This window comes from Salisaeta longa DSM 21114 (genome assembly GCF_000419585.1).
Lineage (GTDB): Bacteria > Bacteroidota > Rhodothermia > Rhodothermales > Salinibacteraceae > Salisaeta > Salisaeta longa.
This window is the reverse complement of sequence record NZ_ATTH01000001.1, coordinates 2,125,593-2,183,263: the sequence shown is the minus strand read 5'-3', so window position 1 is coordinate 2,183,263 and position 57,671 is coordinate 2,125,593. Positions and strand designations below refer to the sequence as shown.

The following is a 57,671-nucleotide window of genomic DNA, read 5'->3' as shown; positions in this document are numbered from 1 at the left end:
GTGTCGCTGTTATCCACGAGCACGTTTACACGGTAGCGCCGCCACAGCGCCCCGGGCAGGCCGTTGCTCTGCTGGCTTTGTTGCTGCATGGCGGCCTGGTTTTGGCTGCTGCTGCCGCTTTGCGCGGCCCGCACGAACGCTTCCACGTTTTCAATGATGTCGGCGCGCACCGCCTGCAGGTAGTCAACCACCTGTTCCAAGTCGTCGTAGCGGGCCTGCAGCTCTTCTAGCAGGTCGTTGACCGCAAACTCGGCCATCTCGCGGTTCAATTGCTGAATTTGCTTGCGCGCGGCCCGCTGCCGTTCGGGCACTTTCCGCAAGATTTGCTGCAGTTCCTCCTGGAACTGCTCGATCTTTTCCTGGAGCGCTTCGCGGCGCTCTTCGTCGAGCGTGTCGATTTCTTCGGGCGAAACCACCTCGCCGTCTTTGATGGGCGCAAAGGCGAAACCGTTGGGCGTGCGGATGAGGGCGATGTTTTCTTCGCGGGCTCGCTCTTGCAGTTCGTCGAGTGCAGCCTCTTGCTCCTCCTGCGCCTCTTCCTGTACCGCCTGGCGGCGCGTCTGGTAATCTTCGCTTTCAAAGGTGGCCAGCAGCGCCGTCTTCACGTCCTCGATGAACTGCTCCATGTCCTCGCACAAGGCGGTGCCCCGGCCGGTGGGCAGCTGCATCAGTTGGGGCGTGCGCTCCTCCGAAAAGTTGTTGACGTAGCACCAGTCGGGCGGCGTGGAGCGGTCGCTGGCATGGGCCGCCACCTGCTGCTGCACGAGGCGCCGTCGTCCGGTGCCCCCGGGGCCTAGGGCAAAGACGTTGTACCCGTCGTTGGGGATTTCGATGCCGAACTCGAGCGCCTCTATGGCGCGCTCATGGCCTACGAACGGAGCATCGGCCGACAGGTCGTCAGTCGTAGCAAAGCCCAGCGCGGAGGCATCGCAGGTGCGGCGGAGGGCGTGGGCGGCAAGTGGTTCGGTCATGAGCGTGAGGCGTTGGCGGTTGGAGGGGCAGCGGAGAGGATGGTATGTACTGCCGTAAGTGGAGGGAGAGGTTCCGCGGCGGCGGCCCGCTTACACGAACGTGACAAGCCCGGCGGCCTGAACGAAGCGGCGGGCCGCGGCGTGTTGTACGGGGCTGCGGAAGCGATGCGTTAGCCCTATGTTATAATCACGGGCCGCGGGATCTCTGCGCGCGTGCAAAGGTGCCATCGCCCACAGTTTTCGAAAAGGCAACGAACCTGTATGGAACACGAAAGGGAAGCAGAAGGGTCGCAGGCGCCGTTGCGGCTGGGGCTCGTGATGGCCGCTGTAGCCGCGGCGGGCGCGCTGGTTGCGGGCGTGCTGCTGAACGCATCCACCGGGGCGCTGGTGGCGCTGGTGGTAGGCGCGGGCGGGCTCATGTACGGCGCTACGCACGTGATGTGGGCGCGCCGGCTGGCCCGTGCCGATGCGCTCTTGCACGCGCTGCGGGATCAGCGGTTCGAAGCGTTTGCCGACGACGCGCCGCCGCCCGCGGGCGATGAGCTGAGTCGGCTGCTGGCGTCGGTGCATCGCACCGGGCAGCGCATGCAGCAAACCATCCGCGAGTTGAAGCAGATGGAGCACTACCGCCGCGAGTTTATCGGCAACGTGTCGCACGAGCTGAAAACGCCCATCTTTACCGTGCAGGGCTTTACCGAGACGCTCCTCGACGGCGCGCTCAACGACCCGACCGTCAACCGCGTGTTCCTGGAGAAAATCCTGCGCAACGTGCAACGCCTCGACCATCTAGCCCGCGACTTGTCGGACATCGCGCGCATCGAGACGGGCGCGCTGGAGATGTCGGCCGCGCCCTTCGAGGCCAACGCGGTGGTGCGCGAAGTGGTGGAGTCGCTGGAAATGAAGGCCGACCAGAAGGACATCGTGCTGCATAGCGCGCTGCCGGGCGACCCGCTGGTGGCCTACGGCGACCGCGAGCGCATCCGGCAGGTGGTGCTCAATCTCACCGACAACGCCATCAAGTACACCGAAAGCGGCGGGCACGTGACAGTGCGGGTGCAGGCGGCCGAGGAACAGGTGCGGTTTGCCGTGGCGGACGACGGCATTGGCATTGCGCCGGAGCATATCGAGCGACTGACCGAGCGCTTCTACCGGGTCGACAAAAGCCGCTCGCGCAACCAGGGCGGCACCGGCCTGGGGCTGGCCATCGTGAAGCACATCCTAGGGGCACACAACCAGACGCTGCATGTGGAGAGCGCGCCGGGCGAGGGGTCGACCTTCTCGTTTGCGCTGGCCGCGGCCTCGACGCGGCAATCGGTGGGCGTGTCGTAACCCAGGCGCCGTAACGAAGTTGACGCGCTGGAACGGCGCATGGGGCCTCTTGTAGCGGTGGTGTGTTTGTTGCTCATGCCCACGTCTGCCCATGCGCACCGCGTACGAACTGACGCGCCCGCAGAAACTCTACGTGATCTGTGCGGCCATCTTCATCACGGCGCTCGTCATTGCCGAGGCAACCGCCAGCAAGTTTTTTACGGCATTCGAGCTGCCGTTTACGCTGCATCTCTTTGGGCAATCGTTTACGTCGGTGACGATGACGGCCGGCGTGCTCGCGTTTCCGGTTACGTTTATCGTGACGGACGTGCTCAACGAGTACTACGGGAAGAAGGGCATCCGCTTTGTGACGTACGTGGGCATGGCGATGATCGTGTTTGAGTTTGGCTTGCTACAGCTGGCCATGGCCGTGCCCGAGGCGACGACCTCGCCGGTGCCCGACGCGGCCTTCGATACGGTGTTTGGCGCGTCGGGGCGCATCATCGTGGGCAGCCTCACCGCCTACCTGCTGGGCCAACTGGCCGACATCACCCTCTTTCACTGGCTGCGCGGCCTTACGGAAGGGAAGTACTTGTGGCTGCGCGCAACCGGCTCCACCTTCGGGTCGCAATTCATCGACACGCTCATTGTGCTTTCGGTGGCGTTTGCCGGGCAGCTCACGGTGCAAGAGATTCTGGCAATCACGCTCTTCAACTACAGCTACAAGTTCGTCATTGCCATCGGCATCACGCCCATCATCTACGCCGCGCACTGGGCCATGGACCGCTACCTGGGCCACGCGCAGGCCGAGCAGCTCCGCGAACAGGCCGAGCAGCCGTCGACGGCGTAAGCGGCTATCCGCTTTGGCCCGTGCCGTACAGGCGTCCTTCGAGCGTGCGGTCGAGGTTGAAGGCCGCACTGATGAGGGCCAGGTGGGTAAAGCCTTGGGGAAAGTTGCCGAGCGCTTCGCCGCGTGCGCCCGTTTCTTCGGCAAACAGGCCGAGGTGGTTGGCGTAGCCCAGCATCTTCTCGAACATGAGGCGTGCGCGGTCGAGGCGCTTCGGGTTGGTGCGGCCGGCGCGGGCGAGCGCTTCCACCATCCAGAACGTGCACATGTTAAAGGAGCCCTCTTCGCCCGGCAAGCCATCGTCTACGCGCGCCTGGTCGTAGCGGTACACGAGGCTATCCGACACGAGCCCGCCATCGGACGGGTCCTGCAGCATCGCGTCGAGGGTGCGCGTCATGCGCGGGTCGTTGGGGGCCATAAAGAAGACGAGCGGCATGGTGAGCAGCGACGCATCGAGCGCTTGACTGCCAAAGTGCTGCACAAAGGCCTGGCGCTCCTCGCTCCACCCCTGCTCCATCACGGATTGATAGATGGCATCGCGGCAGTCGCGCCACTGCTGGCGGTCGGCCGGGAAGGAGCGTTTATCGGCCAGCCGCAGCGCGCGGTCGAGGGCCACCCAGCACATGAGCTTCGAGTACGTAAACTGCTCGCGGCCGCTGCGCACCTCCCAGATGCCGTCGTCGGGTTCGGCCCATCGCTCGCACACCTGCGAAACCACCTGCTGCAGGTCGGTCCAGAAGTCGTACGCAATGGGCGCATGGTACTTGTTGCTCAGGTACACAGCATCCATCACCTCCCCGTAGATGTCGAGCTGCAGCTGATCGGTGGCAGCGTTGCCCCGGCGCACCGGCGAGGAGCCGCGGTATCCGTCCAGGTGGTCGAGGGTGGTTTCGGTGAGGTCGGTGCCGCCGCGCACATCATACAGGATGTTAAGCGTGCCGTCGTCGCTCGCGCGGCAGCGATCGGCAAGCCATTCCATAAAGGCCGCCGCCTCTTCGGTAAAGCCGATGCGCAGCAGGCCATACACCGTAAAGGCGGCATCGCGGAGCCAGGTGTAGCGGTAGTCCCAGTTGCGCACGCCGCCCACAGCTTCGGGCAGGCCCATGGTGGGCGCGGCCACGATGGCGCCGGTGGGCTCGAACGTGAGCAGCTTGAGCGCCAGTGCCGACCGGTGCACCTGCTCGCGCCAGCGGCCGGTGTAGGTCGACTGGCTGAGCCACGAGCGCCAGTAGGTGAGCGTTTGGTCGAGGAGCGCGCCTTCGGCCTCGCAGGAGATGGGCGCGGGCGAGGCGTTGGCCTCGCGCAAGACGAAGGCGGCCCGTTCGCCGGCGCGGAGGTTTAGGCGGGTGCGCGCAGCGCCATCATCGGTTGTGAGCGGCACCGAGGCCGAGAGCTCCAGCGTGAGGTCGTCGCTTGCAAAGAGGACGCCCTCCGACGTCTCGCGGGCCCGGTGCGACGCCCGCGCATAATCGAAGGCAGGCTGGCACACCACGCGCAGCGGCAGCGCGCCACGAATCATTTCCACCCGCCGGATGAGCGCGCGCTGCTGCGGATGATCATCGGAGAGGCCCACCGGCATGTAGTCGATCACTTCCGCCACACCGCCCTCCGCCAAAAAGCGGGTGATGAGCACGTTGGTGTCGGGCCAGTACACCTGCCGCTTGGTGACGTGATCGGGGTCGGGCGCAATCTGAAAGTGGCCGCCGATGTCGTCGTCCAAGATCCGCGCAAACACGCTCGGGCTGTCGACGTGCGGCCAACACAGCCAGTCGATAGAGCCGTTGCGGCCCACCAGCGCCGAGGTGCGCATGTTGCCGATGAGGCCGTAGTCTTCGATGGGAAGGTAGCTCATGCGGGGCGCATGGTCGTTGGAGGGACTCGCGTAGATACGTAGGCGCGGGAGCGGTAGTGTTACGCAAGGCCCACCCGCTCAAAGAGCAGATCGACGTTGCGCACATGGTACGACGGGTCGAACGTCTCCTCGATGGCCTCGGCCGAGAGGTATTCGGTGATGGTGTCGGCCCCGGCCACAATGTCTTCGAACGGCCGCTGCTCTTCCCAGGCCTGCATGGCCAGCGGCTGCACGCGGTCGTAGGCCTCCTCGCGGGTCAGGCCCTTGTCGATGAGCTTGAGCATGAGGCGCTGGCTGTTGTAGAGGCCGTAGGTGCGCTCCATGTTGTCGCGCATCGTATCCTCGTACACCACAAGGTTTTCGATGATGCCTGCGAAGCGGCGCAAGGCGTAGTGCAGGATGGTGGTGGCATCGGGCAGCACCACGCGCTCGACGGACGAGTGGCTGATGTCGCGCTCGTGCCACAGCGCCACGTTCTCCATTTCCGAGACCATGTAGCCGCGCAGCAGCCGGGCGCAGCCGGTGATGTTCTCGGAGCCCACGGGGTTGCGTTTGTGCGGCATGGCCGACGAGCCCTTTTGTCCGCTCCCAAACGACTCCTCGACCTCGCGCACCTCGCTGCGTTGCAGGTGGCGTACCTCGACGGCCATCTTTTCGAGGGAGGCCCCAATGCCGGCGAGCACGCTCAGGTAGTGCGCGTGCCGGTCGCGCGAGAGTACCTGGGTGGAGATGGGGGCGGGCTTCAGGCCGAGGCGCTCGCACGTCATGCGCTCCACCTCCGGCGGAATGTGCGCAAACGTGCCTACGGCGCCCGAGAGTTTGCCCACACGCATCTCTTCGGCCGCTCGTTCGAAGCGATCGCGCTGGCGCGTCATCTCGTCGTAGAAGCGGGCCATCTTCAGGCCAAAGGTGGTGGGCTCGGCATGTACGCCGTGGGTGCGGCCCATCGTAAGCGTGTGCTTGTGGGCGCGGGCCTTCGCGGCGAGGGCGTCAATCAAGCCGTCGAGCTGCGTGCGAATCATGCCGTTGGCCTTTTTGAGGCGCACCATGTAGGCCGTGTCCACCACATCGGTGGAGGTGAGGCCGTAGTGCACCCACTTGCGCTCTGGCCCCAGCGTCTCGCTCACGGCCCGCGTAAAGGCCACCACGTCGTGCTTGGTCGCGCGCTCGATTTCTTTGATGCGCGCAACGTCGAAGTCGGCATTCTCGTAGAGGGCCCGCACATCATCCTCCGGAATGGCGCCGATCTCGCTCCAGGCCGCGCAGGCGGCAAGCTCAACGTCGAGCCACGATTGAAATTTGGCGCGTTCGTTCCACAGGCGGCCCATCTCAGGGCGGGTATAGCGGTCAATCATCGGAAGGCGGCACAGGTCAATGAAAAAGAGGGGCCAACGGACACGAGACAAGGTAGGCCGCACGGACTACTTTCCCAACGCCCAGGCCTGTGTTCACGCGCAGTTCCATATGATTACACATGGATGAAGCAACCACAGTTCAACATACGAAGCTGACCGATGCGGTAGCCGCGGCCGCACGTGCACGCAAAACGCCCCGAGGCCGCGCGGGCCCCGGGGCGTTGGCGTGAAGCGCATCTGTAAGAAGCGCGTCAGGCGTCAGTTGGTGTTCACCGACCCTTCCATGCTGCCGTGTACCGTGCAGCGATACGTAGCCACAGCATCCGCCAGGGCTTGCGTGTAGGTGAAGGTTACACCCTCGCCATCTTCCTGGTAGTTGATGTCGGGATCGCCTTCCAGACTGCCGGTTTGGCCATCGGCCTGGCTGAGCAGGTACTCAGCGGCGCTATTCTGGAAACCCAACGGGTGGGCCCCGCCGCCGTTGTTTACGAAGCGATAGCGCGTGCCTACGGTGAGCGTGAGGGTGGGGTTTTCGCCTCCGCTCGAAACGCCCGTTGCGCCGTCTACGCTCGTCACTTCCCAGGCCGAGGCGCCCACGTTGTCGAGCGTCACGGTGACGTCAACCGCCGATTGCATGCTGGGCGGCATCAGGACGCCGTCGATGCGGTGCACGATGCCATTGCTCACGCCAAAGTCGGGCGCCACCACTTGCGCATCGTTCACGAAGACGCCGTCGTTGTTCACGGCAAACGTCACGTCACTGCCTTCAACCGTTTGGGCGGTTTGCCCATCGCTGATCTGTGACGAAGCCACCGCAGCATCGGGGATGACGTGGTACGTAAGGATGTCTTGCAACTGCTGCTGCGACAGCCCGCTCAGGTCCACACCTTCAAAGGCGCTCTCATTCGGCGCAAAGACGGTGTAGGTTGCCTGCGGATCGTTCAGCGTGTCCGTCAGGCCGGCATCCTCAACCGCATCGGCGAGCGTCTGCGTCGCATCGGTGGAGCGGATGCGCTCGTAGGCCGTCCGGTTTTCGAGCAGCACCCGGTCGATCAGGTGGATGACGCCGTTGCTCGATGGAATATCCACAGCCACAACCGTTGCGCCGTTGACCCGCACGGTCTCGCCGTCAATGGCAATCGTTAGCTCGTCGCCCTGCAAGGTGGTGATGGTCTGGCCATCGGAGAGTTCGCCCGATGTGGTTTCGCCAGCGGCCACATGATATTGCAAAATGGATCCAAGCAGGTTGGTGTTATCGAGCAAGGCATCCACCGTTAGGGCATTCACCGCGTCGTCAATGGGCGCAAAGACGGTGAAGGGGCCGTCGCCGTTCAGGTCATCGCCCAGCCCGGCAGCGGCAATGGCTTGCACCAGCACCTGCACCTGCGGGGTGATGGTGGCCCGCTCGGTGATGGTCAGGTGGCGCTGCAGCACGCCGTCAATGATGTGAACAACGCCGTTATCGGCTTCCACATCGGGCGTTACCACGGTGGCGCCATTGATGCGCACGGTGCCATTCTCAATCGAGACGATGAGCTGTGCGCCTTGCAGCGTTTCGATGGTCTGACCGTCCGAGAGTTCGTCGGACGTGACGGTGCCTTCAACTACGTGGTAGGTAAGCACCTTCGTCAGCAGGTTGTTATTGGCAAGGAGCGGATCGACCGCAACGCTCGCGAAAGCAGCATTATTCGGAGCAAACACCGTGTAGGTGGTCTCGTCGTCGCCCTCCTCATCGCCATCGTCGCTGTCATTATCGGCTTCGAACGTACTGGTAAGGCCGGCAGCCTCTACGGCCGCTTGCAGGGTGCTCAGGTCGCTGGTTTGGGCCAACAGGTCAGCAATGCTCGTGCCTTGCGTGGGGGGGGCCACAGGCCCGTCGTCGCCGTCGCAGGCCGTGAGCGTAAAGGCGAAGAAGAAAAGCGCTACCAGCGCGGTCCATCCCCTTGTGGTTGATCGTTGATGTATCATGATTCTGTGTAGCGAGTAGGAAAAACAGGACGTTGACCCCGAGGGGGCGCGCGGGTCATCGATACGGCTTAACCCTGCGCTCGGGTAGACGTTCATTAAAACTGTGACGCGGCTGTTATCTGACAAATGGTGTATGCAATTCGTTGCGGTCGTATCGTTGCTGCTACGGGGCACGTGATGCGCCATTGCGATGGGGGAACGCAGCGTTGCCGTGTGGATAGCCACGAACAAGCAAGACGCAGCGTGCGCCACGGGCTTGCTGTTGTGTAAGGATGCAACGAAGGCGTTCGCCCGGTCGTACAGCCGACTGTGCTGAGCGGGCGAGCGTGTGGCCGAAGGGCCCGTGCCTGTGCGATTCTTTATCACTTAGCCTGATGCATGCATGTGGGCGTTACTCAAGGACCTTATCCGCTTTCCGGACGCGCTGCACACGGTTGTTTTGATGCGGTCGGACGACCCTGGGCCGGCGCATCACTACGAGCTGGTGCCCCGCCGGCTCGTGGCCATATGGCTGGGCACACTCGTTAGCGCGGTGCTCGTGGCGGTGGCCGTGATGGCCTTTACGCCGGCCCGCCACCTGATCCCGGGATACGATACGCCCAAAATAAAACGCCAGGCGCGCCTGAGTGCGCTTCGCGTGGCCGCGCTCAAAGATTCGTTGGCGGTGCAACAAGCGTATGTCGATCAGCTGCGGGCGCTTATGACGGGAGCGATCAAGCCGCCGGCGGCTAGCGGTACCGATGGTGCGCGCTCGTCCGCGGCGGCCGCCGATGAGCCAACGGCGGTGCAGCAACCGCAACAGCAACGTGCGGGACCTAGCGGGCGTGCAACGGCGCATGCCCAGCCGGCCTTCACGGTAACAGCGGGCGGCGCCACGCAGGCCACGGGGCAGGTGTTGCCCGCGCTTCAAATTCCGATGGCTCCGCCGGTGGTGAAGGGCTTTCCGACACGTGGTTTTGACGCGCGCGCCGGTCACTATGCCATCGACATCGCGGTGAAGGAGGGCACTATGGTGCAGTCTGTGGGGCCGGGCTACGTCATTCTCGCAGACTGGACGCAGCAGGGCGGATACACCATTGCGGTGCAGCACGCCGACGGCTACGTGTCGGTGTACAAGCACAACAAGCGCCTGCTGAAGCGTGTGGGCGACCAGGTGCGGGCGTATGAGCCCATCGCCGTAACCGGCAACACCGGCGAGATTACCTCCGGGCCGCATTTGCACTTTGAGCTGTGGCGCAATGGGCTCGCGCAGGATCCTCGTCCGTATTTTGCAGGTTGGTAGCGCATTGCACCGGCCGCAGGCCGCTCCCCCGCCTGGGTGTTTGGTGGTTCACTTATTTTTACGTGTGTACGTCTCGATATGGCGCTTTTTGGTAGCAACGACAAAAAAAAGAAGACAATGGCGAAACAGAACAGCCGTACCGTGAGCTCTGATCAATTGAACCTCGTGGGGGAGGGCACCACCTTTGAAGGTACGGTGCGCGCCGAGAGCGACGTGCGCGCGAGCGGTCGTATCCTGGGTACGCTGCGCGTGCAGGGCCGGGCCATTGTGGCCGAGAGCGGCGCGGTGGACGGCGAGGTGCATGCCACCAATGCCGACATCGCGGGCACCGTATCGGGCGAGCTGTTTATCCAGGAGCGTCTGGTGCTCAAGAGCTCGGCGCAGGTCGACGGCGTGATTCACGCCGGCCGGCTGGTGGTGGAAGAAGGCGCTACGTTCAACGGCGAGTGCCACATGGGCGAGCAGTCGGAGGCCGAGCCGCCACTCAAAGAAGACGACAGTGGCAAAGCGGCCGGCGCCGGCACGGCATCCTCGGCTCAAAAGTCTTCGTCGTCGGATGCCAAGCAGGCGAAGAAGGCCACCGCGTCTGCCGATACCCCAAAAAAGAACGCCTCGTAAGCCCGTGGAGCACGACGACGCGCCGGGCTCGTCAGAGCCTGAGCCATCCGATCGGACGACCAAAGGCGACCTGGACGCATGGCGGAGTGCCCTGCGCGAGGTGATGCCGTACCTGGACCTTGGGTGGCGGCTCGCGTTTGCGCTGGTGGCGCCGCCCGTGGCGGGCTACTGGGCCGACGCCCGCTGGGGAACGACGCCGTGGCTTTTACTGGTGGGCGCCGCGTTGGGCGTGGCCGCCGCAGGGCTCACGCTGACCCGCGTGAGCCGCGACCTCGCGTCGGGCCAATCGTCGCCGCGATCGTAGCCCGAATCGGCGTGCCTTGGCCCTTTCATTCATTATTCACCGCTCTTCACAAGTCCTCCACCGCATCTGTTGTTAGCTTCAACATCCAACAGAGACGCTGCGGCATATGCATGATGCATACGCCACGTGCTGCAACCCGCTATGCTTGATCCCGCTGTGCTAAGTGTTGTGTTGGGCGGTGGGCTGGCAGCGCTGCACGGCGGTCTGCGCGCGCTAAGTCATCAGCTGGCGCTGCAGGCCTCCACCATGCAGGGCTTCCTGCTGTTTGCGCTGGGCGGCTTGCTGCTGCGCATGATGCTCGTACTTCTGCTGCTGGGCCTTGTGGTTGCGCTGGTGCCGGTGCGCGTAAATCTGTTTGTGGGCGTGTTGGTGGGTTTGCTCGTGCCCCTGCTGGTCTTCGAGGTATGGCATATGTACCGCGCGACGTCTTCTGTTGAATCGAAAGACCAATCATAGCAACCGAGGGCCGTGCGGCTTCGCGGCGCTGCTTGCTTGAGGACTTTATCTTGCCGCAACGATTTTCCTGGCTGTGCCATGATGAGTAACCGACTTGGACATACCGCGCGCTTCGGCTTCTTGGCCCTTGCGCTGATGCTTTTCGCGTCGCCGGCTGCCGTGCACGCGGCCGACGGCGAAGGCGAGCTGACGGTGACAGAGATCGTCAACAACGAGATCATCGGACACGCCGCCGATGGCAACTACATCAGCCTGTACTTTTTGGGCAAGGTGGAGCTGCCGCGCGTCTTTTTGGCCCGCACCGCCGATGGAAGCCTTACGCTCGACGCCTACGCCTCCACGAAGGCCGCGCTCAAGTCGGGCGTCTACGGGTTGGTGCCGCATCACGCCCCGGCCGACACCGCCGCATCCGCTGCGCCCGCTGCAGGTGCATCCGCGGGCGGCCACGGCGGGGGCCACGGCAGCAGCGCACACGGCGCCTCCAACGAGGACCTCATCACGACCACAACGCCCGAACTGCTGAACGAGGCCCTCGCGGCCGGCGATCATCTCCACTCAGAAATTAAGCGGGCCGGTGGTAGCATCGTCCTCGACTTCTCGCCGACGCGGCACTTCGTGTTCGGCATCATCGCAATGCTTGTGGTGCTGCTCGTCTTCCTGCCGCTCGCCCAGCGCTACAAGGAAGGCGTGGGGCGCAACGAAGCCCCGCACGGCATCTTCCAGAACATGATGGAAGTGATGGTCGTGTTCATCCGCGACGACGTCGCCAAGCCCAACCTTGGCGACAAGTACCGAACGTTCATGCCCTTTCTGCTGAGCGCCTTCTTCTTCATTCTCGTCGCGAATATCCTGGGGCTGGTGCCGTTCTTTGGCGCGGCCACCTCAAACATCGCGGCCACCGCGGCGCTCGCCGTCATGACACTCGTCATTGGGCAGGTGTACGGCTCGGCCGATCACTTCAAGCACCTGTTCACCGGCCCTTCCGATGCGCCCATCTTTGTGCGCATCATCCTCGTACCCATTGAAATTATCGGACTGCTGGCGCGCCACCTTGCGCTTGCGGTTCGTCTGTTTGCCAACATGCTCGGCGGCGCGCTGGTCATTTTCAGCTTCCTTAGCCTGGTCTTCATCATGAAGACCCTCATGGGCCCGTCCGCCGCCTGGGTAACCACCATCTTTAGCGTGGGATTCACGGTGTTCGTCTTGCTGCTTAAGTTGCTGGTTGCCTTCATACAGGCGTACGTCTTTACCGCGCTCTCGGCCGTCTACATTGGCATGGCCGTTGAAGAGCATCACGGCGAAGAAGGCCATCTCCCCGAGATGGACGAGACGCACGACACCGGAGCCGTTACACCTGAGCTCCGCGAAGATCGCTCGTTCGAGCGAGACACGCACGTTGGTGAGCCCGTAGCCGCTTAAGGCGCTGCTGGGCTCGCCGTACCACTTTTTCGATTCGTATTTCCGACGTTCCTCAACCTGACTTAGACTCATGGATCCAGCTGCTCTTGCATACCTCGCCGCAGGCCTTGGTGCCGGTGTTACCACGATTGGGGCCGGCCTTGGCATCGGTTGGCTCGCCAGCTCCTCGATGGACGGCGCCGCCCGCCAGCCCGAAGCGGCCGATGACATCCGCGGCCTCATGATTCTCTCCGCCGCGCTCATTGAGGGTGTGGCCCTGATTGGCCTCATCATCTGCCTGCTGCTCGTGCTGCTCAAGTAAGCCGCGGCCCGCGTAGTGCCGGGGCTGCATCCCGCTTCGGCGGGCCGGTAGCCCCTCGTCGTGCGTAGTGTATTCCTGGTGCGGGCGCTTGTGCGCCCCGCCAGCGCACGCCTTTCATCCCGTACCGATTTCTGCCATTGCGTGCCTGCTATGATTCTCGCGCAAAGCCTTATTGACGTCAATCCAGGATTTATCCTGCTGAAGATCATTGCGTTTTTGATCTTCCTCTACATCCTGTACAAATTTGGATGGGGCCCGATCACGAATGCGCTGGAAGAGCGCGAAGAAGAGATCGATAGCTCCATTCGCCGCGCCGAAGAGGCGCTGCAGGAGGCCAAGCAAGTGCAGGCCGAAAACAAGAAGGCCCGCCGCGAAGCCGAACGAGAGGCGCAGAAGATCCTGCGCGAGGCCCGCGACGCCGCCGAAGACTTGCGCGAGGAGGAAAAGGCCAAGATTCGGCAGGAAATCGACGCGATGAAGGAGCAAGCCCGCGCCGACATCGAACGCGAGAAGCAAAGTGCCCTCCAAGAACTCCGCGACGAAGTGGCCGACCTGGCCATCGAAGCGGCCAGTAAGGTGGTGCGCGACGATCTCGATGGCGAGCGGCAGCGCAAGCTGGTGCACGACTTTATCGACGAGCTGCCCCAAAACTAAGCCGCTCCGCCGCTTTCACCCTTTCCTGTTGTTGCTATGAGTGCACGTACAGTTGCCCGACGCTACGCAACGGCGCTATATGAAGAGGCGTCCGACCAAGGCGTTGTTGACACGGTGGACGACGATGTGGCCATGCTGCGCGAGAGCCTCGCGTCGGTCGACGCGCTGCAGCGTTTGTATGAAAGCCCCGTGGTGTCGCAAGAAAAAAAGCACGCGGTCACCGGCGCACTGCTCGAAGATCGCGTGCACGCGCTGACGCTTCGGTTTGTGCGCTTGCTCATCACGAACGACCGTGAGGGCATGCTTGCCGCCATCCTGCAGCAGTACCACGCCCTGCGCGACGAGCAGGAAGGCATTGTGGAGGTCGAAGCCCGCAGCGCCCAGCCGCTCGACGACGACGCCCGCGCCACGCTCCTGGAAGCGCTGGAAAGCAAAACCGGCCAGCAGGTGCGCCTTACCGTGCGCCACGATCCGGGGCTTATGGGCGGCCTGGTGGTGCGCATTGGCGACCGCGTGTTCGATGGCAGCATCAAGCACAAGCTGGCGGCCCTGCGCGAGCGCTTCCGTCACACGACGGCCACGCCTTCTGCAAACGGCGCGACGGCACAGTAGCGCCCCTTTTGTACCCACGTACCCTTTGGTTTTTGATCCGAAACAGTTATGTCAACGGCAATCCGACCGGATGAAGTAACGTCCGTCCTGAAGCGCGAATTGGGTGGCTTCGAGGCCGACGCCGACGTCTACGAAGTAGGCACGGTGCTGCAGGCCGGCGACGGCATTGCAACCCTCTACGGCCTCTCGAACGTGCAGGCCGGCGAGCTGGTGGAGTTTCCCGACAGCGGCGTCGAGGGCATGGTGCTCAACCTTGAAGAAGACAATGTGGGCGTCATTCTCTTTGGCGGCGTCGACGCGGTAAAAGAGGGCGATGAAGCCCGCCGTACCGGCAAGATTGCGTCCATCCCGGTGAACGAAAACCTGCTGGGTCGCGTCATCGACCCGCTGGGCAACCCGATGGACGGCGAAGGCCCCATCGAGGGCGAGACAGTAGATTTGCCCCTGGAGCGCAAGGCGCCAGGCGTGATCTATCGCCAGCCGGTGGAGGAGCCGCTGCAGACCGGCATCAAGTCGATCGACTCGATGATTCCGATTGGGCGCGGCCAGCGTGAGCTCGTCATTGGCGACCGCCAGACGGGAAAGACGGCCGTTATCATCGACACGATCATCAACCAGAAGGAAACGCACGACACCGACAAGCCGGTGTACTGCGTGTACGTGGCCGTGGGGCAGAAGGACTCCACCGTGGCGCAGGTAAGGCGCGCGCTGGAAGAAAACGGCGCGATGGAGTACACTGTCATCGTGAATGCGTCGGCCTCCATGCCGACGCCGCTGCAGTACGTGGCGCCGTTTGCTGGGGCTTGCATCGGCGAGTTCTTCCGCGACACCGGTCGTCATGCGCTGGTTGGCTACGACGACCTCTCGAAGCAGGCCGTGGCCTACCGCGAGCTGTCGCTCTTGCTGCGCCGTCCGCCGGGCCGCGAAGCCTACCCGGGCGATGTGTTCTACCTGCACAGCCGCTTGCTGGAGCGCGCCGCGAAGATCATCGACAACCAAGAGGTTGCTTCGCAGATGAACAACCTGCCGGAGGGCCTGAAGGACCGCGTGAAGGGCGGCGGGTCGCTCACGGCGCTGCCCGTTATCGAAACGCAAGCGGGCGACGTGTCGGCGTACATTCCTACAAACGTCATCTCGATTACCGACGGCCAGATTTACCTCGACGTCGACCTGTTCAACTCGGGCGTGCGCCCGGCCATTGACGTCGGGATCTCGGTGAGCCGCGTGGGCGGCTCGGCCCAGGTGAGGGCCATGAAGAAGGTCGCCGGTACGCTGCGTATCGACCTCTCGCAGTATCGCGAGCTTGAGGCCTTTGCGAAGTTTGGTTCCGACCTCGACCCCTCGACGCAGCGCCAGCTCAACCGGGGCGAACGCCTGGTGGAAATCCTGAAGCAGGACGAGTTCTCGCCGCGCTCGGTGGGCGAGCAGGTGGGCATCATCTACGTGGCCATCGAAGGCATGCTCGACGAGGTGCCGGTTGAGAAGATCACCGCGTTTGAGGACGAGTACCTCGAACGCCTGCGGCTGCAGCACGGCGATTTGCTCGAAGAGATCAGCAGCGAGGGCACGTGGACCGACGAGATGAAAGAGACCTTCGCGTCGGTGGCCGAAGACCTCGTGCCGATCTACGTCGAGGAAGACGAAGACGACACCGAAGACGTGCTGGCGTAAGCGCCCGTTTGTTTCCCTGTAGCCTTTTGATGCGCGACGCACATGGCGAACCTTCGCGACATACGCAACCGGATCGATTCGATCGAGAACACCAAGCAGGTGACCCGCGCCATGAAAATGGTGGCCGCGGCCAAGCTGCGCAAGGCCCAGGAGCGGATCTTTAACACCCGCCCCTACGCCTACAAGATTCGGGACATCATCGACCACCTGCAGTCGGAGCTCGACCCGACGGCGCACCCCTTCTTCGCGGCCCGCGAATCGGTGGAGGGCGCGCTTGTCGTCGTCATCACGGCCGACCGCGGCCTCGCCGGCGCGTTTAACGCCAACGCCATCAAGACGGCCGAGACGCTGATTGCCAATGAGTATGCCGAGCAGAAGCGCAACGGCGGGCTCTACGTGCTGTGCGTAGGGCGCAAGGGCCACGAGCACTTCGCGGCCCGCGATTACCAGCTGGTGGGCGATTACCGCAACGTATTTGACGGGCTGTCGGTGGACCTCGCCCGGCGCATCATCGACGACGCGGTGGAGGGCTACGAGCGGGGCCTGTGGGACGAGGTGCAGATGGTGTACAACGAGTTCAAAAACACCATTTCGCAGAACCTCATCGCCGAGCCGTTGCTCCCCATCCCCGAGGAGCGCTTTCAGACGCCGGTGATGGCGGAGGAGGCCGAGACGGTGGATGTGCACGAATCGACAAACGGCACGGGCGTCGACTACATCTTTGAGCCGCGTCCGGAGACCATCCTAGAAGCCCTCGTGCCGCGCTTCTTGGAGTACCAGGTGTGGCGCGCGCTGCTCGAATCGAACGCGTCGGAGCAGGGCGCCCGCATGATTGCGATGGACAACGCCACGTCCAACGCCGAGGAGCTCATCGAGGAGCTCACGCTGAAGTACAACCGGGCGCGTCAGGATGCCATCACGATGGAAATTCTGGACATCACGAGCGGCGCAGAAGCCCTCGAAAATGCGTAGTAGCGGGAACGGACGGCATGGCGAGCCGTCTACGCATCGCACATAGTTTTGGAGAGGTGGCCGAGCGGTCGAAGGCGCTCCCCTGCTAAGGGAGTAAACCGGGATACCGGTTTCGAGGGTTCGAATCCCTCCCTCTCCGCCAGTTCAACGCCTGTTGCGCGCTCGCGCGGCGGGCGTTTTTGGTTTGCTGCGCGGCCGCAATGCACGCGCGGCGCGTCAGTCGTCGTAGCGGTAGTGGGCGGCTAGCCGCTCGGGCGAGGCGCCGAGGCAGTAGCCCATCCACAGGCGGGCGTTTTGGAGCTGTTGCCGCAGCAGCCCGTGGCGCTCAAAGCGCCGCGCCGAGGTGGTGACGGCCTGGGGGAGGAAGGCGAAGGGGCCGTGGCGGTGCAGGCGCGCGGCAAGCTCCAGGTCCTCAAAGATGGGCCATGGCGGAAAGCCGCCCACGGCGTTGAAGGCCGTGCGCCGGACGAACAGCCCGCGGTCGCCAAAGCAGAGGCGAACCCATGGGAGCCGCGTGCACCAGGCGTACAGCCGCAGCAGCGGATGGGCGACGTCGAACGAAAGGCGGAAGATGCCCGCAGCGTGCGACGCGAGGGCCCGGCGCACCGGCGAAAGGCCACGCGGCGGCAGGAGCGTATCGGCATGCAGAAAGAGGAGCGCGTCGCCCGTGGTGTGGGCCGCGCCGTGGTTCATCTGATGCGCGCGTCCCCGCCGCGGCCCGCGCACGACCGAAGCGCCCATCGACGCCGCAATCGCGCACGTATCATCGGTCGAGCCGCCATCCACCACCGTCACGTCCACAGGACCGGGCTGTGCGTGCACACGGCGTAGCGTAGCCGGCAGGCACGCCGCCTCGTTCAGCGTGGGAATGACAACGGAGACAGTCACGGGCCGCGCTCAAAAGAGCATCTGCTTCATGCAAAACACCGAGCCGCCCGACTTCAAGAACTCGCTGGTATCCACCGGCACCGGCACAAACCCGGCGGCCGAGAGGCGGGCGTTTGTGCCCGTGCACCCTTCCTGAATGATGACGTGCGTGCCGTCGGGGCAGTGCGCGTTGCACGCAAAAAGCTCGCGGGCTTCGTGGCCAGGCGCCTCCAGCACGTTGGCAAACAGGGCGTGGATGAGATCGCAGCTCGCAGCATCAAACGCGTCGGGGTAGATCAGCACCGTATCCTCGCTGAGGACGCTGAAGCACGTGTCGAGGTGGTAGAAGTCGGGGTCGTGGAGGCGAAGGGCCAGCACGCGCACATCCAAAAGTTCGGCAAGGGCCTCGTAGGCCGCCCGGTCGGTGCGGAAGCCGTAGCCGCCCCACAGCAGGTAGCGGTTCGGGTGCCAGATGGCATCGCCCATGCCCTCAAAGTCGGAGTCGACGGCGTCTGGCAACGGCGTCACTTCGTAGCCGTGGCGGCCCAAAAAGTCGGCGTAATGGGCCACCTCGTCGGCGCGCTGGGGGGCGTGCATCCGGCTTAAAACGACGCCGCGGGTGCCGTTGGGCCGGCGGTAGGGCAGCGTCTGGTTGGCGCAAAACACCATGTCGGGTAGGCCTTCGACACCGTCGAGCACGAGCGGCTCAAAATCGAGGGCCGTGTACGTGGCGCGCAACGCCTTCCACTGTTGCCACGCCACATCTTTGTTGACGGTGCCCGCGTGGCCCTCCATGTGTGGATTGATGACGTACGCGACGTCGAAGTAGGCCGGTGTGGTAAGGAGGGCGCGCTGCGGAGCGGGCAGTGCGGGGCAATCCGCGAGCTGAAAGTCGAGCGCGTCGGGGCTGGAGTAGACCATGAAGCAGAAAGAGGGTGAGGAAGGAGGCACGCCCTGGGGGAGGCGAAGGCGTGCCCGCGAGAGGGAGGTAGGCAGCGCCTAATCGGAGGCGCCGTCGGGTGCGGCCGTGCCGGGGGCTTCTTGGTCGGCGGCGGCCTTCGGCGCGCGCGGCGGCTTCTCTTCATCGTTGATGATGCGCAGCGTGCGTTGTGGGAAGGGGATCGTCACCTCGTGTTCGTCGAAGGCCCGCTTCAACCGGACGCGCAGGTCGCGCTCGGCGGCAAACTGTTCGCCGGGCTTCACCTGCACCACGATGCGGGCGGTGAGCGACGAGTCGCCCATGAGAGTAATAGCCTGCACCTGCGGCTCTTCTTCTAGCAGAATGGCCTGGTTCACCTCCGCCCAGCTTCGGGCCACATGCTCCATGATGGGCAAGATGGCGTCGATGTCTTGGTCATACGACAGCCCCACTTCCACGATGGCCCGCGCGAAGCCGATGTTTTTGTTACCGAAGGTGCGGAGGTCGCCGGCAGGCACCATGAGAAGCTCGCCATCGAACTTGCGGATTTTGATGAGGCGTACGCCAATCTCCTCGACGGTGCCCGTCTCGTTGCCCATCCGCACGAGGTCGCCCACGTGAATGATGTCGTCGAACAGGAGGAAGATGCCGCTGATGACGTCTTTGACGAGCGTCTGCGCGCCAAAGCCCACGGCGAGTCCGGCGATGCCGGCCGTAGCCAGGAGCGCGCCCACGTCGATGTTTACCTCGCTCAGTATCATGATGAGCGCCAGCGGCCAGATGATGTAGTGGGCCGCGGACTGGATGAGGTTGCTGAGCGTGGCGATGCGCAGCCGCCGGGGGTTGTCTTTTTCCAGGTCTTGGCTCCGTTCGGTCCAGCTGTTGGTAAAGCGCTTGATCAGGCGGAGCCCCACCACCGCTAGCACCAGGATAACGGCAATGCGCAGCCCGGTGGTAAGCAGGGTCTGCCAGAGGCCGACGTCGGTGAGGCGGTCGGTGAATTGTTGCAGTTGGGCAAGCATGCAGGTGGCGACTAAGCAGTACAGGTCGAATTACTGGTCGGAGAGGGCCTCTACGCCGGGCAGGGGGCTGCCTTCGAGCAGCGTGAGCATGGCGCCGCCGCCAGTAGACACGTGACTGACGCGTTCGGTGTACCCCGCCTCGGCGAGCGCGGCCACCGAGTCGCCGCCGCCCACAACAGAGAACGCGCCGTTGTCGGTGGCTTCGGCCACCGCTTCGGCAATGGCCCGCGTGCCGGTGGCAAAGGCATCCATTTCAAAGACGCCCATGGGGCCGTTCCAGATGATGGTGCGGGCGTTGTGGATGCGCTCGCTGTACTGCTGGATGGTGGCCGGGCCAATGTCGAGGCCCATCTGGTCGTCGGGCAGGTCGTTGCCGTCCACCGTGGTGGCCGGCGCGTCGGCCGCGAATTCCGGGGCCACCACATGGTCGCTCGGGAGGTGCAGCACATCGCCCGCGCCATCGCGCAGCGCCTCGGCCTGGTCGAGGCGGTCCTCCTCCACGCGCGAGGTGCCCACGTCGTGGCCGGCGGCCTTGAGGAAGGTGTAGGTCATGGCACCGCCAATGAGGATGTCATCCACGACGCCCGAGAGGGTGCGGACCACGCCCATCTTGTCGGACACCTTTGCGCCGCCCAGGATGGCAACGGCCGGGTGCTCGGGGTTGTCGCGCACGCCGGTAAGCACCTTCAGCTCGCGTTCCATGAGGCGGCCCATGGCAGCCGTCTCTACAAACTCGGCGACCCCCGCAGTGGAGGCATGCGCGCGGTGGGCCGCGCCGAACGCATCGTTGACGTACAGGTCGGCCAGCGCGGCCAGGGCTTTCGCGAACGCCGGGTCGTTCGACTTCTCGCCGGGATCGAAGCGCGTGTTTTCCAGCAAGATCACGCTCTTGTTGGCCATGCCGTTGATGACCTCGTTCACGGTGTCGCCCACGGTGTTGCTCGAAAACCGCACGCGCTCGTCGATGAGCGTGCCGAGGTGGTCGGCGACGCACGCAAGGCTCAGCGACGGATCGGGTTGCCCGCCGGGCCGGCCCAGGTGGCTCATCAAGATGGCCTTGCCGCCGTGGTCTAAAATGTGCCGGATGGTCGGCAAGGCGGCCCGGATGCGTGTGTCGTCGGCCACGCGGGGGCTTCCGTCGTCGTTTTCTTTGAGGGGCACGTTGAAGTCGACGCGCACCAGCACGCGCTTGCCGTGCACGTCGAGGTCGTCAAGCGTTAACTTTGGCATGGGGGAAAGAAGCGGTCAGAGGAAAAACAAAACTGCCCGTTTCGGGCGTGCAGCGGCACGGCGAAACGGGCAGTAGGAGCGGAGGCATTACGCGGCGGCATCCATGAGGGCCTGTACGGCATCCACGGTGCGGCTGGCGTAGCCCCATTCGTTATCGTACCAGCCCACCACCTTAACGAGCGGACCGCTCTTCATGGTGGACGGCGCATCGAAGATGCACGAGTGAGGGTTGTGGATGATGTCGCGCGAGACCAGCGGGGCTTCGCTGTATTCCAGGACGCCCTGCATGCGGCCCGCGGCGGCTTCCGCAAACGCCTCATTAACCGCTTCGATGGAAACGTCTTCGCTCAGCTCAGCGGTGAGGTCGGTGATCGATCCATCCGGCGTGGGCACGCGCATGGCCATGCCGTCGAGGCGGCCTTCGAGGTGCGGGAGCACCAGCTCCACCGCCTTTGCGGCGCCGGTGGTCGTCGGGATGATCGACTCGGCCGCGGTGCGCGCACGGCGCAGGTCTTTGTGCGGGCCATCCACAATGTTCTGCGACGAGGTGTAAGCATGCACGGTGGTCATGAGGCCGTGCTCAATCCCGAAGGCATCGTCCAGCACCTTCACGAGGGGCGCGAGGCAATTGGTGGTGCAGCTCGCGTTCGAGATGATGGTCTCGTCGCCGGTCAGGATGTCGTCGTTCACGCCCAGCACCACCGTGGCGTCCACTTCGCTCTTGGCCGGCGCGCTGATCACGACCTTTTGGGCGCCCGCGGCGATGTGCTTCTGTGCGCCCTCGCGGGTGCGAAAGACGCCGGTCGACTCCACGACCACGTCGCAGTCGAGGTCGCCCCAGGGGAGGTTGGCCGGATCGCGCTCGCTAAAGACGGTGAAGCGATCGCCGTCAACCACCAGTTCGTCGCCCTCAAGCGTGACGTCGCCGGGGTATACGCCGTGCGTCGAGTCGTACTTGAAGAGGGTGGCCAGCGTGTGGGCGTCGGTCAGGTCGTTGATGCCAACGATGTCGAAGGCGTCGGTATCGCGCTCAAGAATGGAGCGAAAGACCAGGCGGCCGATGCGGCCAAAGCCATTAATGCCGAGTTTGATAGGCATAAACGTGTCGTGGTTGGTTTGAGAAGATTGGGGTGAACGTGCCCGGTGCATCCGCAGGCAGGCACGCGCCACTTTAATAGGTACGACCCACGTGCGGCAGTGTTGAGGGCTCCACCGGGGCCTACAAGGATTTTAGGCTCTGTTTGAAAACCTGTCGCGGGCTGTGCGTGGCCGTTCATCCGGGGCGGCGGTTTTCTGCATTATGACAGCGCCGCTCCAGTGGCGTTGGGCATACGGCAACACCGGCGCCAGGACATGATGCTTGGTAAAGATCACATGCAAAACGCCCGTTCGCAAGGGCGGCTGTTACTTTTTCGGAAACGACAGAAGGAGCAAGCGTACGATATAAAATGTAAGCCGCAGCAGTCAGTAAGGTTGCGTACGACGCAGCTAGCGGCTATCATAGCTCCGGTGCCGGGTGGCACCAAGGCCTCGTATTCCGTAGACCTAACCGTTTGTTGGCTCGCATGTCCACGTTGCAATCGCCGAAGCCCGCTTCTGCGCCGTCCACCGAAGAGACGCGCGACCCCACATTGGCCGATCGGGCTGTTGACACCTGGTTTTACATCCAGTCGCACCAGCGCGCTATTCTGGCCGGGTTTGCTGTGGTGCTTGCGGTGGGGCTGGGCATCGTGGGGTACATCTACTACATGCAGCAGCAGCAGGTGGAGGCCAACCAGAAGCTGGGGCAGATTTTGCCGACGTACGAGACGGGCAACTACCAGCAAGCGCTGGACGGCAGCGGCGACCGGATGGGCCTCGTGGCCATTGCCAACACGTACGACGGCACGGCGGCGGGCAACCTCGCTTCGTTTTACGCGGCCACCGCGCTCTTCCGCACCGAACAGTACGATCAGGCGCTCACCTACTACCAGCAGTTTGAGAAGACCGACGGTGTGCTGGGGGCGGCCGCGCTGGCCGGGCAGGCGTCGATCCACGAAGATCGCGGCGACTACGCGAAGGCCGCGCAGCTTTACATGGACGCGGCCAACTACCACAAGAGCAAGCTCACCACGCCCGATTATTTGCTAGAGGCGGGCCGTGCTTACACGCTGGCCGGGCAGTATGAAGAGGCTGAGGCCGCGTATAAGCAGATTCAGGAGGCGTACCCAGAGAGCCCCGAGGCCCAAGACGCCCCGCGGTTTCTCGCGCGCCTCGAAGCGAAGCGGGCGTCGTAACGCCACGTCCCGGCATGACGGGGCCTTACGCTTTGCTGAGGGCGCGTTCGCGCACGGTTTCGTAGTAGGCCTCGTAGCGCGGCACGATGCGCGAGATGTCGAAGGTTTCTTCGGCACGCGTGCGGGCGGCGTTGGCCATGGTGGTGTGCAGCGCATCGTCGGTGAGTAGCTTCCGCGCCGACGCCGTAAGGCCGTCTACGTCATCCAGCTCGTTCAGGAAGCCGTCGGTGCCGTCGCGCACCAGCTCGGGGATGCCGCCGATGTTGCTTGCAACCACCGGCACGCCGCACGCCATGGCCTCCAGCGCGGCCAAGCCAAACGTCTCGGAGCCGCTGGGCATCATGAACACGTCGGCAATGGAGAGGATTTCCTCCACCGGGTCTTGCTTGCCCAAAAAGCGCACATCGCCGTACACCCCCAGGTCGCGGGCGCGCCGCTCGGCCGTCGAGCGGTCGGGGCCGTCGCCCACCAGCAGCAGCTTCACGTGCAGGCCATCGTTCTTGACGAGCCGCGCAAAGACCTCGACCACCTGCGTCGCGTTTTTGACGGGCCGGAAGTTTGACACGTGCACCATCACCTTTTCTCCATTCGGACACAGGGCCTGCTTAAAGTGCTCCTTGTCCATCCGATGGAAGCGATCGGTGTCGATGAAGTTGGGAATGACCTCGATGTCCGTCGTGATGTTGAAGTGCTCGTGCGTCTCGCGGCGGAGGTAGTCGGACACCGCGGTGACGCCGTCGGATGCGTTGATGCTGTACGTAACCACGGGCGCAAACGAGGGATCTTGCCCAATCAGCGTGATGTCGGTGCCGTGCAGCGTAGTGACGACGGGCATGTGAATGCCTTCGGCGGCCAGCGTTTGCCGGGCAAGCACGGCGCTGGCTGCGTGCGGAATGGCGTAGTGCACGTGCATCAAGTCTAGCTGGGCATGCTTGGCAATATCCACCATCTTGCTCGTCAGGGAGAGCGTGTACGGCGGGTACTCAAACAGCGGGTACGACAGCACGTTGACTTCGTGAAAAAAGATGTTGCCCGTTACGTGCGACAGGCGAAAGGGAATAGACGACGAGATAAAGTGCACCTCGTGTCCGTTGTTGGCGAGCGCTTTGCCTAACTCGGTGGCCACTACGCCACTGCCGCCATAGGTGGGATAACACGTGATGCCGATCTTCATAAGAGCGCGGGGGTGGACAACTTGCCAGTGCACCGTTGTCAACTTCCGCCGAAACGCGCAAGTTGCACGAATCCCTGATGGTGGGGCAGGCGTGGAGCGTCACGGACCTGTGATTTTTGGTCTGTTACTTTCAACTGGGGGCAGCGCGCCTTTGCTTCGTACCACGCGGTTGCTCTCGCACAGATTTCTCAACAATCGACAACCCTATGTTTCGTACCGCATCTCGTGTTTTTCGCTGGACGATCGCCCTGCTCCTGCTAAGTAGCGCGGCCCTCGTCCCGGCGCAGGCCCAAACCATTGGCGTGGCCGGCGGGCTGAACTTCAACGACCTCTCCGACGCGTCCATCAGCCAAGAAGCGCCCGAAAACGCCACCGGCTACCACGTGGGCCTGTTTGCCGATTTTGGGCTGGGGCCGGTTGCGCTGCGTCCGGGCATCTTCTACACCCAAACCGGGCGGTTCGACTACGACAACCTCGGGGCAAACTTTCCGGATAACGCAGACGATTTCCAGCTGAACCTCGTGGAGGTGCCGGTGGATGTGCGCCTGAATGTGCTGCCGCTGCCGCTGGTGAAGCCGTACGTTTTTGCGGGGCCGGTGCTGCGCTTTGCAAGCGCCGACGAGGACGCGTTCGACGAGGCGGTGGAGGACGTGAGCCTTGCAGGCAACGCGGGCCTCGGCGTGGAAATAAACGTGCCGGTGATTGGCGTGACGCTGTTTCCGGAGTTTCGGTATGCGTTTGGGCTCACCAAGGTGGCCGACTTTGAAGCGCTGGGCACCCAGTTTAATACCACCGATTCGCCCGAGCTCAATGCCTACATGATTCGACTGGGTATTGGATTTTAGGTGTTAGAAATATTAAAAACGTCGAATGCGTTCGCCTAACGGGACCTTTGTAACGATTGCAGCGAGACGTTATGACGGCCGCCGATGGCGTGTCTAAGGGGTGCACTTCAACGGTGGCACTTCTTGAAAGCCCGGTCTCTGGTGGGGGACCGGGCTTTTTTATGCAGGTGCAGAAGGCCGGTCGTCCGCGGCCCGGCGGTCGCCCGATCAACCGCAAAGATCCTGTTACGCACCGACCGATTGACGCCGGGCGGGGTAGGCCATTCGTCCACGGCCTCACGAAATATTCGAACCTGCCCACAATTCGCATGGGAGAGCAAAACGTACATGCCGACACAAGCGACGCATCGCGGCGCGCGTTTACACAGCACCTCATTCAAGATGTACGTGCGTTAGAGGCGATGCTCGATGCTGATGCCTTCGAGACGGAGACCCGGCGCATTGGGGCCGAGCAAGAACTCTTTATGGTGGATGAGCGCGGTGAGCCGGCGCCCATCATTGAGGAGGTGCTGGCGCGCAACACCGACCCGCGCATCGTCACCGAGCTGACGCGCTTCAACATCGAGTTCAACATGGATCCGCTCGTGTACGGCGGGTCGTGTTTTGCCGACATGGAGGCCGCGACGAACGACCTGATGGACACCGTGCGGGAGCTGGTGCGCGCCGCGGGGGGCGACATTGCCATGGTGGGCATTTTGCCCACGGCGCACCTGTCCGACTTTACGCTCGATTACATCACGCCGCGCCCGCGATACTACGCGCTCAACGATGCCCTCAACCGGCTGCGCGGCGGCCCCGGCCAGTACCAGATTCGCGGCGTCGACGAGCTGTTTGTGAAGCACGACTCGATCATGCTGGAGGGCTGCAATACCAGCTTCCAGACGCATTTTCAAGTGACGCCGGACGAGTTTCCGCGCTTCTACAACTTTGCGCAGGCCATCGCTGCGCCGTGCCTGGCGGCAGCTACAAACTCTCCGCTGCTCTTTGGCAAGCGGCTCTGGCGTGAGACGCGCATCGCGCTGTTTCAGCAGGCTGTAGACACGCGTTCGACGAACCTGTACCTGCGCGAGATGAGTCCGCGGGTGCACTTTGGAAGCGGCTGGGTGCAGGAGTCGGTCACGGAGATCTTCAAAGAAGACATCTCGCGCTTTCGGGTGCTCATTACGACGGATGCCGACGAGGCGCCGATGGAGCGGCTGGAGCGCGGCGAGGTGCCCGCATTGAAGGCCCTGCAACTGCATAATGGCACGGTGTACCGCTGGAACCGCGCGTGCTACGGCATCACCGATGGGAAGCCGCATCTGCGCATCGAAAATCGTATTTTGCCCTCCGGCCCCACCGTCGCCGACGAGATTGCGAATGCGGCCTTCTGGTTTGGCATGGTGGGCGGCATGGCGCAGCGCTACGACGATGTATCGGCCATCATGGATTTCGACGACGCCCACCACAACTTCATCGCGGCGGCGCGGCACGGGCTGGCGTCGCAGTTTGTGTGGCTCGATGGGCGGAAGCGCCCGGCCCACGACGTTATCCTGAACGACCTCTTGGATCTGGCGCGCGACGGGCTCGACGCCCGCGGCATTGCCACCGACGACATCGACCGGTACCTGGGCATCATCGAGGCGCGCGTGTCCTCGGGCCAAACCGGCTCACAGTGGCAGCTCGATTCCCTCGCGTCGATGCACGGCAGCGGGTCGCGGGCCGAACGCCTGGGGGCCATCACGCGGGCCATGGTCGACCGTCAGGTGGAGGGCGCGCCGGTGCACACCTGGCCGCTGGCCACGCTGGGCGATGCCTACACGCCGGCCAACGTGCGCACAACCCACGTGGAAGACTACATGAGCACGGATCTGTTTACCGTGCACGAGGAGGAGTCGATCGAGTTTGTGGCCTTCCTGATGGATTGCCAGCGCATCCGGCACGTGCTGGTAGAGGATGAGCAGCACCGCCTGGTGGGGCTTGTGAGCCATCGTGCCCTGCTCCGGCACCTCTCCGAGCGCGAGCAGACGCCGGACGGGGGCGTGCCCGTGCGCGAGATCATGGTTACCGACCCGGTGTCCATTCCGCCCGATACGCCCACCATGGAGGCCATCCAGCTGATGCGCGACCGCAAGATCGGTGCCCTGCCCGTGGTGCGCGAGGATCAGCTGGTGGGCATCATCACCGAGCGCGACTTCATTGAGATTGCCGGCAATATCTTGGAGGGCGGCGACGCCAACGAAGCAGCGGCAGAGGCGTCGTAGCGTGGGGGCTGTGCCGCGGGCGCCGGACGGGGAACGCACCGCGCCGCCCGCGTTTCTACGAGCGCCTGCTCTGTTTCCTGCTGCCCCCGCTGCCCCATGATGCAATACGAACGCCGCCTGTGGTCCGATGGCTATGCGCACATTGCCGGACTGGACGAGGCCGGGCGCGGATGCCTCGCGGGCCCCGTGGTGGCGGCGGCCGTCATTCTGCCGGAGGGCTGCGTGCTAGAGCACGTGCAAGACAGCAAAACGCTCTCGGATGCCAAGCGCCGCACGGCCCGCGCCGAGATTGAGGCGAAGGCCTGTGCCGTGGCGGTGGGGCAATGCTCGCCGGAGGAAATTGACGAACTGAACATCTTGCGGGCGGCGCTTACGGCCATGCACCGGGCGGCCGAAGCATGCGACCCGGCCCCCGATCTTTTGCTAGTGGACGGCAATCAGCGGATTGTGGGCGCGCCGTGGCCGCAGCACACCATCGTGAAGGGCGACGCCAAGAGCCAGTCGATTGCAGCGGCGTCCATCATCGCCAAAACCACACGCGACGATTTGATGCACGCCCTGCACGAGACGCATCCGCACTACGGCTGGAATACCAACGTGGGCTATCCCACCAAACAGCACTACGAGGGCCTCGCGGCGCGCGGAGCCACCTCGCATCACCGCCAGTCCTTCCGGCTGTTCAAGAACACGTAGATCCGTCGCCAGCGCGTCTTGCACGCGCGCTGAACGAGCCCGCGACGGAAGCGCTACGCCTCGGGGTCGGGGCGGCCGGGGATGCTCATGTCTTTCAGTACGGGCCACATCTCCTGTATCTCTGGGTCCTGCATCACGATGTCGTCCACTTCGGTTTGGGCGATGTGGTTGACGTAGTTGCTAAAGATTTTGAGCCCGATGAGCGCGTTGATCTCGAACAGCTCCATGCGGCCAATGCCCTCATCATCGAGCTGCTGCATCTCCTCGTCCGAGAGCCAGCCGCGCTTGTCGAGGATCAGGCGCGTAGCCCGCACGATGGTGCGCAGCCGCGGCTCCTCGGGCAGCCCGCCCCGGTGAATGGCCTCGATGGCCGCCTTCGACAGCCCCGCATCGCGCCCCAGTTTGGCGTGGGTGCGGGCGCAGTAGTGGCAGTCGTTGTACCGCGAAATCGTTAAGATGACGGCCTCCCGCTCGGGGCCCGCAAGGCGCCCGTGGTTCATCAGGTCCATCGTGGCGGTGTAGGTGCGCGCCGCCGAGGGGCTGTAGGCATTCAGCACCTTAATCTGGTTTGGAACGAAGCCCCCGTACTTCTCGCGGGCGTATTCGCGGACGGCTTCGCGTTCTTCGTCAATCGTCGGCATGGGGTAGTAGAGGCGTGTGTGCGTGTGGAGATGAGCGGGCCGGCCGGGCGTCTCCGGCCGCAATGCTATCCGAGAAACAACCGCTCGCGCTTGATCTGATCGGGCTTCGAGGGCAGGTTGGAGAGCTGGTCGGCCATTGCCTGCAGCGGACCGTCGATGGCGGGGCGCGCCATGTGCTCGGTAAATGCCGAGAACGTCTTCATCCCGATGAGCGCAAAAATCTCGTACAGCGCGCCGCGCCCAACGCCCCGGTCGGCGAGGGCCTGCTGCGTGGACTCATCGAGCCAGCCGCGTTCCTCGCACGACGTGAGGGTGGCCTCGACGAGCGCCTTGAGGCGGGGCTCCGCGGGCGGCGTGCCGCCAAGCAGCGCATCGATGGTTTCAAGCGATAGGCCCACCTTCTGGGCCATGTAGGCGTGCACCACCGCATCGTAGCGGCTGTGATGATAGCGGGCCATCGTGAGGAGGATGACCTGCTTCTCTCTGGGTGTGAGCACGCCCTGCATGAGGGTCGCGTCGGCCGTCATGTACACCGCCGCCGGAGCACCCGTGTACGGGTTCATCGATTCAAAGAAGCTCGGTACGACGCCGTAACGCTCGCGCGCAGCGGCACGCACGTCGTCGGCGTCGGTGCTGGTAATCTCGGGTGTTGGCATATGGCTATGGAAAATTTGTGGGCATCGTGCGTGGTGCGAAGGGTGATGCTGCGAGAAGGCAGACCACCAACACCATGCGCGGACGGGTCCCACAGCCAATCGGCCTTGACGGGCACGCAGGGCGTGTTGTGACTGCCAATACCCACGCTTTGCGGTGCAGGTTTCATGTGTGGAGGGCGCCTACGGGCTGGATGCAGAACACGCGTGCCGCGTCCGCTCGTAATCTGTTTGGATTCTGTGGGCTGTGCATGCTATACTAGATACGCGCTGTGTGCAGTAAAAAGTGGTCTGCCGGCCCAGCATTGGGCGCGCAACTGCAACGAGCAGGCTGCAGCGCCCCCGCATCCGCCTACTGACCGATTGCTTGCTTCGCTATGCAACTCTCGCTGTCTACCGCCGAGGCGCGCCCCGCGCTCGACACGCCCCGCGAAAAGCGCGCGCTGATTGCCCTGTCGCTTGTGGCACGGGTGGGGCCGTCGCGCATCCGCGCCCTGCTTGCGCGGTTCGATGCACCGTCCGATGTGTTTCGCGCCTCCGCGCAGGCCCTGCAACAGGTCGACGGCATCGGGCCGCAGACCGCACAGGCCATCCGTGCCTTTGACGACCGCGCGGCGGTGGACGAGCAGTGGCAGCAGGCAACAGACCTTGGCGCGACGCTGCTTACGCCCTGGGCGCGCGACTTTCCGGCCCGCCTGCAGCAGATCTACGACCCGCCGGCGTTCTTGTGGATGCGCGGTACGCTCACCGCGGCCGACGAGCGGGGCATTGCCATTGTGGGCACACGGCGCTGCACCGACTACGGCCGGCAGGTGGCGCATCAGCTGGCTACGGGGCTGGCGCGGCGCGGCTTCACCATTGTGAGCGGGCTGGCGTACGGCATCGATGCCGCTGCACACCAAGCGGCCCTCGACGTGGGCGGCCGCACGATTGCGGTGCTGGGCTCCGGCATCGACAACATCTACCCGCCCAAGCACACCGCCATGGCCCGTGCCATTGCCGCGCAGGGCGCCCTCCTGTCCGAATTGCCCCTGGGCGCCGCCCCCGACGCATCCAACTTTCCCGAGCGCAACCGCATTGTCAGCGGCCTCACGCTGGGCACCATCGTGGTAGAGTCACACGCCAAAGGTGGGTCGCTCATCACGGCACGCATGGCCACCGAGCAAAATCGTGAGGTGTTTGCCGTACCGGGCGCCGTGGGGAAGTCATCGAGCGTGGGCACCAACCGGCTCATTCAGCGGGGCCATGCCAAGCTCGTCCTCTCGGTCGACGACGTGATCGACGAGCTTGCGCTGGTATTGCCCGCCGACGCCCTGCCACCATCCGCGGGCCGCGCATCTACCCCCGATGCCTCCGATACCGACGCATCAGCCACCGACGCATCGACCGCTGCGCCCACGCCCGACCTTCCGCCCAACGAGCAAGCGCTCTACGATGCCCTCTCCACCACGCCCGTTCACATCGACAGCCTGTGCGCTACGCTCGACCTCACCCCCGCCGAGGCGCTGGTGCCCCTCCTGCAACTGGAGTTTAAGGGGCTGGTGAAGCAACTGGCCGGTAAACAGTTTCGGCGCGCGTGAACCCGCTGCCGTAGCCCGCGTTGCACCTACCGCATGTTTTTACTTCCAACCCGCTGCTGCCGCGATGCGCCAATTTGACGTCCCGGTGTTTTACCGGAGCCCCATCATCTCCACCGTCAAAGATGCCCGCAAAGCCACCGACCCGCGGAAGAAAGACTTCGCGCCGTCGGTCATCGACTTCGGACCGGTGCGCTTTAAAATTGCCCGGCACTTTGGCTTCTGCTACGGTGTGGAGCAGGCCATCGAAATTGCCTACCAGACCCTTGATGATCATCCCGACCGGCGCATCTTTTTGCTGTCGGAGATGATCCACAACCCCCACGTGAACAACGACCTGGAGGAGCGGGGCGTCCAGTTTCTGCGGTCTACGACCGGCGAGCAGCTCATCCCCTTCGATGTGCTCACGCCTGACGACATCGTGCTCATTCCGGCGTTTGGCACGACGCTAGAAGTGGAGAAAACCTTGGAGGCGCGCGGCGTGGATACGCAATCGTACGACACCACGTGTCCGTTTGTGGAAAAGGTGTGGCGCAAGAGCCGGCAGATTGGCGGCGACGACTACACCATCGTGGTGCACGGCAAACGCTACCACGAAGAAACGCGGGCGACCTTCTCGCACGCCAAGGAGCACGGGCCGGTGGTGGTGGTGCGCAACATGGAGGAGGCGGAAGACCTCGCACGCGTGATTCGCGGCGACGCCTCGGCCGACTTTTTCGAGACCCGCTTTGCCGATCGCTACTCCGAGGGCTTCGACCCGGCGACCGATTTGCAGCGCCTGGGCGTGGTAAACCAAACCACGATGCTGGCAACCGAAACGAAAGCCATTTCGAACCTGCTGCGGGAGGCCCTGGAGGCACGCTACGGCACAGCGGAGATCAAGGAGCACTTCGCGGATACGAGCGACACGCTCTGCTACGCCACCAACGAAAATCAGGACGCCACGCTTGCGCTCATCAACGACGGGGCCGACCTGGCGATCGTCGTGGGCGGGTACAACTCGTCGAACACCAGCCATCTGGTGGAACTGTGCGAGGAGCACATGCCCACGTACTTCATCTCGGACGCCCAGCAGTTTGACGGGCCGGCAGAGATTCAGCACTTCGACCTGCATGCGGAGGCCGTGGTGACGACCGCTCACTGGTTTCCGGTGGACGACACGCCGGTCGACGTGATTCTGAACTCGGGGGCCTCGTGCCCGGATGCGCTGCTCGACGAGGTCATCCGCGCGATCATCAGCTGGTACCCCGAGGCGCGCCCGGTCGACGAGGCGCTGGCGCCCTTTCGGGCCGATGCGGCCGAGGCGTAGCGCAACAGCGAAGCGGGTCTGTTCATCGGTGCCTTTGCTTATGGCCTGGTACGAGACGTGGTTTGGAAGTGAGCTCTACCAACAGGTGTACGCGCACCGCGATGCGGCGGAGGCCGCGCAGCTGGTGGATCTGATCGAGGCGACGGCACGGCCGTCTGCAGCGGCCCGCGTGCTGGATGTGGGCTGCGGGCACGGGCGCCACGCCCGCGCGCTGGCCCGCCGGGGGTATCGCGTGACGGGCGTCGACCTCTCGGAGGACGCCATCCGCGATGCAAAACGCCAGGCCGCGGCCGAGGGGCTCTCGATTGACTTTCGCACCGGCGACATGCGCGTGCCGGTGTGCCGCGGCTGCTTCGATGGTGTCGTGAACCTGTTTACCGCGTTTGGCTACTTTGCCGACGATGCCGACAACCAGCAGGCGCTTGCGGCCATGACGACGGCGCTTCGGCCGGGGGGCTGGTTCGTGCAGGACTTTCTGAATGCGCCCCAGGTGCGCGCGACCCTCGCGCCGGAGTCGGTGGACACGGTGGCGGGCCATACGGTGCGGCAGCGCCGGTGGATTGCCGACGGCCGCGTGCATAAGACCATCACGGTGGGGACGAACGGGGCGTCGACGACCTACCGCGAGTCGGTGCGGCTGTACACGCGCGACGATTTCCGCCAGATGTATGAGGCGGTGGGCCTGACGCTCGTCGACACGTTTGGGTCGTACGAGGGGGCGCCCTACGATGCTACGCAGCCGCGCCTCATTCTCTGCGCGCGCCGCGAGGCGACGGACTAGCGCCGGGGGCTTGTAGCTTCCGCGTCACCTCCTTCTGTTGTTGATATGTTGCGCGGGCAGAAGGGCAAACCGGCCCGAATGACCATTTGAACCATTGACGGATCGCTCCCTCATTCCACCCTGTTGTCATTGCGAGCGAACGAAGTGAGCGCGGCAATCTCCGCAGACGGGCAGGAACGTACCGTACAGCAAGCACAAGAGTTGATCTTTGAAAGGCAATCTCCGCAATGAACCGTTGGTCTTCGTACATGGAGATCGCCACGTCATTCGCATCCGCTCATTCCTCGCGATGACAAGAAAGGTGTTGCTTTTCCGGAGGTTGGGCGTGCTGTTGCCCGGTCGCGCCCGAACAGCCATTTGAACCATCGACGCATGATTTTTCGTCCACCCCACAATGTCATTGCGAGCGAACGGAGTGAGCGCGGGGGCCTTTAGGTCATGCCTGTGGTGCAATCTCCGCAATGGGATGTTTACCTCCGTACACGGAGATCGCCACGTCACTCCCTCCGCTCATTCCTCGCGATGACAAGAAAGGTGTTGCTTTTCCGGAGGTTGGGCGTGCCGTTGCGCGAACCTACCCGAGTGGCCAGTTGACCAACGGCGGCCGCGCTGTTACGACGCCACAAAGTTGACGATGCGGCCGGGGACGTAGATCTCGCGTTGCACCGTCTTCCCCGCCAAGAAGCGCGCCACGTTGTCGTCGGCCCGCGCCGTTTCGAGGATGGTAGCCTCATCGGCATCGGCCGGCACCTCCAGCGTCGTGCGTACGGTGCCGTTCACCTGCACCGGCAGCTGCACCACGTCGCGCTTCAGGTACTCCTCCACGTACGTCGGCCAGTCCTCGTAGGCCAGCGAGGCGTCGTGCCCGAGGCGCGCCCACAGCTCCTCGGCGATGTGCGGAGCAAACGGGTGGAGCAGCAGCACAAACGATTCGGCCACCGATCGCGGAACGGCATCCCACTTGTAGGCGGCGTTCACAAACTCCATCATCTTCGCGATGGCCGTGTTAAACCGCAGCGCCTCAATGTCCTCGGTCACCTTCTTGATGGTGACGTGCAACGCGCGGCGTTGGGCGCGCGAGGGCTCCGCATCGGTGAGTGCTTCCGAGGGGGCGCCCGTGTCCTCGTCGAGGATCAGCCGCCACACGCGGTTCAGGAAGCGGAAGACGCCGTCCACGTCGTCGGTGCTCCACGGCTTCACCTGCTCCAGCGGCCCCATAAACATCTCGTAGAGGCGAAGGGCATCCGCGCCGTAGCGATCCACCACGTCGTCGGGGTTCACCACGTTGCCGCGGCTCTTGCTCATCTTGTGGCTGCGCGCGTCCACCCGAATCGAGGGGTCGTCGGCGCGTACAAAGTGGTCGCCGTCTTTGGTGACGCCATCCTCGTCTAGCTTTTGCGCGGTGACGGACTGGTTGGTGCGCGTGTCAATGCCGTCCTCCACGTGCTCGGCCGAGACGGGCGCGCCCGTGGCATCGACGTACGCGGTGTATTCCATCTCGCCCAGGATGAGGCCCTGGTGCACGAGCTTCTGGAAGGGCTCTTTGGTCGACACGACGCCCGCGTCGTACAGCACCTTGTGCCAAAAGCGGGCGTACAGCAGGTGCAGCACCGCATGCTCGCTGCCGCCAATGTAGAGGTCCACCGGCATCCAGAACTTCTCCTTCTCCGGATCGACGGGCAGCGTGTCGTTATCGGGGTCGATGAAGCGGAGGTAGTACCAGCACGACCCGGCCCACTGCGGCATCGTGTTCGTTTCGCGGCGGGCGGGGCGGCCGGTATCGGGATCAACGGTGTCCACCCAGTCCTCCACCGTAGCCAGCGGGCCTTCCGGCGAGCCGCTGGGCTTAAACTCGTCGATGTCGGGGAGGGTAACCGGCAGCTCGTCTTCGGGCACGGGCTTCGCCTCGCCTTCTTCGGTGAAGAGGATGGGGAAGGGCTCGCCCCAGTAGCGCTGGCGGCTAAAGAGCCAGTCGCGCAGCTTGTAGTTCACCTTGGCGCGGCCGTAGCCGGTGGCCTCCAGCCAGTCAACGATCGCGTCGGTGGCGGCGTCGGTGTCCAGGCCGTTGAGGTCCACGTCGTCGTTGGCCGAGCGGATGTGCGAGCCGTCGTCGGTGTAGGCGTCGTCGCCCGATCCGCCCTCGATGACGGGGCGTATCTCCAGGTCGTACGCCTTGGCGAAGTCGAAGTCGCGTTCGTCGTGCGCGGGCACCGCCATGATGGCGCCGGTGCCGTAGGAGGCGAGCACGTAGTCGGCCACGTACACCGGAATTTCCTCGCCGGTAGCCGGGTTGCGCGCGTAGCCGCCGGTAAAGACGCCGGTTTTTTCTTTTTGCAGCTCGGTGCGCTCCAGGTCGCTCTTGCGCAGGGCCTGGGTGCGGTAGGCGCTCACGGCATCGGCGCGGTCCTCGGTCGTCAGGGCGTCCACCAGGTCATGCTCGGGGGCGAGCACCATGTAGGTGGCGCCAAAGAGCGTATCGGGGCGCGTGGTAAACGCGTCGATGGTGGCATCGTGGCCCACCACCGGAAAGTGAATCAGCGCGCCCTCGCTGCGGCCAATCCAGTTGCGCTGCATCTGCTTGGTGCTCTCGGGCCAGTCGAGGGCGTCGAGGCCGTCGAGGAGGCGGTCGGCGTATTCCGTAATTTTGAGCACCCACTGCCGCATGGGGACGCGCTCGCAGGGGTAGCCGCCGCGCTCGCTTTTGCCATCAATGACCTCTTCGTTGGCCAGCACGGTGCCCAACTCCTCGCACCACCACACCGGCTCCTCGCTCTGGTAGGCCAGGCCGCGCTGGTAGAGCTTCCGAAAGATCCACTGCGTCCAGCGGTAGTAGTCGGGGTCGGTGGTGTTGATTTCGCGCTGCCAGTCGTAGGAAAAGCCGAGGCGCTTCAGTTGCTTCTTGAAGGTGGCGATGTTGCGCTCGGTGGTGACGCGCGGGTGGGTGTTGGTTTTGAGGGCGTACTGCTCGGCCGGCAGGCCGAAGGCGTCCCAGCCCATGGGGTGCAGCACGTGCACGCCCTGCATCCGCTTGTAGCGCGCGAAGATGTCGGTGGCGGTGTAGCCTTCGGGATGGCCTACGTGCAGCCCCGAGCCGCTCGGGTACGGAAACATGTCGAGGACGTAGCACTTTTCGGCGTCCTCGGGAATGTCGTCGGGGGTGCGAAAGGTTTGATGCTCGTCCCAGTAGCGCTGCCACTTGGGCTCGATGGTCTCGAAAGGGTAGGACATAGGCCGTGGGCCGGGTGCACAAAAGGGTAGGAAAGGGCTACGAGGGCGCGCCGACGCAGGTTGCGCCGGGGCGGTAGGGGTCATAGGTAACGTAGGACGCTGCGCGGCCTTCGGGCAAGGGGTTTGCGCATTTTTCAGACGCCTACGGCGCGGCGGGCTGCAGTTGCACGGCTACGCCACCGCCCGGCGCGAGCGGAATGCGCAGGGTGTCTTGCGCGGTGACGGGGCGCGTCTCGATGACGTACGCCTCGGGGTTGGTCTCCCAGTCGGCCGCGGCAGCATCGCGGTAGATGGTGGCGGTGTAGCGCGTGCCGTCGTCGAGGAACGTGAGCGGTGCGGTCATGGTGCGCGCGTCGGCGTCGGTTTTGGCGCCCAGGTACCAGGCCGCGGAGGCGCGGTCCTTGCGCGCGATTGTGACGTAGTCGCCAATCTGCGCTTCCAGCACGCGCGTCTCGGCCCAATCCACCGGTACGTCTTTGATGAACTGAAAGGCGTCGAGGTGCTGCTTGTAGTGGCGCGGGAGATCGGCGGCCATTTGCAGCGGACTGTAGAGCACGACGTACAGCGACAGTTGCCCGGCCAGTGTGGTGGGTACGGCGTTGGTGCTGTCGCCGGTGGCATCGAGGTTAAAGATGCCCGGCGTGAAGTCCATGGGCCCGGCGAGCATCCGCGTAAAGACGAGCGTGGGAATGTGGTCGGGGCCGTTGCCGCCGCCCCAGGGCGAGTTAAACTCCTGACCGCGCGCGCCCTCTCGGGTGAGCAGGTTGGGATAGGTGCGGCGCAGGCCGGTGGCTTTAACGGGTTCGTGGATGTTGAGCGCCAGCTTGTGCTTGGCGGCTTCCTTCACGGTGTGGTGGTAGTGGCGCACCATGTACTGGCCGTAGTTCCACTCGCGCGCCGTGTCGCCCCGCGCGGTAATCCGCGGAAAGGACGGTCCCCATTGCACGTAGCCGGTCTTGATCGCCTGCACGCCGCGCGCGGCCATCAGGGCGTACGCCGTGTCGAGCTGCGCCTCGTAGTGCGGCGCGTTGCCGCCCGTTTCGTGGTGGCCAATCAGGCGCGTGCCCTTCGAGCGGGCGTACGCGGCCAGGGCCTCAAAGTCGTAGTCGGGGTAGGGCGTGACGAACGAGAAGGAAGAGCCGTCGCCCGCCCAAGAGCCGTCCCAGCCCTTGTTCCACCCTTCCACCAGCACGCCATCGAAGCCGTGCTTGGCCGCAAAGTCGATGTAGCGCTTGGTGTGCGCGGTGGTCGCGCCGTGGCGCGGGCCGCTGGCCCAGGTCCACTCGCCCATGTGCATGGCCCACCAGATGCCGATGTACTTGCCCGGCTCCACCCACGAGACATCGCCCAGTGCGTTGGGTTCGTTCAGATTGAGGGTGGTGTAGTTGGTGATGAGGTCGCCCGCGGTGTCGCCAATCAGCAGGGTGCGCCAGGGCGAACGGAAGGGCGCGGTGCCGTAGACGCGCACGCCGGTCGACCACGGCGCCAGGTCGGCCTGATAGGTGGTGCGCCCCGTGCGCCGCAGCGACATGGCCGCGTAGTCAACGAGGGCGGCCTCGTGCACCGCCACGTACGGCCCGCCGTCCGGAAACGCCAGCGTGAGTGGCGTATGCAGCGCGTAACCGGCCTCCGACAGCGGCGTCTCTTCGTAGAGGTATTCGTAGCGGTTGTACTCGTAGGCGCGAATCCACCAGGCGGTCGGGTCGGCCGCGAAGCGGAAGGCGGTGAGCTCGTCGACGATGGACAAGCGGTCGAGGGCCGGCTGCGCGGGCCACTCGTAGCGGAACCCTATGCCGTTATCGAACACGCGAAAGGCCACTACGAAGCGGCGGTTGGGGGCGTCGCTCTCCGCGAAGGTGAGGCGCAGGCGCGTGTGGTTGTCGCGGATGGTGGCCGCTTCGCCCCACGGCTGCGTCCACGTGGTATCGTGCACCGACGTGTCGGTGTTCATGAGCGCGACGCCGGTGCCCAGCGTGTCGCCGCCGGCCAGCACCACACCCAGCCGCGAGGGCTCGATGATGGGCTGCCCCCGGTAGGTGACGCGGTAGTGCGGCGTGCCGGCATCGGACAGCGTCACCGCTACGGCGAGCTGTCCATCGGGCGAGGTGGCGCGGGCGGCGGGTTGGGCGGCCGCCACGGAGGAGAGGGCAGTCATGACGAACGCGAGGGCAAGGAGGCGGGCAATCATGGGCGGGTGGACCGGTGAACGGGCAGGGGCTGCGTGTAAGTAACAAACCAGCGCGGACGTTTGCATCCGGCGCGGCCGCCGCGTCCTTCGCATACGCACCAGTGGCATGACCAAGGCCCCTCATTCCTCGCGATGACAAGCTGGGATTTGTAGTTGTCGATACGTTGGGCGTGCAGCTGCGCAAACCGGCCCGAATAACCATCTGAACCATCAACGCTTGACCTTTCCCCCAACCATCCATGTCATTGCGAGCGACCATCGGGAGCGCGGGGGCCTTTAGGTCATGCCTGTGGTGCAATCTCCGCAGACGGGCAGGAACGTACCGTACAGCAAGCACAAGAGTTGATCTTTGAAGGGCAATCTCTGCAATGAGGCGTTTACCTCTGTACATGGAGATCGCCACGTCCTTCACTTCGTTCAGTCCTCGCGATGACAAGGAGGGATTTGCTGTTTTGGCGTGTTGAGCGTGCAGATGGGCAAATCAGTCCGAACAACCATTTGAACCACCGACGCATGGTTTTTCGTCCACCTCACAATGTCATTGCGAGGAGCGGAGCGACGTGGCAATCTCCGCAACAGAGCGTTTCTGCTCGTACATGGAGATCGTCACGTTCTCCATTCCGTTCAGTCCTCGCAATGACAAGTAGGGGATTGCTGCCTTGGCACGTTGGGCGTGCACTTGCACAACCCGGCCCGAACGGCCATTTGAACCAGCGACGGCACGCCCCGCGTCGCTAACGCCCCCACGCACGTGCCGCGGGCCGGCCGTGCGAACAGCCCCTAAAGAACACACGCGGCGCGAACCCGGCCCCCCGCCGGCGGTATGGCTCCCGAACCCGTCCAGGGTTCATCTGTTGGATCGTTGTGGTTTTCAACGTAAACTGAAAACGGACTGCCTTCAGCCCTGTCTGCTCCCTATGCCCATTCAGCTTTCCGCGCCCGACGTCTTTGCCGATCGCCACATTGGACCGTCTGATGACGATGTGGCGGCGATGCTTGACGCCTTAGGCCTCGACTCGCTCGACGCCCTTGTCGATCAAACCGTACCGGCGGCCATCCGCACCGACCGCCCGCTCGACCTCCCCCCGGCGCTTTCCGAACGCGCCCTCCTGGAGGACGTGGACGCTCGCGCGGCCGACAACGACGCGTGGCGCTCCTTCATCGGCATGGGCTACCACGACACCATCACGCCGCCCGTCATTCAACGCGACATCCTCGAAAATCCGGCGTGGTACACCCAGTACACGCCCTACCAGGCCGAAATCTCGCAGGGCCGCCTCGAAGCGCTCCTCAACTTCCAGACCATGGTCACCGACCTGACCGGGCTGGAGATTGCCAACGCGTCGCTCCTCGACGAGGGCACCGCGGCCGCCGAGGCTATGATGATGCTCAACCGCGTGGGCCGCGGCCGTAACGGCGACACCTTCTTCATCGCGGCCGACTGCCATCCGCAAACCATTGCTGTTGTGAAGGGCCGCGCCAAGCCCATCGACGTGAACGTGGTGGTGGGCGACCCGGACGCGTTTACCTTCACCGAGGACGTGTTTGGCGCGCTGGTGCAGTACCCGGCCACGGATGGTGCCGTCCGCGACTACGCGGCGTTTTGTGAGGCGGCGCACGCGGCCGATGCCCACGTGGCGGTGGCCGCCGATCTGCTGAGCTTGGTGCTGCTGGAGGCGCCGGGCACGTGGGGCGCCGACGTGGTGGTGGGGTCTACGCAGCGCTTTGGGGTGCCCATGGGCTACGGCGGTCCGCACGCGGCGTACTTTGCCACGCGCGAGCGCTTTCAGCGGAAGGTGCCCGGACGCATGATTGGCGTGTCGAAGGATGCCGAGGGGCACATGGCGTTGCGCATGGCGCTACAAACGCGCGAGCAGCACATCCGCCGGGGCCGCGCGACGTCCAACATCTGCACGGCACAGGTGCTGCTGGCCGTGATGGCCGGGATGTACGCCGTGTACCACGGACCGGAAGGGCTGAGGACCATCGCGACGCGCGTCCACGAACGCACGCGCCTGCTGGGCACGGCCCTCCAGCGGCTGGGCCACACGCTGCGCCACGCCGACTTCTTTGATACGCTCCGCATTGATGTGGGCGACGAGATGACGACGGCCGAGGTGCGCCGCCGCGCCGAGGCCCGCGCGGTGAACCTGCGCTACTACGACGACGGCTCGGTGGGCGTCGCGCTCGACGAGGCCACCGACGCCGATGCGCTGAACACGCTCATCGAAATCTTTGGCGGAACGAACGGCCGCCGCCTCCGTGCCGAAGACCTCGCCGATGCGCTCGACCCGGGCTACGACGGACCGCTCGCGCGCACCACGCCGGTGCTCGCCCACCCAATCTTCGACGCGCACCACTCCGAGACCGAGCTGGCACGCTACATCCACAAGCTGGCCAGCAAAGACCTCTCGCTCGTGCACAGCATGATCCCGCTGGGGTCGTGCACCATGAAGCTCAACCCGACGGCCGCGCTCATGCCGATCTCGAATCCGGCGTTCGCGAACGTGCATCCGTTTGCACCGGCCGACCAAGCCCAGGGCTATCACCGCATCATCGACGAGCTCAGCGGCTACCTGGCCGAAATCACCGGCTTCGACGACGTCTCCCTGCAGCCCAACTCCGGCGCCTCGGGCGAGTACGCCGGGCTGCTCGTCATCCAGGCGTACCACCGCGCCAACGGCGACGACCAGCGCACCGTGTGCCTCATCCCCGAAAGCGCCCACGGCACCAACCCGGCTAGCGCGACCATGGCGGGCATGGATGTGGTGACGGTAGCCTGCGACGACCACGGCAACGTAGACCTCGACGATCTGACGGCAAAGGCCGAGAAGCACAGCGACCGGCTCGCCGCCCTCATGGTCACCTACCCCTCCACGCATGGTGTCTTCGAGGATCACATCCGCGACGTGTGCGCCGTCATCCACGAACACGGCGGACAGGTGTACATGGACGGCGCCAACATGAACGCGCAGGTGGGCGTGTGCCGTCCGGCCGAGATTGGCGTGGACGTGTGCCACCTGAACCTCCACAAGACGTTTAGCATCCCACACGGCGGCGGCGGCCCCGGCGTGGGCCCCATCTGCACGGCGGCGCATCTCTCGCCGTTTCTGCCGGGCCACCCGCTGGCCGACACCGGCGGCGCACAGGCCATTCCGCCCGTTGCCGCGGCGCCCTACGGCAGCGCGCTGATCCTGCTGATCTCGTGGGCCTACATCAAGATGCTGGGGGCCGAGGGCCTTACCCGTGCGACGAAGGTGGCCATCCTGAACGCAAACTACGTGGCCAAGCGCCTCAGCAGCCGCTACGACATCGTGTACACCGGCACGCGCGGCTTCGTGGCGCACGAGTTTATCCTCGACCTGCGGCACTTCCGTCAGGAGCTGGACATCAGCGAGCAAGATGTGGCCAAGCGCCTCATGGACTACGGATTCCACGCGCCCACGATGAGCTGGCCCGTGGTGGGCACGCTGATGGTGGAACCGACCGAGAGCGAGTCGAAGGCGGAGCTGGATCGCTTCTGCGATGCCCTGTATTCGATCCGCGACGAGATTCAGGCGGTGGCGGATGGCGCGGTGGCCGCGGACGAAAGCGTGCTGCGGCAGGCGCCCCACACGGCGGAAGCGGTGACGCGCTCCGAATGGACGGCGCCCTACAGCCGCGAGCAGGCGGCCTATCCGTCGGCGTTTGCACGTGAGCACAAGTTTTGGCCCACCGTGCGCCGCGTGGACGATGCGTTTGGCGACCGCAACCTCGTGTGCAGCTGTCCGCCCATCGAAGCCTACGCGGCCGACGATGAGGAGACGCTCACCGCGGCCCTCGATGCGTAGCGCGGCACCAACAGGTCAAGCACAGCTGAATGAGCAACTGCATGCTCGTTGCACCAACGCATCAAAACTCATCGTGTCACTGCGAGGACTGAACGGAGCGATGGACGTGGGGGCCGAAGGTCATGCTGGAAGTGGGGCCGAAGGTCATGCCGTCGGTGCAATCGCCATGTACGAGCAGGAACGCTCTGTTGCGGAGATTGCCATGCTCACTCCGTTCGCTCGCAATGACAAAAGGATGGAATGAGGGAGCGATCCGTCGATGGTTCAGATGGTCGTTTGGGCCGGGTTGTGCAACTGCACGTCCAACGCTTCACAAAAACGAACGCCTTTCTTGTCATCGCGAGGACTGAACGAAGTGAAGGACGTGGCGATCTCCATGTACGAGCAGGAACGCTCGGTTGCGGAGATTGCCACGTCGCTCCGCTCCTCGCAATGACAATAGGGTAAAATGAGGGAGCGATCCGTCGATGGTTCAGATGGCCGTTCACACCGGGTTGTCCTACTGCACGCCCAACGTACGAAAACAGCAACCCCCATCTTGTCATCGCGAGGAACGACCGTAGGGAGTGATGTGGCGATCTCCGTGTACGGAGGTAAACGTCCCATTGCGGAGATTGCCCTTCAAAGATCAACTCTTGTGCTTGCTGTACGGTACGTTCCTGCTCGTCTGCGGAGATTGCCACGCACCACAGGCATGACCTCCGGCCCTCGCCTTCGGCTCCTCGCAGCGATCCGTCGATGGTTCAGATGGTCGTTTGGGCCGGGTTGCGCATCTGCACGCCCAACGTACGAAAACAGCAACCCCCATCTTGTCATCGCGAGGAACGACCGTAGGGAGTGATGTGGCGATCTCCGTGTACGGAGGTAAACGTCCCATTGCGGAGATTGCCCTTCAAAGATCAACTCTTGTGCTTGCTGTACGGTACGTTCCTGCTCGTCTGCGGAGATTGCCACGCACCACAGGCATGACCTCCGGCCCTCGCCTTCGGCTCCTCGCAGCGATCCGTCGATGGTTCAGATGGTCGTTTGGGCCGGGTTGCGCATCTGCACGCCCAACGTACGAAAACAGCAACCCCCATCTTGTCATTGCGAGGCGCGAACGGATGTGAGCAACGCGGCAATCTCCATAGATGGAGAAAACGTTCGATGGTGGGCGTTTTCCGTCTTCCGGGATTCCCCTTCAAGAATAAACCCGTGTTCTCAGCAGTGTAAAAATACCACCGCGGGGCCACAAACCTACCCATCCGCGTCGGCCGTGGCAAACGGACCGATGGCATCCAGGCGCGCGAGGCGTTCATCCAACAGCGTCTGCGGATCTTTCGCGGAGAGCGCCTCCAGCGCCGCGCCGATGGCCTGCCCGGTCGCCTCAAACGCCGCCGCCGGCCGCTTGTGGGCCCCGCCCACCGGCTCCGGGATGATCTCATCTACAATATTGACCTCCACCAGGTCGGGCGCGGTGAGTTTGAGCGCGCGCGCCGCGTCCTCCTTGTAGTCCCACGAGCGCCACAGGATTTGCGAACAGCTCTCCGGCGCAATCACCGAGTACCAGGCGTTCTCCATCATCAGCACGCGGTCGCCCACGCCAATGCCCAGGGCCCCGCCCGAGGCGCCTTCGCCAATGATGACCACCACCACGGGCACCGGCAGCCGGGCCATCTCGAACAGATTGCGTGCAATGGCCTCCGCCTGACCGCGCTCCTCGGCCTCCAGGCCCGGATACGCCCCGGGCGTGTCGAGCAGCGTGATGATGGGCTTGTTGAACTTCGCCGCCAGCTTGAACAGGCGCTCGGCCTTGCGATAGCCCTCGGGGTTGGGCATCCCAAAGCGACGGTACTTGCGTTCCTTCGTGTCGCGGCCCTTCTGGTGGCCCACCACCATCACCGTGCGGTCGCGGTGGCCGTAGCGCCCGCCCTTAAACGTGGCCAGCCCGCCCACAATGGCGTGGTCATCGCTGTGGGTGCGGTCGCCGTGCAGCTCCACAAACCCGTCGGTGAGCGCGTCGATGTGGTCGAGCGTGTAGGGCCGCTGCGGGTGGCGGGCAATCTGCACGCGTTGCCAGCGCGTGAGGTTGCGGTACACCGAGGCACGGAGCTGCTCCACGCGCTCTTCGAGGGCCGTAATCTCTTTTGAGAGGTCCTCCGGGTTCTCCTGATTGAGTTGCCGCATCTCCTGGAGCTTCTGCTCCAGCTCGTGGATGGGCGTCTCAAAGTCCAATAGCTGCAGGTCGTCGGGCATGAGCAGAGGGTGGCTTACGCAAAAGGGACAACACGCTAAGATCGGCACCGGCGCGCGCAACCGCAACGCCCCTGTGAGGAAAGCCGATCAAAATGTGAAAAGCGCCGCTGGAGCAGGCAAGACGCAAAGAATTAACGCACGGGACTTGATACTTACCCTAATGGCCTGCAAATTGTGTAGCCAAAGAATTGAGGGAGGACCCACAGCGATGATTCGGCGCGGCGGTTCCCACATGCTGGAGGCCGCGCGCCGGTGGACCAATGAACCGGCATGTTCATTGCGCTGTGATATTGTACACCATTCCACGACATAACAGAATCTATGTGCTCAGCTACGTACCGATCGACTGGATGGCCCGCGCACCTGTGTGCACTGGTGTTGGCCGTATGGCTCCTCGGCCCTTCGCATGCACACGCGCAGGCGACCCACGCGCCGGGGCCGGCGGCACAAGAGATTCCAGAGTGGGCGCAGCCGCAACGCCCGACCCTAGGCGCAACGCCTGATCAGCGAGCGGGCGCCGCGGGGAGCCACTTGGGTGGGCCTATTGGTGGTGGGGCCACGCCTAATGCGCCTACGCTGCCGGGTGGCGGGGGCGGTCCTAGCCAGGTGCCCGTGGACGGCGGAATTGCGTGGTTGGCTGCGGCTGGTGCAGCATATGCCGCGCGGCGTTTGCGTAATACTGAAGGCGAGACCTCGTTGTAAAGACCATATCGTGCCCAATTGTACATAGACGAATTCCGGGACCTATGAAAAACGCTACTACAATGAGATACATAAGCGATTCATTTCTAGGCAAGGCGGCCTTGTTTTTCGTGCTGCTCTTGACCTTTGGCATATCGCCATTGGCTGCTCAAGACTATACGAGCAATGCTGGAGACTCTGCATGCGATGGAACCTTTGGAGATGCAGATTGCTGGGATGTTACTGGGCCTGAGGTGACAGCCGATGGCATTCCTAACGACCCTGGTGAATCTGTTAAGATAAAAGAGGGAGATGGGTTGCAAATACTGAATTCATCTTTTAGCATTGACGATCTTACAATAGAAAATACAGATAGTGACCCCACCAATGACTTAATTGGAGTTTATCAAGACAGTTTGGTGGTCAATGGCGATCTCACGCTCGGTGGTACCATTGATATGTTTGATAGCTTCGATGGTGGTGGCAATTTAAGGGTAACCAGAAATTTAACAATAAGTGGAGATCTAAAGGTAAAATCTAAAACGTTAACCGTCCAATCTTCTATTGCTATAAATTCTGGAGGATCACTGGAGTCAGGCAACACTGGCGTTATAAAGATTGGTGCGAACTTTACGAATAATGGAAGTTTTACTTCTGCCGATGGTACAGTAAAGTTTATAGGAAATTCTCTGGGGAGTGCTCAATCTCTAGATGGAGACTTTACGGCGAACAATCCTTTCTATAACGTAATTATAGGTAATGACGGGTCTACAGGTGATGAGAAAGATCCTGCTGAGGTTGACCCTGACGACACCCTCACGATTACCAATAATAGCTCAATTATTATTGAAGGAAATCTAACAGTCCTTCCTGACGGTCAATACGGGAGTGGGACTACAGAGGGCTCCGATGTTACCTTTACTGGTAACTCTTTTGAAGTGAAAACCACTAATTCATTTTTCGCAAATAAGGTTAAGTTTAACCCTTCCAGTACAAATATTACCGTTAAGGGGGTTGTGTTTTCGAACGTTGATGTCATTGATGGTACAGTTCTGCTTGAAGATACGTTTGAGATAAATGGAGATCTGCTTGTTGGGTCGACTGGAACACTCGATATCAGCGGGGGCATTCTGACCCTCAATGGTGATGCCCAGTTTGATGGTACGCTAGATCCCCTCAATAGTAGTGGTGCTGCAACAGGGGGAATTACATTTAGCAGTGGCGCAACACAAAGTGTCGGTGGAGCTACAGGTTCTGATCTTAACCTCGGAAACCTTACCGTGACTGATGATGCTGGAGGAAATGCAACAACAGTAAATTTCCCTCAGGTATCTTCTGCATTGTTGGTAAACAACTTAACCATCAACGGGGGATCAACACTTGATCTTGGGCGCCGTCTAGAGGTGACAGGCGACTTTACAAATGATGGGGGAACGTTTACTTTTAAGAGCAATACCGACGAGACCATCTTGTTCAACGGTGGAGGTACACAAACCATAAGTTCTACCACAGGCTTTAACGTCGAGAGTATAGAGATCAATAATCAGCGGGACCAGGGGCTTACCCCCCCGGACGTGACAGTAGAAGCTGGCTCTGACTTGGATGTCACGCGCGAGTTGATATTGTCTCGTGGGCGTCTACAGACGAACAGTGCACTAACTCTCCTGTCGGGGGCACGGGTTATCTATAACTCTACAGATGGCAGTGACGGCGATACGCTGTTGGACAACATCTCTATTACGGACGATGCCCTTCGAATGAATCGCGCGCTGCGTGGGGCGGAGAGTTGGATTTTTGTGACGCCGCTTTTGGGTGACACGTACGAGGGCGTTTTTGAAGAACAGAAGGCCGGCTACAACGATCTCTGGGTGCAAGGCCCAGCAAACTCTGATGTCCCATCGGCCTCGTTTTCGAATTCAAGCCTGTTTTACTACGATGAGACGACTGGTGGCTCGCAAGACAATGGCTGGACGGTCTTTGGGGATATGGCGTCAACGGCTGACCCCTCCAAAGGAACGTTGATTTACACGTTCGCTGATGACAACAACGATGGCACCAATGACGGCTTCCCCAAGGTGCTAGATGCCACAGGCACGCCCAGCTTCGAGTCAAGCACAACCATCAATGGTACGTTTACGAACACCAGTGCTGCAGATACCGAGGACGGGTGGAATCTGTTTGCCAATCCGTATGCTAACATCATTGATTGGGACGCGCTGACCACGACAAATCTTGATGGAGTTATCTATGTGTATGACGCAGCCGACGGTGCGTATGCGACCTACAATGGAGGACCCGACAATGATGGAACAGCCGAGACCTTCGACGACGAGGGGCTCATTGCTCCCTTCCAGAGCTTCTTTGTGAAGGCAAATGGAACGGGGCCAGGGTTAACGATCGACATCGCTACGGATCAATTTCCTTCGGTTGATTCGACCTTGGGTGATACCTTTCTGCCCAAGTCGAGGGAAGCAAAGCGGTACCGTCTGGTTCGGCTTGAGATGACAATGGACGGCCTAGAGGCGAGTACGCGGGCGAGCTTTCAACCTACTGGTCAGAAGGGATGGGATCGCTTGGATGCTTATCAGCTGGAGCCTCCTGCCAACGCACAGGAGGGGCTCATGCAGCTGCACAGCGTGCTCGACAACGGAACCGCCCTGGCGATCAACAATCTGCCCTACGACCTACAAGACGGGGTTGATATTCCCGTTGCACCGACACTGCGCGGATGTGATGGAAATCAGCCATATAGCGGCACCGCACGCATCGCGTGGGACGGACGCCTCGACATTCCTGACACGTGGGGCGTATTTTTGAAGGACACGAAGACGGGCGAAACGATTGATCTCCGCGCCCAGCCTGAATATGAGTTTACGCTCACGTCGTCCACTCCGTCCAGCGTATGTAGTCCATCATCGGTGATTGTCGACGGGGCCGGGCCTACAGTTGCCACACCACCGCCCACGCCCACTGTTGTCAAGCACCCGGTGGCGAAAGACGGCTCTGGCCCGAAAACGCGTTTCGTCCTCACCATTGACCCCACCGCCGGCCCGCTCCCCGTGGAGCTCAGCAGCTTCACGGCCGAAGCAGACGGTCAGGAGGCGGTGCTGTCGTGGCAGACGGCTAGCGAGACGAACAACGCCGGCTTTGCCGTGCAGCGCAAGACGCCGAGCGGCACCTTCGAGCAGGTGGCCTTCGTGGAAGGCGCCGGCACGACCACAGCGCCGCAGACCTACCGCTTCCGCACCGAGGCGCTCACCGCCGGCACGCACACCTTCCGCCTCCGGCAGGTGGACACCGACGGCACGGCGTCGTTCTCCGACCCGGTGACGGTACAGATTGGGCTGCGCGGGGCGTTTACGCTCACGGCCTACCCGAACCCGGTGCGCCGGCAGGCCACCGTGGAGTTTGCGGTGAAGCAGAAGGGCGAGGTGACCTTGACGCTCTACAACACGCTGGGGCAGAAGGTGCGCACGGTGTACCGCGGCACGCCGCCCGCGGAGCAGACGCAGCGTGTGCAGGTGGAAACCGGCGGGCTGGCCAGCGGGCTGTACCTGCTGCGGATGACGGGCAACGGCGTGGCCACCACGCAGCGCCTGACGGTGGTGCAGTAGCTCCCCGTGCAGTAGCCGCAGCCGCGGCAGCGCCCCAGCGCCGCCACGTGTATTCTCATCGCATCGAAGCACCGATCCCCCGGCGGGCCCGAGTGGCCGGTCGGGGGATTGCGTTGTTGTGTGTGGCAATCTCCGCAACCGAGCGTTTTTACCCGTACATGGAGATCGCCACGTCATTCGCTTGCGCTCATTCCTCGCGATGACAAGGAGAGGATTGCTTTTTCGTACGTTGAGCGTGCAGTAGGGCAACCCGGGCCTGAACGATCATCTGAACCATCAACGCATCGTTCTTGCCATCAACCAATGTTGTCATTGCGAGCGAACGCAGTGAGCGCGGGGGCCTTTAGGTCATGCCTGTGGTGAGGCCTTTAGGTCATCCTGGAGGGGCAATCTCCGCAATGGGGCGACTCCTTTCGTACATGGAGATCGCATCATAGATATGACCTTCGGCCTCCGCGTCGCTCGCATACGCTCACTCCTCGCGATGACACATTAATTTTTGCTGTTTTGGCGTGTTGGGCGTGCGGTTGCTCATTTGGGTGTGATTGATCTTCTGAACCATTAACGCCGCGTCTTTCAATTCCACTTCCCTTGTCATTGCGAGCGACCAACGGGAGCGTGGGGGCTGCTAGGTCATCCTGGAGAGGCAATCTCCGCAACCGAGCGTTTCTGCTCGCACATGGAGATCGCCACGTCCTTCACTTCGTTCATTCCTCGCGATGACAAGGAGAGGATTGCTTTTTCGTACGTTGAGCGTGCAGTAGAGCAACCCGGGCCCGAACGATCATCTGAACCATCAACGCATCGTTCTTGCCATCAACCAATGTTGTCATTGCGAGCGAACGCAGTGAGCGCGGGGGCCTTTAGGTCATGCCTGTGGTGAGGCCTTTAGGTCATCCTGGAGGGGCAATCTCCGCAACCGAGCGTTCTTGCTCGTACATGGAGATTGCACCAGTGGCATGACCTTCGGCCCCATCGTAGATATGACCTTCGGCCCCCGCGTCATTCGCATACGCTCATTCCTCGCAATGACAAGCTGGGGGGTGTAGTTGTCGATGTGTTGGGCGTGCAGTTGCGCAAACTGGCCTGAACGACCATCTGAACCATTAACGAATCCTTTCTGCACTTCCCCACTGTTGTCATTGCGAGGAGCCGAAGGCGCGGGCCGCGCGTCCGTCGAACGAAGTTGTAAAACCCCAGCGCACACGCTAGCGATCGGCGGGTGCAGGCCGTACACTACTCATCCGATGCCCCGTCAATAAGCTCCCGAACGCCATGTACGCCATCTGGAACGACACCGTCATTGCGGAGAGCGACGCCACGGTCGCGGTGGAAGGCAACGCCTACTTCCCGCCCGACGCCGTCCGCGAGACCTGCCTTGCGCCCAGCGACCACCGCACCACGTGCCCGTGGAAGGGCGAAGCGCACTACTACGATGTGGTGGTCGACGGCGCGCGCAATGAAAACGCGGCGTGGTACTACCCCGAGCCCAAAGCGGCCGCCGCAGAAATCAAAGACCACGTCGCCTTCTGGAACGGCGTTGAAGTGAAGGAGGGCACCCCGGACGCCGCTTAGTATGTTTTGTCCACCGCCGCGGCCACCTTGTTCATGCCCTGAAAGACGCCCATGTTGGCCATGATACGCAGCTTCGGACCGTCGATGTGGTAGTCGGGGTCGGTGAGGGCCTGCATGGCGCCCATCTCGCCGGAGTCCATTTTCACCCAGGTGTCGTACGACGCCGAGGCCCGAGCCATCGCGGTACCGGAATCGAAGGGGTCGTTGCGCATCTCGTCAGAGGGCGCGTCGTCAATCCATACGTCGACGTCTACGATGCGGCCGTCGTCGAAGGTGTACGCGGCCTCCACGTCGGTGCCGTAGGGCGTGCCAAAGCACCGCAGGATGATGGTGTCGGAGAACGAGCCGGCGGTGCGCTGGAAGGCATCGTCGGTGTTGATCGCTTCCACGAAGCGCTCGATGAAGGCGGGCGACCAGTAGCGGGGCGTGTCGGCCATGGGCAGAGGGGGCGGATGCGTGAACGATGGATGATAACATACGCACCGATGGCAGCGGGCGGCCGTTCCCTGTCACGAATTTTTTGGTGCTGTGGCGACGATGCGGCTCGCTACCTCTATACAGGGAGATCGCCACGTTGCTCACGTTCGTTCGCGCCTCGCGATGACAAGATGGGGTTTGCTGTTTTGGCATGTTGGGCGTGCAGTAGGGCACCCCGACCCGAACAGCCATCTGAACCATCGACGTATCGCTCCCTCATTTCACCCTGTTGTCATTGCGAGGAGCCGAAGGCGAGGGCCGTGAGGTCATGCATGTGGTGCGTGGCAATCTCCGCAGGGGAGCAAAAACCTGCCGTCTAATGCAAATGGATGGGGCATCCTGGAGAGGCAATCTCCGCAACAAAGCGTTTCTGCCCGTACAGGGAGATCGCCGCGTCCTTCACTTCGTTCAGTCCTCGCGATGACAAGATGGGGGTTGCTGTTTTGGCATGTTGGGCGTGCAGTAGGGCACCCCGACCCGAACAGCCATCTGAACCATTAACGAATCGTTTCTGCATTTTACCCCTCTTGTCATTGCGAGGAGCCGAAGGCGACGTGGCAATCTCCGCAACCGAGCGTTCTTGCTCGTACATGGAGATCGCACCAGTGGCATGACCTTCGGCCCCATCGTAGATATGACCTTCGGCCCACGCGTCATTCGCATACGCTCATTCCTCGCAATGACAAGCTGGGGTTTGTAGTTGTCGATGTGTTGGGCGTGCAGTTGCGCAAACTGGTCTGAACGACCACCTGAACCATTGACGCGTGACTCTTCATCCTACCATTCGTGTCATTACGAGGAGGCGAAGGCGAGGGCCGTGAGGTCATGCCTGTGGTGCGTGGCAATCTCCGCAACCGAGCGTTCTTGCTCGTACATGGAGATCGCACCAGTGGCATGACCTTCGGCCCCATCGTAGATATGACCTTCGGCCCCCGCGTCGCTCGCATGCGCTCACTCCTCGCGATGACAAGGAGTGTACTGCTTTTTTGTGCGTTGGGCGTGCAGTTGGTCGAATTCATCGGAACAGCCATCTGAACCATTCACGTATCGTTTCTGCATTGTACCCCTCTTGTCATTGCGAGGAGCGGAGCGACGTGGCAATCTCCGCAATGAGGCATTTACCTCTGTACATGGAGATCGCACCAGTGGCATGACCTTCGGCCCCATCGTAGATATGACCTTCGGCCCCCACGTCCCTCACGCTGTTCGGTCCTCGTGATGACAAGGAGGGGATTGCTTCGTTGTGCGTGGAGCGTGCAGATGGGCGAACAAACCCGAACGACCATCTGAATCATCAACGTAGCGTTCCTGCATCTGCGCCGGCCCGTTGGTGAACGTGTCGTTACGGCGGGTGGTGGCGCGGGGCGTGCGTGTTGCAAGTGGCCCGCGCGCATCCTACCCTGTCTAGTCCGCATCCGTTTGTTTCGTGCAGCCCACCCCCGCGACTGTGTGTCCCCCTTCGGGCAATCCCGATACGGCCTCCGAGGCGTTGCCGCCCACTCTCGACGCGCGGGCCGCGGCCGATCCCACGACGACGCAAGACCGTGCGCACGCGCTGTGGACCGACGCCTTCGGCGCGTGGCCCGCGGCGGGGCGTACGGGCACGGCACCGGGCGCGCTGGGCATCCAGGCCACCCACGCCCACTACACCGACGGGTTCGCCCTGCTCCTGCCCATGCACCAGCACCTGAGCGTAGCCGTGGCGCCGGCAGACGGTGACACCGAGGTCGCATTTGCAAACGACACCGCACCGCACGCCTCGGGGGACCCGCGCTGGCACCGGCTCACCCGCGCCCTCGCCGCCCGCTACACCGATCAGCCGCACCGCATCGCCGTGGCCAGTGCGGTGCCGGGGTGCTGCCCCGATGCCTACTGGGCGGCGCTGGCCATGGCGTTGCATGAGGCGCTCGCCGACGCGCCGCTGACGCCCGACGGGCTGGCGGCCGCTGCAGACTGCATTGCCGAAGCGACCGCGCGTCCGTACAGCACCGCGCCGCTGTGGGCGGCGCACGCCGCGGCCCGCCCGTTTACCCTCGTAGACACGGCCACCAACGAGTACCTCCCGGTGCCCACGCCGCTGCGCGACCGCATGATGTGGGTGCTGGTGGATCTGCACACGGGCCCGCCCCTTGCCGCGTCGGCCGAGCGCGCCCGTCAGGAGACGGCGCAGCGTGCCCTCCAGCGGATCCGTGACGGGGGCTTTCCGCAAGTGCGTACCTACCGCGACATCGACTACCGGGCCCTCGACGAGGTGCTCAACTGCGTGACGGAAGCGCAGCGTCCGCTCGTCCAATATCTGGTGACCGAAAACCATCGCGTGCAGAAACAGGTGGCCGCCCTGCGCCGCGACGACGGACAAATGGTGGGGGCGCTCCTGCTCATGCAGCACGCCAGTCGGCGCGACCGGTGGCAGGCCGCACCCCCCGCGGCCAATGCGCTGGTGGCCGCCGTGGAAGACCTCACGCTGGATGGCATCTACGGCGCAAGCCTCATCGACCGCGGCGGCGCGGTGCTCCTGGTGGGGCGGCAGCACGCCTTTGCCGAGCTGCGCTCGCGCCTCGGCCGCGCCCTCTCCGGTCCGTTTCGTATCTTTTACCCGTAGGCCCACGCCATGTCCACCCCCAACCGTGCCGACATCAACGCCCGCATCGCCCACGATACGGCGTTCCTCGACGATCTGCTGGAGGAGGTGCAGCGCGTGGTGGTGGGGCAGGAAACGATGATCGAGCGGCTGCTCATCGGATTGCTCACCGGCGGCCACGTGCTGTTGGAGGGGGTGCCGGGCCTGGCCAAAACACTTACCGTGCGCGCGCTTGCCGGAAGCATTGGCACGTCGTTTCAGCGGATCCAGTTTACCCCCGACCTGCTGCCGGCCGACCTGTTGGGCACGCTGGTGTACAACCAGCAGAAGGGCGCGTTTTCGATCAAGAAAGGACCCATCTTTGCAAACATCATCCTGGCCGATGAGATCAACCGCTCGCCCGCTAAGGTGCAGAGCGCGCTCTTGCAGAGCATGCAGGAGCGTGAGGTGACGATCGGCGAGCGCACGTTTGCCCTGGAGGAGCCGTTTTTGGTACTGGCTACGCAAAATCCCATCGAGCAGGAGGGCACCTACCCGCTGCCCGAGGCGCAGGTGGACCGCTTCATGCTGAAGGTGCACGTGCCGTATCCCACGCGGACCGACGAGCTGGAGATCATGCGGCGCATGGCGCAGACGCAGCCCGCGCCCACCGTACAGCCCGTCGCGACGCCCGCGCAAGTCCTGAACGCCCGGGCCGTGCTCGACGCGCTCTACATGGATGCGCGGGTAGAGGCGTACATCGTAGACCTGGTGATGACGACGCGCGCCCCGGCCGCCGAGGGGCTCGACGATCTGGCCTCTCTCATCGCATACGGCGCCTCGCCCCGTGCCAGCATCAACCTGAACCTGGCCGCCCGCGCGCATGCCCTGTTGCGGCGGCGCGCCTACGTTACCCCCGAAGACGTGCGGGCCCTGGCGGCCAACGTGTTGCAGCACCGCCTCGTGCGCACATACGAAGCCGAGGCCGAAGGCATCGAGCCCGCCGCGTTGGTGCAGCGCGTGCTCGACGCGGTGGAGGTGCCGTAGCCCGCACCGCATCCGCTCGCCAGCCGCTCACGCCCGTCCACGCCCCGTTATGTCCGACGCGTCCAACTTCCAAAAATCGTCCATCACGGTCGCCTTCATGGCCGACCAGTTGCGGGAGGCGGTGGGGGTGCCGCTCGACAAGCACAACGCCGTCGATGACAGCGCGCGCCCCGTGACGGAGAGCAACCTGCACCGCCCGGGCCTGGCGCTTGCCGGGTACGTGGAGCTGTTTACGCATCAGCGCGTGCAGGTGCTGGGCAACACCGAGCATCGCTACCTGCGGCACCTAGGGCCCGACGCACGCGCCGAGGCGTTTGGCCACCTGATGCAGTTCGACCTCCCGTGCATCATCTGCACCGACGGCAATGCGCTGCCCGCCCCGCAGCTGCAGCAGGCCACCGAGCACGGCATTCCGGTGTACGGCACGGCGTGGCCCACGGTGCGGCTCATGGAGGCCCTGCGCACGCTCCTCAACGATCAGTTTGCGCCGCAGCGCGTGGTGCACGGCTCGCTCGTTGACGTGTACGGCATCGGGCTGCTCCTGATGGGCAAGCCCGGCATCGGAAAGAGCGAGGTGGCGCTCGACCTGGTAGAGCGCGGGCACCGGCTGGTGGCCGACGACGTGGTAGTGGCCACCCGCCAGGAGGCCGGCGTGCTCATGGGCTCTGGCACCGACCTCGTGCAGCACTTTATGGAAGTGCGCGGGCTGGGGCTGGTGGACGTGCGCGCCATGTTTGGCATCCGCGCCATCCGCTTCCAAAAGCGGATCGAGGTGGTGGTCGACATGCAGCTGTGGGACGAGGACAAGGAGTACACGCGCCTCCACATGGTCGAGGACACCCACGATATTTTGGATGTGGCCCTGCCAACCGTGCAAGTGCCCATCACGCCCGGGAAAAATATTACCGTCATCTGCGAAGTAATTGCCATGAACTACCTGCTGCGCCACTACGGCTACGACGCCGCCGAGGTGTTTACCGAGCGCCTACGGGCCCGTATTCGAGGCGAAAGCCCGTCTGTGCCGCGCCGGGGCATCGAATACTTTGAAGGAGATTATGAATAAGCGATGGGCAATGGCGCACGGCGCGCTTATTGTCCATTGCAACGATGTGCGATGCGTGGACCCGCCCATGCACATGGCCCTTGGGCTGATGTAACCGATGGGGTATGTACGGCTTCTTTACTGAAAGACGGCTCGAAAGAGTTGACGTCCAGCCTTCCGCCCACTATATTGGAATGCTTTTGAATCCGCCCGCTAGGCGCTGTCGTCTGGGAGCGGCCGCGCTGCAGGGCCCCTAGAGACGAAAATGGCTTGCCTTCCTCCCCCATGTAAGCCTGCCTCGTGCAGATTACTGGATTTGACCCCCACCTATTTCCATGGACGCAGACGTTCGTTACCGCTACGATGAGGACCAGTGCGCCTTTGTTGAAGTAACGCCGAGCCGTCGCCGGTACGTGGTGTACGGCGCCATCATCTGTACCGTAGCGCTGGTGCTTGCGTGCGGGTTTGCCTGGAGCATGGACGCGCAGCTGATTGAAACGCCGGAGGAGCAAGCGCTGGCGGCCGAGAATAGGGCCTTGCGCGAAAAACTGCAGGCGGCCACGCAGCAGATGACGACGCTTACGTCGAAGCTGGAGACGTTTGCGCAGCGCGACCAAAGGTTGTATCGTACGCTGCTGCAAATGGAGCCTATTTCGGCCGATGTGCGCAAGGTGGGCGTGGGCGGGAGCGATCCGTACGCGCAGTACGACCGGTTTAGCGAGAGCACCGCAGCGCTGCTTCGCACAACCTCCCGCACGCTCGACAAGCTAGAGCGGAAGTCCAGCCTGCAGAGCGCCAGCTACCGCGAGCTCATCGACTATACGAAGCGCCACGAGAAGGCCATGCGGCAGCTGCCGGTGCTGCGCCCCACCGACGGGCCGATCGTGTCGGGCTACGGCATGCGGCATCATCCCATCCTGAAGGTGCGTACGATGCATGAAGGCCTCGACTTCGTAGTGCGCACCGGTACGCCGGTGGTGGCGCCGGGCGATGGCGTGGTGCGCCGAGCGCGCTACAGTTCGTCGTACGGGAACTACGTCGACATCTACCACCGGGCGGCCGGCTACGTCACCCGGTACGCGCACCTCTCGGAGTTTGCCGATGGCATCCGCCGCGGTGCCCGCGTAGAGCGCGGCCAGGTCATTGCCTACAGCGGCAACACGGGCCGCTCCACGGGGCCGCACCTGCACTACGAAGTGCGCACGCTGAACGGGCGAACGCTCGATCCCATCCGCTTCGTCATGCCCGACATGTCGCCGCAGAAGTATCAGGAGCTCAAGCAGCGCACCAAGGCCTACCAGCAGATGCACGACGGTCCGTCGATGGAGACGACCGGCGCGCCGCGCACCGAATCCATCAACCGGCCCACCGGATAACGCGAGCGGCGAGTCGTAGGATGATGTACCCCCTTCGTCTATTGCATCAGAAAGCGGCCGCCGGTGCCGCTTTTTTTATGTGCGTGCTGCTGATGGCGGGCGTGCGGCCCGCGGGGGCGCAGCCGGTTGGGGCGCAAGCCGGCGCAATGCCCGACAGCACGCGGCCCGTCATCCAATCGGTCGAGATACAGGGCAACACGTTCTTCGACGACGCCAAACTGAAGCAGTACGTGCGTGCTGCCCCCAACCGGCGCATCCTGGGCATCCCCGGATTTACGTGGTGGCGCTGGATGTACCAGCTGGGCGCCGCCGGCACGCTCGGCAAGCGCATCAGCCGGGCGCTGCGCGAGGGCGGGGAGCCGCCGGCGTACGTCGACCGCTCGGTGCTGCAGGACGATGTGGAGCGGTTGCGCATCTTCTATCAGAATGCGGGTTTTCGGGATGCTCGGGTGTCGGTGCAGGTGCGGCCCACCGACGAGGACGATCGCGTGCGGGTCGTCTTTCGCGTGGCGCCGGGACGGCCCACCTACATCCGCACGATCACCTACAAAGGGCTGGGCGCGCTCACGCCGGCGCAGGCGCGTACGTTGTTGGAGGAGACGCCTCTGCCCGGCACGCCCGTGCCCAAGACGCCGGCGCTCGACCTGCGGCTTCGGTCGCAGCGCTACATGCAGCTGATGCTGTTGCAGGAGCGCCGCCGCCTGCTCGATTTTCTGCGCAACCGAGGGTTTGCCGCCATCACGCGCGACTCGGTGCAGGCGATCGTCTACCGCCCGGTGCCCGACAGCTTCGACGTTTCGCTGCGGGTGCGCCCCGGGGCGCGCTACCGGTTTGGGCCGGTGCATGTGCAGGTGGAGGGGCCCGAGGCCAACGGACGCATCCGGCGCGATACGCTGCGCGCCATCGACGGGCAGGCCCTGCCGTTTCCGGTCACCATCGAGTGGCGCGGCGAGACGCATCTGCAGCCCACGGCCATCGCGCGGGCCTTGCAGTTTCGC

General features: G+C 63.5%; 44 protein-coding genes and 1 tRNA gene (2 of these 45 cut by a window edge). 29 read left to right on the top strand and 16 right to left on the bottom strand.

Annotated elements, in window-relative coordinates:
- Positions 1-971, bottom strand: the beginning of a protein-coding gene (locus tag SALLO_RS16300; protein ID WP_022835989.1) for a Lon protease family protein. The gene continues 1,477 nt to the left of window position 1, outside the view; the window shows 971 of its 2,448 coding nt (coding positions 1-971); it begins with the start codon at positions 969-971; its stop codon lies off the left edge, out of view.
- Positions 972-1,232: 261 nt separating this feature from the next.
- On the opposite strand from SALLO_RS16300, the gene SALLO_RS0109055 reads away from it, so the two are divergent.
- On the top strand, positions 1,233-2,300 hold the full coding sequence (locus SALLO_RS0109055; RefSeq protein ID WP_022835988.1) for a sensor histidine kinase: 1,068 nt from the start codon (positions 1,233-1,235) through the stop codon (positions 2,298-2,300).
- Positions 2,301-2,391: 91 nt separating this feature from the next.
- Positions 2,392-3,129: a queuosine precursor transporter gene (locus SALLO_RS0109050; RefSeq protein ID WP_022835987.1), complete on the top strand. Its 738-nt coding sequence runs from the start codon at positions 2,392-2,394 to the stop codon at positions 3,127-3,129.
- A 4-nt stretch (positions 3,130-3,133) separates the two neighbouring features.
- Here SALLO_RS0109050 and SALLO_RS0109045 read toward each other — a convergent pair whose 3' ends face one another.
- The 3 genes from SALLO_RS0109045 to SALLO_RS17800 form a co-directional block, all read right to left on the bottom strand.
- Positions 3,134-4,978 (bottom strand): glycoside hydrolase family 15 protein, encoded by a 1,845-nt coding sequence (locus SALLO_RS0109045; protein ID WP_022835986.1) that lies wholly within the window; start codon positions 4,976-4,978, stop codon positions 3,134-3,136.
- A gap of 59 nt (positions 4,979-5,037) precedes the next feature.
- Positions 5,038-6,333 (bottom strand): adenylosuccinate lyase, encoded by a 1,296-nt coding sequence (gene purB / locus SALLO_RS0109040; protein ID WP_022835985.1) that lies wholly within the window; start codon positions 6,331-6,333, stop codon positions 5,038-5,040.
- A gap of 258 nt (positions 6,334-6,591) precedes the next feature.
- The gene (locus tag SALLO_RS17800) at positions 6,592-8,301 is read right to left on the bottom strand and encodes a fasciclin domain-containing protein (RefSeq protein WP_022835984.1); all 1,710 of its coding nucleotides are present in this window, start codon (positions 8,299-8,301) and stop codon (positions 6,592-6,594) included.
- Between the two features lie 382 nt (positions 8,302-8,683).
- Here SALLO_RS17800 and SALLO_RS0109030 point away from each other — a divergent pair, with 382 nt between their 5' ends.
- The 11 genes from SALLO_RS0109030 (at position 8,684) to SALLO_RS0108980 (ending at position 16,732) form a co-directional block, all read left to right on the top strand.
- Positions 8,684-9,583, top strand: a complete 900-nt coding sequence (locus SALLO_RS0109030) for a M23 family metallopeptidase (protein ID WP_022835983.1) — start codon at positions 8,684-8,686, stop codon at positions 9,581-9,583.
- 141 nt (positions 9,584-9,724) lie between these two features.
- On the top strand, positions 9,725-10,201 hold the full coding sequence (locus SALLO_RS16290; protein WP_228702797.1) for a bactofilin family protein: 477 nt from the start codon (positions 9,725-9,727) through the stop codon (positions 10,199-10,201).
- A 4-nt stretch (positions 10,202-10,205) separates the two neighbouring features.
- On the top strand, positions 10,206-10,505 hold the full coding sequence (locus tag SALLO_RS16285; RefSeq protein ID WP_022835981.1) for an AtpZ/AtpI family protein: 300 nt from the start codon (positions 10,206-10,208) through the stop codon (positions 10,503-10,505).
- A gap of 141 nt (positions 10,506-10,646) precedes the next feature.
- The gene (locus SALLO_RS0109015) at positions 10,647-10,961 is read left to right on the top strand and encodes a hypothetical protein (protein ID WP_022835980.1); all 315 of its coding nucleotides are present in this window, start codon (positions 10,647-10,649) and stop codon (positions 10,959-10,961) included.
- 81 nt (positions 10,962-11,042) lie between these two features.
- Positions 11,043-12,380: a F0F1 ATP synthase subunit A gene (gene atpB, locus SALLO_RS16280; protein WP_084696326.1), complete on the top strand. Its 1,338-nt coding sequence runs from the start codon at positions 11,043-11,045 to the stop codon at positions 12,378-12,380.
- Between the two features lie 70 nt (positions 12,381-12,450).
- Positions 12,451-12,681, top strand: coding sequence for an ATP synthase F0 subunit C (gene atpE / locus SALLO_RS0109005; RefSeq protein ID WP_022835978.1), 231 nt, complete (start codon positions 12,451-12,453; stop codon positions 12,679-12,681).
- A 150-nt stretch (positions 12,682-12,831) separates the two neighbouring features.
- Positions 12,832-13,335 carry a F0F1 ATP synthase subunit B gene (atpF, locus tag SALLO_RS0109000; RefSeq protein WP_022835977.1) on the top strand — a complete coding sequence of 168 codons (504 nt, stop codon included), beginning with the start codon at positions 12,832-12,834 and terminating at the stop codon, positions 13,333-13,335.
- 36 nt (positions 13,336-13,371) lie between these two features.
- Positions 13,372-13,947, top strand: a complete 576-nt coding sequence (gene atpH / locus SALLO_RS0108995; RefSeq protein ID WP_022835976.1) for an ATP synthase F1 subunit delta — start codon at positions 13,372-13,374, stop codon at positions 13,945-13,947.
- A gap of 48 nt (positions 13,948-13,995) precedes the next feature.
- On the top strand, positions 13,996-15,618 hold the full coding sequence (atpA, locus tag SALLO_RS0108990; RefSeq protein WP_022835975.1) for a F0F1 ATP synthase subunit alpha: 1,623 nt from the start codon (positions 13,996-13,998) through the stop codon (positions 15,616-15,618).
- A gap of 42 nt (positions 15,619-15,660) precedes the next feature.
- The gene (atpG, locus tag SALLO_RS0108985; protein WP_022835974.1) at positions 15,661-16,590 is read left to right on the top strand and encodes an ATP synthase F1 subunit gamma; all 930 of its coding nucleotides are present in this window, start codon (positions 15,661-15,663) and stop codon (positions 16,588-16,590) included.
- 50 nt (positions 16,591-16,640) lie between these two features.
- A tRNA-Ser gene (locus SALLO_RS0108980) sits at positions 16,641-16,732 on the top strand.
- Between the two features lie 74 nt (positions 16,733-16,806).
- On the opposite strand, the gene SALLO_RS0108975 is transcribed toward SALLO_RS0108980, so the two are convergent.
- The 5 genes from SALLO_RS0108975 to gap form a co-directional block, all read right to left on the bottom strand.
- Positions 16,807-17,478 (bottom strand): TIGR04283 family arsenosugar biosynthesis glycosyltransferase, encoded by a 672-nt coding sequence (locus SALLO_RS0108975; RefSeq protein ID WP_022835973.1) that lies wholly within the window; start codon positions 17,476-17,478, stop codon positions 16,807-16,809.
- Positions 17,479-17,487: 9 nt separating this feature from the next.
- The gene (locus SALLO_RS0108970; protein WP_022835972.1) at positions 17,488-18,378 is read right to left on the bottom strand and encodes a dimethylarginine dimethylaminohydrolase family protein; all 891 of its coding nucleotides are present in this window, start codon (positions 18,376-18,378) and stop codon (positions 17,488-17,490) included.
- A 78-nt stretch (positions 18,379-18,456) separates the two neighbouring features.
- The gene (locus SALLO_RS16275; protein ID WP_022835971.1) at positions 18,457-19,398 is read right to left on the bottom strand and encodes a mechanosensitive ion channel family protein; all 942 of its coding nucleotides are present in this window, start codon (positions 19,396-19,398) and stop codon (positions 18,457-18,459) included.
- Between the two features lie 30 nt (positions 19,399-19,428).
- Positions 19,429-20,628, bottom strand: a complete 1,200-nt coding sequence (locus tag SALLO_RS0108960) for a phosphoglycerate kinase (RefSeq protein WP_022835970.1) — start codon at positions 20,626-20,628, stop codon at positions 19,429-19,431.
- Positions 20,629-20,715: 87 nt separating this feature from the next.
- Positions 20,716-21,726 carry a type I glyceraldehyde-3-phosphate dehydrogenase gene (gap, locus tag SALLO_RS0108955; RefSeq protein WP_022835969.1) on the bottom strand — a complete coding sequence of 337 codons (1,011 nt, stop codon included), beginning with the start codon at positions 21,724-21,726 and terminating at the stop codon, positions 20,716-20,718.
- A 467-nt stretch (positions 21,727-22,193) separates the two neighbouring features.
- Between gap and SALLO_RS0108950 the strand changes: the two genes are divergently transcribed.
- A complete protein-coding gene (locus tag SALLO_RS0108950; RefSeq protein WP_022835968.1) occupies positions 22,194-22,904 on the top strand; it encodes a tetratricopeptide repeat protein in 711 nt (236 codons plus the stop codon).
- Positions 22,905-22,929: 25 nt separating this feature from the next.
- On the opposite strand, the gene bshA is transcribed toward SALLO_RS0108950, so the two are convergent.
- The gene (bshA, locus tag SALLO_RS0108945; protein ID WP_022835967.1) at positions 22,930-24,078 is read right to left on the bottom strand and encodes an N-acetyl-alpha-D-glucosaminyl L-malate synthase BshA; all 1,149 of its coding nucleotides are present in this window, start codon (positions 24,076-24,078) and stop codon (positions 22,930-22,932) included.
- Between the two features lie 206 nt (positions 24,079-24,284).
- Between bshA and SALLO_RS0108940 the strand changes: the two genes are divergently transcribed.
- The 3 genes from SALLO_RS0108940 (at position 24,285) to SALLO_RS0108930 (ending at position 27,859) form a co-directional block, all read left to right on the top strand.
- Entirely contained in the window at positions 24,285-24,923 is a 639-nt protein-coding gene (locus SALLO_RS0108940) for a porin family protein (protein ID WP_022835966.1), read from the top strand.
- 308 nt (positions 24,924-25,231) lie between these two features.
- Positions 25,232-27,166 carry a CBS domain-containing protein gene (locus SALLO_RS0108935; protein WP_022835965.1) on the top strand — a complete coding sequence of 645 codons (1,935 nt, stop codon included), beginning with the start codon at positions 25,232-25,234 and terminating at the stop codon, positions 27,164-27,166.
- 96 nt (positions 27,167-27,262) lie between these two features.
- Positions 27,263-27,859, top strand: coding sequence for a ribonuclease HII (locus SALLO_RS0108930; protein WP_022835964.1), 597 nt, complete (start codon positions 27,263-27,265; stop codon positions 27,857-27,859).
- A gap of 53 nt (positions 27,860-27,912) precedes the next feature.
- On the opposite strand, the gene SALLO_RS16270 is transcribed toward SALLO_RS0108930, so the two are convergent.
- Together SALLO_RS16270 and SALLO_RS16265 are read right to left on the bottom strand one after the other, a co-directional pair.
- Positions 27,913-28,500 (bottom strand): carboxymuconolactone decarboxylase family protein, encoded by a 588-nt coding sequence (locus SALLO_RS16270; RefSeq protein WP_022835963.1) that lies wholly within the window; start codon positions 28,498-28,500, stop codon positions 27,913-27,915.
- Positions 28,501-28,565: 65 nt separating this feature from the next.
- Complete coding sequence (locus SALLO_RS16265; RefSeq protein WP_022835962.1) at positions 28,566-29,156, bottom strand: carboxymuconolactone decarboxylase family protein; 591 nt, start codon at positions 29,154-29,156, stop codon at positions 28,566-28,568.
- Positions 29,157-29,530: 374 nt separating this feature from the next.
- Here SALLO_RS16265 and dprA point away from each other — a divergent pair, with 374 nt between their 5' ends.
- The 3 genes from dprA to SALLO_RS0108905 all read left to right on the top strand — a co-directional run bounded on the left by dprA (position 29,531) and on the right by SALLO_RS0108905 (position 32,820).
- Positions 29,531-30,733: a DNA-processing protein DprA gene (gene dprA / locus SALLO_RS0108915; RefSeq protein WP_022835961.1), complete on the top strand. Its 1,203-nt coding sequence runs from the start codon at positions 29,531-29,533 to the stop codon at positions 30,731-30,733.
- 64 nt (positions 30,734-30,797) lie between these two features.
- Entirely contained in the window at positions 30,798-32,039 is a 1,242-nt protein-coding gene (locus SALLO_RS0108910) for a 4-hydroxy-3-methylbut-2-enyl diphosphate reductase (protein ID WP_022835960.1), read from the top strand.
- 40 nt (positions 32,040-32,079) lie between these two features.
- Positions 32,080-32,820: a class I SAM-dependent methyltransferase gene (locus tag SALLO_RS0108905; protein WP_022835959.1), complete on the top strand. Its 741-nt coding sequence runs from the start codon at positions 32,080-32,082 to the stop codon at positions 32,818-32,820.
- A 612-nt stretch (positions 32,821-33,432) separates the two neighbouring features.
- On the opposite strand, the gene leuS is transcribed toward SALLO_RS0108905, so the two are convergent.
- Both leuS and SALLO_RS0108895 read right to left on the bottom strand, forming a co-directional pair.
- A complete protein-coding gene (gene leuS / locus SALLO_RS0108900; protein ID WP_022835958.1) occupies positions 33,433-36,048 on the bottom strand; it encodes a leucine--tRNA ligase in 2,616 nt (871 codons plus the stop codon).
- Positions 36,049-36,190: 142 nt separating this feature from the next.
- Positions 36,191-38,236: a glycoside hydrolase family 97 protein gene (locus tag SALLO_RS0108895; protein WP_022835957.1), complete on the bottom strand. Its 2,046-nt coding sequence runs from the start codon at positions 38,234-38,236 to the stop codon at positions 36,191-36,193.
- 917 nt (positions 38,237-39,153) lie between these two features.
- Between SALLO_RS0108895 and gcvP the strand changes: the two genes are divergently transcribed.
- Positions 39,154-42,066 (top strand): aminomethyl-transferring glycine dehydrogenase, encoded by a 2,913-nt coding sequence (gene gcvP / locus SALLO_RS0108885; protein WP_022835956.1) that lies wholly within the window; start codon positions 39,154-39,156, stop codon positions 42,064-42,066.
- Between the two features lie 1,236 nt (positions 42,067-43,302).
- On the opposite strand, the gene SALLO_RS0108870 is transcribed toward gcvP, so the two are convergent.
- Positions 43,303-44,301, bottom strand: a complete 999-nt coding sequence (locus SALLO_RS0108870; protein WP_022835954.1) for an acetyl-CoA carboxylase carboxyltransferase subunit alpha — start codon at positions 44,299-44,301, stop codon at positions 43,303-43,305.
- Between the two features lie 321 nt (positions 44,302-44,622).
- Between SALLO_RS0108870 and SALLO_RS18915 the strand changes: the two genes are divergently transcribed.
- From SALLO_RS18915 to SALLO_RS0108860, 3 genes are all read left to right on the top strand, one after another.
- Entirely contained in the window at positions 44,623-45,003 is a 381-nt protein-coding gene (locus SALLO_RS18915; protein WP_407689956.1) for a PID-CTERM protein-sorting domain-containing protein, read from the top strand.
- A gap of 44 nt (positions 45,004-45,047) precedes the next feature.
- Positions 45,048-48,596, top strand: a complete 3,549-nt coding sequence (locus SALLO_RS18180) for a T9SS type A sorting domain-containing protein (RefSeq protein WP_084696227.1) — start codon at positions 45,048-45,050, stop codon at positions 48,594-48,596.
- A gap of 1,275 nt (positions 48,597-49,871) precedes the next feature.
- Entirely contained in the window at positions 49,872-50,171 is a 300-nt protein-coding gene (locus SALLO_RS0108860; protein ID WP_022835952.1) for a DUF427 domain-containing protein, read from the top strand.
- Here SALLO_RS0108860 and SALLO_RS0108855 read toward each other — a convergent pair.
- A complete protein-coding gene (locus tag SALLO_RS0108855) occupies positions 50,168-50,608 on the bottom strand; it encodes a hypothetical protein (RefSeq protein ID WP_022835951.1) in 441 nt (146 codons plus the stop codon). The two genes, SALLO_RS0108860 and SALLO_RS0108855, sit on opposite strands and share 4 nt — an antisense overlap.
- A 1,487-nt stretch (positions 50,609-52,095) precedes the next feature.
- Here SALLO_RS0108855 and SALLO_RS0108840 point away from each other — a divergent pair.
- From SALLO_RS0108840 to SALLO_RS16250, 5 genes are all read left to right on the top strand, one after another.
- Positions 52,096-53,250, top strand: coding sequence for a hypothetical protein (locus SALLO_RS0108840; RefSeq protein ID WP_028567069.1), 1,155 nt, complete (start codon positions 52,096-52,098; stop codon positions 53,248-53,250).
- Positions 53,251-53,259: 9 nt separating this feature from the next.
- Positions 53,260-54,255 (top strand): AAA family ATPase, encoded by a 996-nt coding sequence (locus SALLO_RS0108835; protein WP_022835948.1) that lies wholly within the window; start codon positions 53,260-53,262, stop codon positions 54,253-54,255.
- A 49-nt stretch (positions 54,256-54,304) separates the two neighbouring features.
- Positions 54,305-55,318 (top strand): HPr(Ser) kinase/phosphatase, encoded by a 1,014-nt coding sequence (gene hprK / locus SALLO_RS0108830; RefSeq protein WP_022835947.1) that lies wholly within the window; start codon positions 54,305-54,307, stop codon positions 55,316-55,318.
- Between the two features lie 314 nt (positions 55,319-55,632).
- Positions 55,633-56,673, top strand: a complete 1,041-nt coding sequence (locus SALLO_RS16255) for a peptidoglycan DD-metalloendopeptidase family protein (RefSeq protein ID WP_022835946.1) — start codon at positions 55,633-55,635, stop codon at positions 56,671-56,673.
- Between the two features lie 20 nt (positions 56,674-56,693).
- Positions 56,694-57,671, top strand: the 5' portion of a protein-coding gene (locus SALLO_RS16250) for a BamA/TamA family outer membrane protein (RefSeq protein WP_022835945.1). Its footprint extends 1,587 nt past the window's final position; 978 of the gene's 2,565 nt are visible here — the first part of the coding sequence; it begins with the start codon at positions 56,694-56,696; the stop codon falls past the right edge of the window.

Excerpts from the sequence above, each read along its gene's own strand:
- SALLO_RS0109055 (WP_022835988.1), top strand. The coding sequence starts at position 1,233 with ATGGAACACGAAAGGGAAGCAGAAGGGTCGCAGGCGCCGTTGCGGCTG.
- SALLO_RS0109050 (WP_022835987.1), top strand. The coding sequence starts at position 2,392 with ATGCGCACCGCGTACGAACTGACGCGCCCGCAGAAACTCTACGTGATC.
- SALLO_RS0109045 (WP_022835986.1), bottom strand. The coding sequence starts at position 4,978 with ATGAGCTACCTTCCCATCGAAGACTACGGCCTCATCGGCAACATGCGC.
- purB (WP_022835985.1), bottom strand. The coding sequence starts at position 6,333 with ATGATTGACCGCTATACCCGCCCTGAGATGGGCCGCCTGTGGAACGAA.
- SALLO_RS17800 (WP_022835984.1), bottom strand. The coding sequence starts at position 8,301 with ATGATACATCAACGATCAACCACAAGGGGATGGACCGCGCTGGTAGCG.
- SALLO_RS0109030 (WP_022835983.1), top strand. The coding sequence starts at position 8,684 with ATGTGGGCGTTACTCAAGGACCTTATCCGCTTTCCGGACGCGCTGCAC.
- SALLO_RS0109015 (WP_022835980.1), top strand. The coding sequence starts at position 10,647 with ATGCTTGATCCCGCTGTGCTAAGTGTTGTGTTGGGCGGTGGGCTGGCA.
- atpB (WP_084696326.1), top strand. The coding sequence starts at position 11,043 with ATGAGTAACCGACTTGGACATACCGCGCGCTTCGGCTTCTTGGCCCTT.
- atpE (WP_022835978.1), top strand. The coding sequence starts at position 12,451 with ATGGATCCAGCTGCTCTTGCATACCTCGCCGCAGGCCTTGGTGCCGGT.
- atpF (WP_022835977.1), top strand. The coding sequence starts at position 12,832 with ATGATTCTCGCGCAAAGCCTTATTGACGTCAATCCAGGATTTATCCTG.
- atpH (WP_022835976.1), top strand. The coding sequence starts at position 13,372 with ATGAGTGCACGTACAGTTGCCCGACGCTACGCAACGGCGCTATATGAA.
- atpA (WP_022835975.1), top strand. The coding sequence starts at position 13,996 with ATGTCAACGGCAATCCGACCGGATGAAGTAACGTCCGTCCTGAAGCGC.
- atpG (WP_022835974.1), top strand. The coding sequence starts at position 15,661 with ATGGCGAACCTTCGCGACATACGCAACCGGATCGATTCGATCGAGAAC.
- SALLO_RS0108970 (WP_022835972.1), bottom strand. The coding sequence starts at position 18,378 with ATGGTCTACTCCAGCCCCGACGCGCTCGACTTTCAGCTCGCGGATTGC.
- SALLO_RS16275 (WP_022835971.1), bottom strand. The coding sequence starts at position 19,398 with ATGCTTGCCCAACTGCAACAATTCACCGACCGCCTCACCGACGTCGGC.
- SALLO_RS0108960 (WP_022835970.1), bottom strand. The coding sequence starts at position 20,628 with ATGCCAAAGTTAACGCTTGACGACCTCGACGTGCACGGCAAGCGCGTG.
- gap (WP_022835969.1), bottom strand. The coding sequence starts at position 21,726 with ATGCCTATCAAACTCGGCATTAATGGCTTTGGCCGCATCGGCCGCCTG.
- SALLO_RS0108950 (WP_022835968.1), top strand. The coding sequence starts at position 22,194 with ATGTCCACGTTGCAATCGCCGAAGCCCGCTTCTGCGCCGTCCACCGAA.
- bshA (WP_022835967.1), bottom strand. The coding sequence starts at position 24,078 with ATGAAGATCGGCATCACGTGTTATCCCACCTATGGCGGCAGTGGCGTA.
- SALLO_RS0108940 (WP_022835966.1), top strand. The coding sequence starts at position 24,285 with ATGTTTCGTACCGCATCTCGTGTTTTTCGCTGGACGATCGCCCTGCTC.
- SALLO_RS0108935 (WP_022835965.1), top strand. The coding sequence starts at position 25,232 with ATGGGAGAGCAAAACGTACATGCCGACACAAGCGACGCATCGCGGCGC.
- SALLO_RS0108930 (WP_022835964.1), top strand. The coding sequence starts at position 27,263 with ATGATGCAATACGAACGCCGCCTGTGGTCCGATGGCTATGCGCACATT.
- SALLO_RS16270 (WP_022835963.1), bottom strand. The coding sequence starts at position 28,500 with ATGCCGACGATTGACGAAGAACGCGAAGCCGTCCGCGAATACGCCCGC.
- SALLO_RS16265 (WP_022835962.1), bottom strand. The coding sequence starts at position 29,156 with ATGCCAACACCCGAGATTACCAGCACCGACGCCGACGACGTGCGTGCC.
- dprA (WP_022835961.1), top strand. The coding sequence starts at position 29,531 with ATGCAACTCTCGCTGTCTACCGCCGAGGCGCGCCCCGCGCTCGACACG.
- SALLO_RS0108910 (WP_022835960.1), top strand. The coding sequence starts at position 30,798 with ATGCGCCAATTTGACGTCCCGGTGTTTTACCGGAGCCCCATCATCTCC.
- SALLO_RS0108905 (WP_022835959.1), top strand. The coding sequence starts at position 32,080 with ATGGCCTGGTACGAGACGTGGTTTGGAAGTGAGCTCTACCAACAGGTG.
- leuS (WP_022835958.1), bottom strand. The coding sequence starts at position 36,048 with ATGTCCTACCCTTTCGAGACCATCGAGCCCAAGTGGCAGCGCTACTGG.
- SALLO_RS0108895 (WP_022835957.1), bottom strand. The coding sequence starts at position 38,236 with ATGATTGCCCGCCTCCTTGCCCTCGCGTTCGTCATGACTGCCCTCTCC.
- gcvP (WP_022835956.1), top strand. The coding sequence starts at position 39,154 with ATGCCCATTCAGCTTTCCGCGCCCGACGTCTTTGCCGATCGCCACATT.
- SALLO_RS0108870 (WP_022835954.1), bottom strand. The coding sequence starts at position 44,301 with ATGCCCGACGACCTGCAGCTATTGGACTTTGAGACGCCCATCCACGAG.
- SALLO_RS18915 (WP_407689956.1), top strand. The coding sequence starts at position 44,623 with ATGTGCTCAGCTACGTACCGATCGACTGGATGGCCCGCGCACCTGTGT.
- SALLO_RS18180 (WP_084696227.1), top strand. The coding sequence starts at position 45,048 with ATGAAAAACGCTACTACAATGAGATACATAAGCGATTCATTTCTAGGC.
- SALLO_RS0108860 (WP_022835952.1), top strand. The coding sequence starts at position 49,872 with ATGTACGCCATCTGGAACGACACCGTCATTGCGGAGAGCGACGCCACG.
- SALLO_RS0108855 (WP_022835951.1), bottom strand. The coding sequence starts at position 50,608 with ATGGCCGACACGCCCCGCTACTGGTCGCCCGCCTTCATCGAGCGCTTC.
- SALLO_RS0108835 (WP_022835948.1), top strand. The coding sequence starts at position 53,260 with ATGTCCACCCCCAACCGTGCCGACATCAACGCCCGCATCGCCCACGAT.
- hprK (WP_022835947.1), top strand. The coding sequence starts at position 54,305 with ATGTCCGACGCGTCCAACTTCCAAAAATCGTCCATCACGGTCGCCTTC.
- SALLO_RS16255 (WP_022835946.1), top strand. The coding sequence starts at position 55,633 with ATGGACGCAGACGTTCGTTACCGCTACGATGAGGACCAGTGCGCCTTT.